At 66.8% G+C, this 56987-nt stretch carries 51 protein-coding genes (1 of these 51 running past the window's edge); 31 read left to right on the top strand and 20 right to left on the bottom strand.

The genetic code is table 11. The features are described 5' to 3' along the window. The 10 genes from QYL93_RS00255 to QYL93_RS00210 form a co-directional block, all read left to right on the top strand. Positions 1-487 carry the end of an RtcB family protein gene (locus QYL93_RS00255; protein ID WP_305741792.1) on the top strand. It extends 731 nt beyond the left edge of the window, so only the last 487 of its 1218 coding nucleotides appear in the window; the start codon falls outside the window, past its left edge; it ends in the stop codon at positions 485-487. A gap of 70 nt (positions 488-557) precedes the next feature. After that, positions 558-1421, top strand: coding sequence for a nucleotidyltransferase domain-containing protein (locus tag QYL93_RS00250; protein WP_305741791.1), 864 nt, complete (start codon positions 558-560; stop codon positions 1419-1421). Continuing rightward, positions 1415-2467: an RNA 3'-terminal phosphate cyclase gene (gene rtcA / locus QYL93_RS00245; protein WP_305741790.1), complete on the top strand. Its 1053-nt coding sequence runs from the start codon at positions 1415-1417 to the stop codon at positions 2465-2467. The genes QYL93_RS00250 and rtcA overlap by 7 nt, the downstream gene beginning before the upstream one ends. An 88-nt stretch (positions 2468-2555) precedes the next feature. Then, the gene (gene cysK / locus QYL93_RS00240; protein WP_305741789.1) at positions 2556-3473 is read left to right on the top strand and encodes a cysteine synthase A; all 918 of its coding nucleotides are present in this window, start codon (positions 2556-2558) and stop codon (positions 3471-3473) included. A gap of 160 nt (positions 3474-3633) precedes the next feature. Continuing rightward, a complete protein-coding gene (locus QYL93_RS00235) occupies positions 3634-4401 on the top strand; it encodes an endonuclease/exonuclease/phosphatase family protein (RefSeq protein ID WP_305741788.1) in 768 nt (255 codons plus the stop codon). Continuing rightward, on the top strand, positions 4398-5627 hold the full coding sequence (clsB, locus tag QYL93_RS00230; protein WP_305741787.1) for a cardiolipin synthase ClsB: 1230 nt from the start codon (positions 4398-4400) through the stop codon (positions 5625-5627). Before QYL93_RS00235 ends, clsB begins: the two co-directional genes overlap by 4 nt. Positions 5628-5637: 10 nt before the next feature. Then, entirely contained in the window at positions 5638-6696 is a 1059-nt protein-coding gene (locus tag QYL93_RS00225; protein WP_305741786.1) for a YbhN family protein, read from the top strand. A 52-nt stretch (positions 6697-6748) separates the two neighbouring features. After that, positions 6749-7831, top strand: a complete 1083-nt coding sequence (locus QYL93_RS00220) for a molecular chaperone DnaJ (RefSeq protein WP_305741785.1) — start codon at positions 6749-6751, stop codon at positions 7829-7831. Between the two features lie 89 nt (positions 7832-7920). Beyond that, complete coding sequence (locus tag QYL93_RS00215; protein WP_305741784.1) at positions 7921-9651, top strand: NAD(P)/FAD-dependent oxidoreductase; 1731 nt, start codon at positions 7921-7923, stop codon at positions 9649-9651. A 13-nt stretch (positions 9652-9664) separates the two neighbouring features. Beyond that, positions 9665-10207 carry a VUT family protein gene (locus tag QYL93_RS00210; RefSeq protein ID WP_370876919.1) on the top strand — a complete coding sequence of 181 codons (543 nt, stop codon included), beginning with the start codon at positions 9665-9667 and terminating at the stop codon, positions 10205-10207. A 9-nt stretch (positions 10208-10216) separates the two neighbouring features. Here QYL93_RS00210 and QYL93_RS00205 read toward each other — a convergent pair whose 3' ends face one another. Next, positions 10217-11560, bottom strand: coding sequence for an amidohydrolase (locus QYL93_RS00205; RefSeq protein WP_179682087.1), 1344 nt, complete (start codon positions 11558-11560; stop codon positions 10217-10219). A 106-nt stretch (positions 11561-11666) separates the two neighbouring features. Between QYL93_RS00205 and QYL93_RS00200 the strand changes: the two genes are divergently transcribed. Further along, positions 11667-12713: a GlxA family transcriptional regulator gene (locus QYL93_RS00200; protein WP_305741783.1), complete on the top strand. Its 1047-nt coding sequence runs from the start codon at positions 11667-11669 to the stop codon at positions 12711-12713. A 29-nt stretch (positions 12714-12742) separates the two neighbouring features. Here QYL93_RS00200 and QYL93_RS00195 read toward each other — a convergent pair whose 3' ends face one another. Then, positions 12743-14311, bottom strand: coding sequence for a methyl-accepting chemotaxis protein (locus QYL93_RS00195; RefSeq protein ID WP_305741782.1), 1569 nt, complete (start codon positions 14309-14311; stop codon positions 12743-12745). A 173-nt stretch (positions 14312-14484) separates the two neighbouring features. Continuing rightward, entirely contained in the window at positions 14485-15135 is a 651-nt protein-coding gene (locus QYL93_RS00190; protein WP_305741781.1) for a TetR/AcrR family transcriptional regulator, read from the bottom strand. Between the two features lie 15 nt (positions 15136-15150). On the opposite strand from QYL93_RS00190, the gene QYL93_RS00185 reads away from it, so the two are divergent. Together QYL93_RS00185 and QYL93_RS00180 are read left to right on the top strand one after the other, a co-directional pair. Continuing rightward, on the top strand, positions 15151-16284 hold the full coding sequence (locus QYL93_RS00185; RefSeq protein ID WP_305741780.1) for a thiolase family protein: 1134 nt from the start codon (positions 15151-15153) through the stop codon (positions 16282-16284). A 58-nt stretch (positions 16285-16342) separates the two neighbouring features. Further along, the gene (locus QYL93_RS00180; protein WP_305741779.1) at positions 16343-17038 is read left to right on the top strand and encodes an SDR family oxidoreductase; all 696 of its coding nucleotides are present in this window, start codon (positions 16343-16345) and stop codon (positions 17036-17038) included. 85 nt (positions 17039-17123) lie between these two features. On the opposite strand, the gene htpX is transcribed toward QYL93_RS00180, so the two are convergent. The 5 genes from htpX to QYL93_RS00155 all read right to left on the bottom strand — a co-directional run bounded on the left by htpX (position 17124) and on the right by QYL93_RS00155 (position 22201). Beyond that, positions 17124-17996: a protease HtpX gene (gene htpX, locus QYL93_RS00175; protein ID WP_179682093.1), complete on the bottom strand. Its 873-nt coding sequence runs from the start codon at positions 17994-17996 to the stop codon at positions 17124-17126. A gap of 159 nt (positions 17997-18155) precedes the next feature. Continuing rightward, positions 18156-18845: a DUF3025 domain-containing protein gene (locus QYL93_RS00170; protein ID WP_305741778.1), complete on the bottom strand. Its 690-nt coding sequence runs from the start codon at positions 18843-18845 to the stop codon at positions 18156-18158. Positions 18846-18901: 56 nt separating this feature from the next. Beyond that, positions 18902-19948: a dihydroorotase gene (gene pyrC / locus QYL93_RS00165; RefSeq protein WP_305741777.1), complete on the bottom strand. Its 1047-nt coding sequence runs from the start codon at positions 19946-19948 to the stop codon at positions 18902-18904. 46 nt (positions 19949-19994) lie between these two features. Further along, positions 19995-20984 (bottom strand): tripartite tricarboxylate transporter substrate binding protein, encoded by a 990-nt coding sequence (locus tag QYL93_RS00160; protein ID WP_305741776.1) that lies wholly within the window; start codon positions 20982-20984, stop codon positions 19995-19997. Between the two features lie 47 nt (positions 20985-21031). Beyond that, positions 21032-22201 carry a M20 family metallopeptidase gene (locus tag QYL93_RS00155; protein WP_305742286.1) on the bottom strand — a complete coding sequence of 390 codons (1170 nt, stop codon included), beginning with the start codon at positions 22199-22201 and terminating at the stop codon, positions 21032-21034. A 101-nt stretch (positions 22202-22302) separates the two neighbouring features. Here QYL93_RS00155 and QYL93_RS00150 point away from each other — a divergent pair, with 101 nt between their 5' ends. Beyond that, a complete protein-coding gene (locus tag QYL93_RS00150) occupies positions 22303-23223 on the top strand; it encodes a MurR/RpiR family transcriptional regulator (RefSeq protein ID WP_305741775.1) in 921 nt (306 codons plus the stop codon). 107 nt (positions 23224-23330) lie between these two features. Here QYL93_RS00150 and QYL93_RS00145 read toward each other — a convergent pair whose 3' ends face one another. From QYL93_RS00145 to QYL93_RS00120, 6 genes are all read right to left on the bottom strand, one after another. Next, positions 23331-24068: an amino acid ABC transporter ATP-binding protein gene (locus QYL93_RS00145; RefSeq protein ID WP_305741774.1), complete on the bottom strand. Its 738-nt coding sequence runs from the start codon at positions 24066-24068 to the stop codon at positions 23331-23333. Between the two features lie 30 nt (positions 24069-24098). Then, on the bottom strand, positions 24099-24764 hold the full coding sequence (locus QYL93_RS00140) for an amino acid ABC transporter permease (RefSeq protein ID WP_305741773.1): 666 nt from the start codon (positions 24762-24764) through the stop codon (positions 24099-24101). A 3-nt stretch (positions 24765-24767) separates the two neighbouring features. Next, positions 24768-25526, bottom strand: coding sequence for an amino acid ABC transporter permease (locus QYL93_RS00135; protein WP_305741772.1), 759 nt, complete (start codon positions 25524-25526; stop codon positions 24768-24770). Between the two features lie 109 nt (positions 25527-25635). Continuing rightward, entirely contained in the window at positions 25636-26535 is a 900-nt protein-coding gene (locus QYL93_RS00130) for an amino acid ABC transporter substrate-binding protein (protein ID WP_305741771.1), read from the bottom strand. Between the two features lie 111 nt (positions 26536-26646). Next, entirely contained in the window at positions 26647-27540 is an 894-nt protein-coding gene (locus tag QYL93_RS00125; RefSeq protein WP_305741770.1) for an amino acid ABC transporter substrate-binding protein, read from the bottom strand. Positions 27541-27743: 203 nt separating this feature from the next. After that, on the bottom strand, positions 27744-28670 hold the full coding sequence (locus QYL93_RS00120) for a LysR family transcriptional regulator (protein WP_057200101.1): 927 nt from the start codon (positions 28668-28670) through the stop codon (positions 27744-27746). Positions 28671-28892: 222 nt separating this feature from the next. On the opposite strand from QYL93_RS00120, the gene QYL93_RS00115 reads away from it, so the two are divergent. From QYL93_RS00115 to QYL93_RS00090, 6 genes are all read left to right on the top strand, one after another. Further along, on the top strand, positions 28893-29456 hold the full coding sequence (locus QYL93_RS00115; protein WP_305741769.1) for a TRAP transporter small permease: 564 nt from the start codon (positions 28893-28895) through the stop codon (positions 29454-29456). Continuing rightward, positions 29453-30751 carry a TRAP transporter large permease gene (locus tag QYL93_RS00110; RefSeq protein ID WP_305741768.1) on the top strand — a complete coding sequence of 433 codons (1299 nt, stop codon included), beginning with the start codon at positions 29453-29455 and terminating at the stop codon, positions 30749-30751. The genes QYL93_RS00115 and QYL93_RS00110 overlap by 4 nt, the downstream gene beginning before the upstream one ends. A 65-nt stretch (positions 30752-30816) precedes the next feature. Next, entirely contained in the window at positions 30817-31854 is a 1038-nt protein-coding gene (locus tag QYL93_RS00105) for a DctP family TRAP transporter solute-binding subunit (protein WP_305741767.1), read from the top strand. A 260-nt stretch (positions 31855-32114) separates the two neighbouring features. Then, on the top strand, positions 32115-33413 hold the full coding sequence (locus tag QYL93_RS00100; RefSeq protein WP_305741766.1) for an efflux RND transporter periplasmic adaptor subunit: 1299 nt from the start codon (positions 32115-32117) through the stop codon (positions 33411-33413). A 62-nt stretch (positions 33414-33475) separates the two neighbouring features. Then, a complete protein-coding gene (locus tag QYL93_RS00095; RefSeq protein WP_305741765.1) occupies positions 33476-36649 on the top strand; it encodes an efflux RND transporter permease subunit in 3174 nt (1057 codons plus the stop codon). A gap of 44 nt (positions 36650-36693) precedes the next feature. Next, positions 36694-38178 carry a TolC family protein gene (locus QYL93_RS00090; RefSeq protein ID WP_305742285.1) on the top strand — a complete coding sequence of 495 codons (1485 nt, stop codon included), beginning with the start codon at positions 36694-36696 and terminating at the stop codon, positions 38176-38178. A gap of 21 nt (positions 38179-38199) precedes the next feature. On the opposite strand, the gene QYL93_RS00085 is transcribed toward QYL93_RS00090, so the two are convergent. Both QYL93_RS00085 and QYL93_RS00080 read right to left on the bottom strand, forming a co-directional pair. Further along, complete coding sequence (locus QYL93_RS00085; RefSeq protein ID WP_305741764.1) at positions 38200-39132, bottom strand: 2-hydroxyacid dehydrogenase; 933 nt, start codon at positions 39130-39132, stop codon at positions 38200-38202. Positions 39133-39185: 53 nt separating this feature from the next. Continuing rightward, positions 39186-41027 (bottom strand): ABC transporter ATP-binding protein/permease, encoded by a 1842-nt coding sequence (locus QYL93_RS00080; RefSeq protein ID WP_305741763.1) that lies wholly within the window; start codon positions 41025-41027, stop codon positions 39186-39188. Between the two features lie 127 nt (positions 41028-41154). Between QYL93_RS00080 and QYL93_RS00075 the strand changes: the two genes are divergently transcribed. Further along, on the top strand, positions 41155-41598 hold the full coding sequence (locus tag QYL93_RS00075) for an acyl-CoA thioesterase (RefSeq protein ID WP_057200093.1): 444 nt from the start codon (positions 41155-41157) through the stop codon (positions 41596-41598). Between the two features lie 44 nt (positions 41599-41642). Here QYL93_RS00075 and QYL93_RS00070 read toward each other — a convergent pair whose 3' ends face one another. From QYL93_RS00070 to QYL93_RS00060, 3 genes are all read right to left on the bottom strand, one after another. Then, on the bottom strand, positions 41643-42233 hold the full coding sequence (locus QYL93_RS00070; RefSeq protein ID WP_305741762.1) for a polymer-forming cytoskeletal protein: 591 nt from the start codon (positions 42231-42233) through the stop codon (positions 41643-41645). Between the two features lie 157 nt (positions 42234-42390). Continuing rightward, positions 42391-42876, bottom strand: coding sequence for a thioesterase family protein (locus QYL93_RS00065; protein ID WP_305741761.1), 486 nt, complete (start codon positions 42874-42876; stop codon positions 42391-42393). A gap of 104 nt (positions 42877-42980) precedes the next feature. Beyond that, positions 42981-43778, bottom strand: a complete 798-nt coding sequence (locus QYL93_RS00060; protein WP_305741760.1) for a crotonase/enoyl-CoA hydratase family protein — start codon at positions 43776-43778, stop codon at positions 42981-42983. 174 nt (positions 43779-43952) lie between these two features. Between QYL93_RS00060 and QYL93_RS00055 the strand changes: the two genes are divergently transcribed. The 7 genes from QYL93_RS00055 (at position 43953) to QYL93_RS00025 (ending at position 52155) form a co-directional block, all read left to right on the top strand. Next, positions 43953-44828, top strand: coding sequence for a branched-chain amino acid ABC transporter permease (locus QYL93_RS00055; RefSeq protein WP_179682116.1), 876 nt, complete (start codon positions 43953-43955; stop codon positions 44826-44828). 4 nt (positions 44829-44832) lie between these two features. Then, positions 44833-45909: a branched-chain amino acid ABC transporter permease gene (locus QYL93_RS00050; protein WP_057266326.1), complete on the top strand. Its 1077-nt coding sequence runs from the start codon at positions 44833-44835 to the stop codon at positions 45907-45909. Between the two features lie 187 nt (positions 45910-46096). Next, entirely contained in the window at positions 46097-46936 is an 840-nt protein-coding gene (locus tag QYL93_RS00045; protein WP_305741759.1) for an ABC transporter ATP-binding protein, read from the top strand. Continuing rightward, complete coding sequence (locus QYL93_RS00040) at positions 46933-47751, top strand: ABC transporter ATP-binding protein (protein WP_057200086.1); 819 nt, start codon at positions 46933-46935, stop codon at positions 47749-47751. Before QYL93_RS00045 ends, QYL93_RS00040 begins: the two co-directional genes overlap by 4 nt. Before the next feature lie 5 nt (positions 47752-47756). Next, complete coding sequence (locus QYL93_RS00035) at positions 47757-49613, top strand: long-chain fatty acid--CoA ligase (protein WP_305741758.1); 1857 nt, start codon at positions 47757-47759, stop codon at positions 49611-49613. Between the two features lie 96 nt (positions 49614-49709). Further along, on the top strand, positions 49710-50873 hold the full coding sequence (locus QYL93_RS00030; RefSeq protein WP_305741757.1) for an ABC transporter substrate-binding protein: 1164 nt from the start codon (positions 49710-49712) through the stop codon (positions 50871-50873). A 118-nt stretch (positions 50874-50991) separates the two neighbouring features. Continuing rightward, on the top strand, positions 50992-52155 hold the full coding sequence (locus tag QYL93_RS00025; RefSeq protein WP_305741756.1) for an acyl-CoA dehydrogenase family protein: 1164 nt from the start codon (positions 50992-50994) through the stop codon (positions 52153-52155). Positions 52156-52190: 35 nt separating this feature from the next. On the opposite strand, the gene QYL93_RS00020 is transcribed toward QYL93_RS00025, so the two are convergent. Beyond that, positions 52191-52496 carry a hypothetical protein gene (locus tag QYL93_RS00020; RefSeq protein ID WP_057200082.1) on the bottom strand — a complete coding sequence of 102 codons (306 nt, stop codon included), beginning with the start codon at positions 52494-52496 and terminating at the stop codon, positions 52191-52193. 262 nt (positions 52497-52758) lie between these two features. Between QYL93_RS00020 and QYL93_RS00015 the strand changes: the two genes are divergently transcribed. The 3 genes from QYL93_RS00015 to QYL93_RS00005 all read left to right on the top strand — a co-directional run bounded on the left by QYL93_RS00015 (position 52759) and on the right by QYL93_RS00005 (position 56920). Further along, complete coding sequence (locus QYL93_RS00015) at positions 52759-53382, top strand: outer membrane beta-barrel protein (protein WP_305741755.1); 624 nt, start codon at positions 52759-52761, stop codon at positions 53380-53382. Between the two features lie 143 nt (positions 53383-53525). Next, positions 53526-54731 carry an acetyl-CoA C-acetyltransferase gene (locus tag QYL93_RS00010; RefSeq protein WP_305741754.1) on the top strand — a complete coding sequence of 402 codons (1206 nt, stop codon included), beginning with the start codon at positions 53526-53528 and terminating at the stop codon, positions 54729-54731. A 23-nt stretch (positions 54732-54754) separates the two neighbouring features. After that, positions 54755-56920, top strand: a complete 2166-nt coding sequence (locus QYL93_RS00005) for a 3-hydroxyacyl-CoA dehydrogenase NAD-binding domain-containing protein (protein WP_305742284.1) — start codon at positions 54755-54757, stop codon at positions 56918-56920. Positions 56921-56987 lie beyond the last annotated feature (67 nt).

Genomic DNA, 56987 nt, shown 5'->3' with positions numbered 1-56987 from the left:
GCGCGCCAACCGTGAGGTGATGATGCAGCGCGTGATCGCAGCGGCCCGCAAGGTGATCACCAAGCCGTTCGAGGCGCATGTGGAGGCGGTGAACTGCCACCACAACTACGTGAGCCGCGAGACGCACTTCGGCGAGGACGTGCTCATCACCCGCAAGGGTGCAGTGAGCGCCAAGGCCGGCGAGCTGGGCATCATCCCCGGCAGCATGGGCGCCAAGAGCTTCATCGTGCGTGGCAAGGGCAACCCCGATAGCTTCATGAGCTGCAGCCACGGCGCGGGTCGCAAGATGAGCCGCACCAAGGCCAAGAAGATGTACACCATCGCCGACCAGATCGCCGCCACCGAGGGCGTGGAATGCCGCAAGGACGCCGACGTGATCGACGAGATCCCGATGGCCTACAAGGACATCGACGCCGTGATGGCCGCCCAGGAAGACCTGGTGGAGGTGGTCTATACCTTGAAGCAGGTGGTGTGCGTGAAGGGATAGACCCCTTTGCACCTCCATCGCAACCATTGAACGGAGCCGGCGCTGGCCAGACCAGCGCCGGCATCAGCACATGCACAAAGAACAGCAAGAAGAACAACAGGAATTCCTGCAATCGGCCCACCCCATCGATCCCGCCATGCGCGTGCAGATCATGGACAACCTCAGCGCCATCGAGGCGCAGCACCAGGTCACCATCCTGTTTGCCTGCGAATCGGGCAGCCGGGGCTGGGGCTTTGCCTCGCCCGACAGCGACTACGACGTGCGCTTCATCTATGTCAACCGCCTGCCCTGGTACCTCACGGTCACGCCAGGGCGCGACGTGATCGAAGTGCCCATCAGCGGCGACCTGGACATCAACGGCTGGGACCTGCGCAAGGCGCTGGGCCTGATGCGCGAGTCCAACCCCACGCTGCTCGAATGGCTGCGCTCACCCGTGGTCTACCGCGAGGACGGGCCCGCCATGGATCGCTTTCGCGCGCTGGCCGAGACCGTGTTCTCCAACGCCAAGGGCTGGCACCACTACGCCTCCATGGCCAAGAAGAACTTCCGCGAGCACCTGCAGGCCGACGAGGTGCGCTACAAGAAGTACCTGTACGTGCTGCGCCCGCTGCTGGCCGCGCGCTGGATACGCGCGCGCCCGGGCGTGCCGCCCATGCGCTTTGCCGAACTGGCCCAGCACACGCTGGACCCGGTGGGCGACGCCGTGCTGATCGCCGAGATCAACGCCCTGCTGGAGGTGAAGATGCGCGCGGGCGAGGCCGCGACCAGCCCGCGCTGGCCCGGCATCCACGCCTTCATCGAAGCGGAGCTGGCACGCAATGCGGCCGAGCCCGTGCAGCCCCTGCCCGTGCCGGGCCATGCCGCGCTCGATGCATTGCTGCACGACACGGTGCTGCGCTTCAACGCGCCCCCAGCCAAGGAGGCACCATGCTGACACTCGACGGCTCCCAGGGCGAAGGCGGTGGCCAGATCCTGCGCACGGGGCTGGCCTTGTCCATGGTCACCGGCCGGCCGCTGCGCATCGAGCGCATCCGCGCCGGCCGCGCCAAGCCGGGGCTGATGCGCCAGCACCTGGCCTGCGTCCAAGCCGCCGTGGAGGTCAGTGGCGGGCAGGCCGAAGGGGCAGAGCTGGGCTCGCAGTCGCTGCAGTTCACACCCGGCGCGGTGCGTGCGGGCGACTACACCTTCCGCATCGCCGGCGCCGGCAGTTGCCTCTTGGTGCTGCAGACCGTGCTGCCCGCGCTGATGCTGGCCGATGCGCCCAGCCGGATCCAGCTGGCGGGTGGCACGCACAACCCGATGGCACCGCCGTTCGACTTTCTGCAGCGCTCCTACGCGCCGCTGCTGGCGCGCCTGGGCGTGGGGCTGGCGCTCACGCTGGAGCGGCGCGGCTTCTATCCGGCCGGCGGGGGCCTGCTGCATGCGCAGATCACGCCTGCATCGCAGCCCTTGACACCGTTTGACCTGACCGAGCGCGGCGCGCCCGTGAGCGCCTGGGCCGAGGCGCTGGCCCCGGGCCTGGCGCGCAGCGTGGCTGCGCGCGAACTGGAGGAACTGGGCCGGCGCCTGGGCTGGACGCACGAGGCCGATCAGTTGCGCGCGCCTGGCGTGCGCCAGCACGAAGGGCCTGGCAATGTGCTGCTGGCCACGCTGGAATATGCGCAGGTGACCGAAGTGTTCTGCCAGTTCGGCGAACGCGGGGTGTCGTCCGAACTCGTGGCACGCCGGCTGGCCGACGAGGTGCTGGCCTTCCAGCGCAGCACGGCGGCCACCGGCCCGCACCTGGCCGACCAGTGGATGCTGCCGCTGGCACTGGCCGTGTGGCGCACTGGCAGGGCGGCCAGCTACACGGCCAGCGAGCTCACGGACCACACGCGCACGAACGCGGCGGTGATCAACGCCTGTCTGCCGGTGCGGGTGGCGACCGAGGCCATGGGCGGTGCCAGCCTGGTGCGCATCGAGCCCCTGCCCGTGCCCTGAAGGCCCAGCCGTGCCCATGGGCTCCGGACTGGGCCAAAATGGCCCTTTTGCATTTCCCCTTCCATCCTTCGCCTGACCAGGAGACGCCATGAAAGTCGACACCATTCTGCAGACCATCGGCAACACGCCGCACGTGCGCATCAACCGCCTGTTCGGCAGTGCCGCCAACGTCTGGGTCAAGGCCGAGCGCGCCAACCCCGGCGGCTCGATCAAGGACCGCATCGCACTGTCGATGGTGGAGGACGCCGAGCGCTCGGGCGCGCTGCAGCCGGGCGGCACCATCATCGAGCCCACCTCGGGCAACACCGGCATCGGCCTGGCGCTGGTGGCCGCCGTCAAGGGCTACAAACTGGTGCTGGTGATGCCCGACAGCATGAGCATCGAGCGCCGCCGCCTGATGCTGGCCTACGGCGCGACGTTCGACCTGACCCCCAAGGAAAAGGGCATGAAGGGAGCCATCGCCCGCGCACAGGAACTCCTGGCCCAGACGCCGGGCGCCTGGATCCCCCAGCAGTTCGAGAACCCCGCCAACATCGACGTACACGTGCGCACCACGGCGCAGGAGATCCTGGCGGACTTTCCCGACGGGCTCGACGCCATCATCACCGGCGTGGGCACGGGCGGCCACCTCACGGGTGTGGCGCGCGTGCTCAAGGCGAAGTTCCCGCAACTCAAGGTGTTCGCGGTGGAGCCCTCGGCCTCGCCCGTGATCTCGGGCGGCGCGCCCTCGCCGCACCCCATCCAGGGCATCGGTGCAGGCTTCGTGCCCAAGAACCTCGACACCACCCTGCTCGACGGCGTGATCCAGGTCGATGCCGAACCGGCCCGCGAGTACGCACGCCGCTGCGCACGCGAAGAAGGCATGCTGGTGGGCATCTCCTCGGGCGCCACGCTGGCAGCCATTGCCCAGAAGCTGCCCGAGCTGCCGGTGGGCGCGCGCGTGCTGGGCTTCAACTACGACACGGGCGAGCGCTACCTGTCGGTCGAAGGCTTCCTGCCTGCCTAACCCCCTGGGGTGGGCCGGTGCTGCACAGGCTGACGGCCCACCGTCCTACAGCGTCACCGGCCTGCGGCCGGAACAATCAAGGTGATACCACCCTCGGCTGCCAGTGCATCCGGGCGGTGGACCGCACCAAGGGGGTGCGGTACCTTTTCAGATTGTTTCCATGGCGCATACCTCCGCATCCCAGCCCATTGCCTTCAAGGTATTGACCGTGAATGTGCACAAGGGCTTCACCACCTTCAACCGGCGCTTCATGCTGCACGAGCTGCGCGATGCCGTGCGCAACGTGGCGGCGGACCTCGTGTTCTTGCAAGAGGTGCTGGGCACACACCACCGCCATGCGGGGCGGGTGGAAAACTTCCCCCAGGAGCCCCATTACGAGTTCTTGGCAGACACCATCTGGACCCAGTTCGCCTATGGCCGCAATGCGGTGTACGACAACGGCCACCATGGCAATGCGCTGCTGTCCAAATTCCCGATCACGCACTACGAGAACCACGACATCTCGGTGAGCGGACCCGAGCGGCGCGGCATGCTGCATTGCATTTTGCAGCCGCCCAAGCACCACAGCCCCGTGCATGCCATCTGCGTGCACCTGGGCCTGCAGGAAGCCCACCGCCAGCGCCAGCTGCGCAGCGTGTGCGATCTGGTCAACAGCTTCGATCCCGACGAGGCGGTGGTAGTGGCCGGTGACTTCAACGACTGGCGCGGCCGCGCCCATGAAGTCCTGCGCGAGCGGGCCAACCTGCACGAGGTATTCGTGCAGTCCACCGGGCGTGCTATACGCACCTTCCCCGCATCGATGCCCCTGCTCGCGCTGGACCGCATCTACGTGCGCAATGCCTCGGTGCACACGCCGCTGAACCTGCCCAAGAAGCCCTGGGACAAGCTGTCGGACCACGCACCCCTGGCTGCGGAGATTTCGCTATGACGCGCGCATCACAGTCCCCTCGCTGGGTCCCTGGAAACCAGTTCGAGCTGCTCGAGAACGGGGAGGACTTCTTTCCCCGGGTGTTCGATGCCATTCGCAAGGCACGCCGCGAGGTGATGCTGGAGACCTTCATCCTGTTCGACGACAAGATCGGCCAGGAACTGCATGCCGTGCTGCTGGCTGCCGCGCAGCGCGGGGTGCAGGTGCATGTGCTGGTAGATGGATTCGGCTCGCCCGACCTGTCGGACCAGTACCTGCGTGCCCTGGTGGAAGCCGGCGTTCACTTTCGCGTTTTCGACCCCGGCAAGCGCGTGATGGGCCAGCGCCTGAACGTACTGCGCCGCATGCACCGCAAGATCGTGGTGGTGGATGGCGAACTCGGCTTCATCGGGGGCATCAACTACTCCGCCGACCACGTGGCCGATTTCGGGCCGGAAGCCAAGCAGGACTACGCCGTGCAAGTGCGCGGCCCCATCGTCGCCCAGATGCACCATTTCACGCGTGAAGCGGTGCTCGACCCCGATGACCGCCGCCGCAACAAGGCGTCCAACACGCGCGGGTTGCCGTACGAGGGCACGGCGCATGCCATCTTTGTCACGCGCGACAACCACGGCCATACCAACGACATCGAGCGCCACTACCGCATTGCGCTGCGCTCGGCGCGCAAGCGGGTGGTGATCGCCAACGCCTATTTCTTCCCCGGCTACCGCTTCATCCGCGAGATGCGGCGCGCGGCGCGGCGTGGGGTGGACGTGCGCCTGATCCTGCAGGGCCAGCCCGACATGCCCATCGTGAAGACGGCGGCAGGCCTGCTCTACGACCACCTGCTGAGGGCCGGGGTGCGCATCTACGAATACTGCGACCGGCCGCTGCACGGGAAGGTGGCACTGGTGGACGACGAATGGTCCACCGTGGGATCGAGCAACCTGGATCCGCTGAGCCTGTCGCTCAACCTCGAAGCCAATGTCATCATCCGGGACCGGGCCTTCAATGCCAACCTCTACGCGCGCCTTGCACACCTGATGGAGAACTCCTGCAAGCAGGTGGAGCCCACGCCCAAAAGCCGCTGGGAAGGCCTGCGGCTGGTGCGCAGCTACTGCGTGTTCCACCTGATGCGCTGGTTCCCGGCCTGGGCCGGTTGGCTGCCCCGCCACGAGCCCACCATCTCGCTGGTCAAGGCCAGTGCGCTGGCAGCCGACAATCCCCAGGCGGCTTCGGCCACTTAGGATACCGCCCATGAGCGCTCCCGCCACCCACCCTTTGCGCGGGACTGCCACGCCACCCTCCACCGCAGCCCCGCACAAGGGGACTGGCCGCTGGAGCACCCTGCGCAACAGCCGCTGGTGGCCGTGGGCCATCACGCTGGTTACCGGCGCATTCGTGCTGCTGATCGGCGCGCTGTTGTTCCGGCAGGCCCGCAGCGTGGATTGGGGCGCCGTGTGGAATGCGCTGATCGACCTGCCCATGGCCGCGCTGCTCGGTGGCGCTGCGCTGGCGTTCGCCAGCCACGGCATCTACAGCAGCTTCGACCTGTTCGGGCGCTACTACACCCGGCATGGCTTGCCGGTGGCACACACCGTGGGCACCACACTGATCGCCTACCCGTTCACGCTGAACCTGGGCTCCCTCATCGGCGGGGTCACGGTGCGCTACCGGCTGTACTCGCGCCAGGGCCTGTCGGTGGGCGACATCGGCCAGGTGGTGGCAATCAGCATCATCACCAACTGGCTCGGCTACTTCGTGCTGGCGGGCGCGGTGTTCTGGCTCTGGACGCCGCAACTGCCCGAGGGCTGGGACATGGCCTCCGGCCAGTTGCGCTGGATTGGCGCCGCCATGGCGGGCGTCACCGCAGCCTACCTGGTGGCCTGCGTGTGGCGCCGGGGCCAGCCGCTCACGCTGCGGGGCCACAGCTTCCCCATGCCGCACTGGTCGGTGGGATTGCTGCAGGTTGCAGTGTCTTCAGTGAACTGGATGGTGATGGGCGCAGCGATCTGGCTGCTCACCCAACAGCAGGCGCCCTATGTGGCGGCCCTGGCCACGGTGTTGCTGGGTGCCGTTGCCGGGTTGATCTCGCGCATCCCCGCGGGCCTGGGCGTGCTGGAGGCCGTGGGTACGGCCGTGCTGTCAGCCTATATGCCGGCGCCCCAGGCGCTGGCCGCCATCCTCGCCTACCGCACGCTCTACTTCTTTGCGCCGCTGGCCGTCGCCGCGCTGGCCTTCGGGGTGGTGGAACTGCGTTGGCGCAAGGGTGGGACAAGCACGCCGGCACCGGCCTCGGCGACCTCTTCGAACTGAACAGCCCCCGTGCGGGCAAAATCGAGGGCCTTTTGCCCCTGCCACGCGCTTCATGTCCTCTTCCCTCCCCGCCACCCCGCTGCGCATCACCGCGCAGCAAGGCCAGGCACCGCTCTCGCTGGCACAACAGTCGTTCAACGGCTTGCTCGCGCAGATCGCAGAACAGCGCGAGATCCTGGCTGCATGGAACCAGGCCATCGACGCCTACCACCAGCGCTACGCCAAAGACGTCGCCCCCCTGCTCGACAGGTACTACGCTGCGCACGCCGGCCTGGTGAACGCCGTGGTGGAGGCCTCGGCGCGCAAGGGCCTGGGCCGCACGCTGCTGCGGGACCTGCATGCCGTGATCGCCCGGCTCGCTGGAGACCTGGCCCACAACGTGCGCGATGCCGCCACGCGCGCAACGATGCAGACGCTGCACGCCCAGTACACCGAGGAGCCGCTCGGCACCGAGGAAACACCCGACAGCACCGACGCGCTGCGGCTGCCATCCGCAACCGAGCCGGAATCCCCCGAAGACATCGTGCGCCGTGTGGAGGAGGAAATGGAGGCCCGTCAGGCGCGCGCGCAACAGGAGCGTGAGCGCCACCGTGCCGGCCGCGCCCGCAAGCCCAGCGCGCAGGAGCGTGAGCAGCAGGAAGCCGCCCAGGAGGCCAGCCAGTCGGTGCGCGCGGTGTACCGCAAGCTGGCCAGTGCCCTGCACCCCGACCGCGAGCCCGACGAAGCCGAGCGCCTGCGCAAGACCGCGCTCATGCAGCGCGTGAACCTGGCCTATGCCGCCAACAGCCTGCTCGACCTGCTGCAACTGCAGCTGGAGGTGGAGCAGATCGACGCGCAGCACATGGCGGGCGTGGGCGACACGCACCTGCAGCGCTACAACCAGGTCCTCACCGACCAACTGGCCGAGTTGCGCCAAGAGGTGGTGACGCTGGAGAACACGATGCGGCTGCAGTTGGGCGTTGCATCCAAGCGCAAGCTGCAGCCCGGCCAGCTGATGGCCCAGTTGCGCAGCCAGGTCCAGGCACTTGAGCACGACATTCCGCTGCTGCAGCGGGAGGTGCAGGCGGTAGCCGACAACGACTACCTCAAGCAATGGCTCAAGGCACAGGCCGCCGACATGCTGGACCCGGACTGAGCACCCTGGCGGGCATGGCAGGACCGCCTCCTTTAAAATACCAGCCCCACGACATTGCCACCGCCCGATCGACACGGGCCTGCAAGACCATGATCCGCCTCTCCGAAATCAAGCTGCCGCTGGCAGCCGTGCCGGCCGACGCCGCCGAGCACCCGCTGGACGCATTGCGCGCCCAGGCCGTTCAGATCCTGGGCATCGCCCCGGCCGACATTGCCGCCGTGCACGTGCACAAGCGCAGCTTCGACGCGCGCAAGGCCGACCTGCTGGCGGTGTACATCATCGACCTCGCCCTGGCCGACCCAGTGCGCGAACCCGCCCTGCTCGCCCAGCATGCCGGCCGCCCGCACATCCAGCCCACGCCCGACATGGTGTGGCAGCCGGTGGGCCAGGCGCCCGCCGACCTGGCGCTGCGGCCCGTGGTGGTGGGCTTCGGGCCCTGCGGCATCTTTGCCGCACTGGTGCTGGCGCAGATGGGCTTCAAGCCCATCGTGCTGGAACGCGGCAAGCCGGTGCGCGAGCGCACCAAGGACACCTGGGGCCTGTGGCGCAAGCGCGAGCTGCATGCCGAAAGCAACGTGCAGTTCGGCGAAGGCGGTGCCGGCACCTTCAGCGACGGCAAGCTCTACAGCCAGATCAAGGACCCGCGCCACCTGGGCCGCAAGGTCATGGGCGAGTTCGTCAAGGCCGGGGCGCCCGAGGAAATCCTCTATGTGGCGCACCCGCACATCGGCACCTTCAAGCTGGTGAAGGTGGTGGAGAACCTGCGAGAGCAGATCATCGCCCTGGGCGGCGAGATCCGCTTCGAACAGCGCGTGACCGACGTGGTCGTCGAAGGCACGGGGGAGAGCCGCCACCTGCGCGGCCTCACGGTGCTCAACCAGGCCACGGGCGAAACCACCGAACTGCGCGCCGACCATGTGGTGATGGCGCTGGGCCACAGCTCGCGCGACACCTTTTCCATGCTGTATGAGCGCGGCGTGGCCATGGAGGCCAAGCCGTTTTCCATCGGTTTCCGCGTGGAGCATCCGCAGGGCGTGATCGACCGCGCCCGCTGGGGCCGCCATTCCGGCCACCCCTTGCTGGGCGCTGCCGACTACAAGCTGGTGCACCACGCGGCCAACGGGCGCGCGGTCTACAGCTTCTGCATGTGCCCCGGCGGCACGGTGGTGGCTGCCACCAGCGAGCCGGGCCGCGTGGTCACCAACGGCATGAGCCAGTATTCGCGCAACGAGCGCAATGCCAACGCTGGCATGGTGGTGGCCATCGACCCCACCGACTACCCGACCGATGCCGAGGCCTTTGCGCTGCACCTGGGCGCGACCTATGGCGCCGAAGCGCAGCCGGCCGGGCAGCACCACCCGCTGGCAGGCATCGTGATGCAGCGCCAGCTCGAATCCAATGCCTATGTGCTGGGCGGCCGCGACTACAGTGCGCCCGGCCAGTTGGTGGGCGACTTCATCGCCGGGCGCGATTCGAAGCAGCTGGGCGACGTGGAGCCTTCGTACAAGCCCGGCGTGGCCCTGGGCGACCTGCATGCCGCCCTGCCCGGCTACGCCATCGAGGCACTGCGCGAGGCACTTCCGGCCTTCGGCCGCAAGATCAAGGGCTTCGACATGCACGATGCGGTGCTCACCGGGGTGGAGACGCGCACCTCGTCCCCCCTCAAGATCGGGCGCGGTGAGAACCTGCAGAGCCTGAACACTGGCGGGCTCTACCCGGCAGGCGAGGGTGCCAGCTACGCGGGCGGCATCCTCTCAGCCGGGGTCGATGGAATCAAGGTCGGCGAGGCCGTGGCCCGCGCCCTGCTGGGCACGGCCTGAGTCCACGGCCCCTATGGCCATCCTGCTTCCAGCGCCCACGCGCGCACAGTTCATCACCGCCGCACTGGCTATGGCCGCAGTCGTGCTGGCCTCCAACATCCTGGTGCAGTTTCCGATCAACGACTGGCTCACCTGGGGTGCCATCACCTACCCGGTGGCCTTCCTGGTGAGCGAGCTGGTCAACCGCCGCCATGGCCCGCAGCATGCGCGGCGTGTGGCCTGGGTGGGTTTCGCGGTGGCCGTGGCGGCCTCGCTGGTGCTGGCGCCGGCCCGCATCGCGGTGGCCTCGGGCACGGCCTTCCTGCTGTCGCAGTGGCTGGACATTGGCGTGTTCGACCGCCTGCGCCACGGCAGCTGGTGGCGCGCGCCGCTGGTCGCCACGCTGCTGGCGGCCGTGCTGGACACGGCCATCTTCTGGAGCATTGCCTTTGCAGGCACCAGCGACCCGTGGATCACCTGGGCCCTGGGCGACCTGGCCGTGAAGCTGGCGCTGGGCGTGGCGCTGCTGCTGCCCTTTCGCCTGCTCATCGGCAGCAGGGCAGCGGCTCTTCACTGACGCGCTTGCTTACTTGCGTTGCAGGAAGTCGACGGCCAGCGCAGCCAGGGTGCGCGCGCCCACAGGCAACTGGTCTTCGTCGATGTCGAACAACGGCGAGTGGTTGGACGGTGCCTTGGTGAAGTCTGCGCCCTTGGGTGGCGCGCCCAGGAAGTAGAAGAAGCCAGGGGCCACCTTCTGGAACTCGGAGAAGTCTTCCGAACCGCTGACCTTGGGGATGATCATGGCCTTGCCACCGGTGGCCAGCTTGAGCGCAGGCAGCGAGGCTTCGGTCAGCGCCGCAGGATTGGAGGTCACGGGGTAGGCCACGGGGCCGAAGCGCACCTTGGCCTTGGCACCGCTCGATGCCGCGATGGACTCGGCCGTGGTGGTGATGCGCTTGAGTGCCTCCTGGCGCATGCCTTCATCGAAGGTGCGCAGCGTGCCCAGCAGCTCCACGTTGTCGGGAATGATGTTGTAGCGCGTGCCGCCATGGATGGAGCCGATGGTGATCACGGCCGGCTCCTGGCTGATGTTGAGCTGGCGGCTCACCACCGTCTGCAGGCCCAGTACCACCTGGCTGGCAGCCACTACCGGGTCCACCGCGTTCCAGGGCGACGAGCCATGACCGCCGCGGCCTTCGACCTGGATGCTGATGTTGTCCGAGCCCGCCATCAGCGGGCCGCTGCGGTAGCCCACCACGCCGGACGGCAGGTTGGCCGTGATGTGCAGGCCGTAGATGGCCTGCACGTCTTTCAGCGCGCCCTCTTCCACCATGGCCTTGGCGCCGAAGCTGGGGACCTTGCCGCTGGCGTCGGCCTCCACCGGCGCGCCTTCCTCGGCGGGCTGGAAGATGAACTTGATGGTGCCTGGCAGCGTGGCCCGCATGCCGGCCAGGGCCTCTGCCGCGCCCATGAGCATGGCCACGTGGGCATCGTGCCCGCAGGCATGCATGACCGGCACTTCCTTGCCCAGGTAGTTGGCCTTGACCTTGGAGGCGAACGGCAGGTTGGTGTTCTCGGGCACGGGCAGCGCATCCATGTCGGCGCGCAGGGCCACCACCTTGCCCGGCAGCCCCCCGCGCAGCGTGCCGACCACGCCGGTGCCGCCCACGCCGGTCTGCACCTCCATGCCAAGGCGCTTGAGGTGCTCGGCCACCAGCTTGGCGGTGCGCACTTCCTGGCCCGACAGTTCGGGGTGGGCATGGATGTCGCGGCGCCAGCCGACCATCTTGCCGGCCACGCCGTTCACGGCAGCATCAATGGCCTGCAGGCCAGCGGCATCCAGGGCCTGGGCGTGTGCGGAAGACACCAGGGCCAGGCTGCCGGCCACGAGGCCGGCGGCAATGGCGATCGACGAGAGGGTTTTGTGCATGAGGAGGGTCCGTGCAAGGGGGATAAAAAAGAACGAGCGTTCATGCTACGGGTGCCCAGATGTTTCATGACAAGCGAAAATCGCCATCTACAGAGCCGATACCGCCATGCCCGCACCCACCTTCCGCATCGACATTCCGCTGGTGCCTGAATCCTCATTGGGCACTGCCCTGCACTTCATCGACCTGTTGCGCAGCGCCAACCTGCTGGCCCGCCTGCGGTCGGGGAACCAGGCGCCGCGCATGGATTGGCAGCTTCTCGATGCCGACGGCCAGCCCCTGCCCGCCTTGACCGGACCGTGGGCGCACTACACCGCTGCAGGACCGTCCACCGACGTGCACAGCGGCCCGGCACAGGCGGTGTTCATTGCCTCGTTCCTCGCGGCCGACATCCCGGCCATCCGCCAGGTGGTGGCGCGCCACCCCGCGCTGGTGCGGCAGGTCGGCATTGCAGTGGATGCCGGGCAAAAGCTGCTGACGATGGGCGACGGCGCCTGGCTGGCCGCAGCCAGCGGCCGCCTGCAGGGGCGCACGGCCAGCCTGCCCTGGTTCTACATGGCTGGCTTTGCGCGGGACTTCCCTGGCATCCCGCTGGTGCCGGGGCGGGACTGGAGCGACGATGGCCCCTGGCTGAGCGGCGCCCTGCCCCACAACCTGGTGGACCTGGCCATCGCCCTGGTGCGCCACGCCTTTGGCGAGGAAATGGCCCGGGCCTGCGCCACGGTGATGGCGCCCGACCACCAGCGCGCGCAGGCCGCCCTGCAGGCCAATGCACAGCAGCACATCCCGGCCACGCGCGACAGCACCCTGGCGCGCGCCATCGCCTGGATGGAGGCCCACCTGGAAGAGCCGTATTCACTGGGACGCCTGGCGCAGGCCGCATCAGTGAGCACGCGCACCCTGCTGCGGCATTTCCAGGCCGAGCTGGCGCAGTCGCCGCTCGACTACCTGCATGCCCTGCGCTGCGCGCGCGCCAAGGTGATGCTCGAAGTGACGCTGGAGAGCGTGCCCAGCATCGCCGGGGCCTGCGGCTATGCGGACCCCGCGGCCTTTCGCCGCATCTTCGTGCGGCACACTGGCATGCCACCGGCCGAGTACCGCAAGCGCCATGCCTTGCGCGCCCCGCGCAGGCGCTGGCGGGTGGAAGTGGGTTGAGACCGGGCGGTTGGGCTGCCTGGCCGCGCCTATCGCAGCGTGCCCGTCGAGGGCAGGCGAAACGCCTCCACCAGTTCGGCCAGCTGCTGCGCCTGTACGCGCAGGCCCTGCGCGGCGGCCGACGATTCCTCCACCAGCGCGGCGTTCTGCTGCGTCATCTGGTCCAGTTGGGATACGGCCTCGCCCACCTGGCTCAGGCCCGTGGTCTGCTCGCGCGCGGCGGTGCTGATCTCGCCGATGATGGTCGCCACCTGTTTCACCGAGTCGACGATCTCACCCATGGTGCTGCCAGCCGCGTGAACGAGTGCGGAGCCTTCATCCACCTGGCGCACGCTGTCGCTGATCAGGCCGCCGATCTCCTTGGCGGCCGTGGCCGAGCGCTGGGCCAGGCTGCGCACCTCGCTAGCCACCACGGCGAAGCCCCGGCCCTGCTCACCGGCGCGGGCGGCTTCCACGGCGGCATTGAGCGCCAGGATGTTGGTCTGGAAGGCGATGCCATCGATCACGCTGGTGATGTCGGCAATGCGGCGGGACGACTGGGCGATGCCCTCCATGGTGCCCACCACCCGGTCCACCGCGTCGCGCCCGCGCTGGGCCACGCCGCTGGCACCCGTCGCCAGGCCGCTGGCCTGCGCGGCCGCGTCGGCGCTGTGGCGCACGGTGGCCAGCAGCTCTTCCATGCTGGCGGCGATTTCTTCGAGGTTCGAGGCCGTCTGCTCAGTGCGGGCCGACAGGTCGCTGTTGCCCGCCGCGATCTCGCCGCTGGCATCGGCCACCGAGGCGCTGGCCCCGCGCATGCCCACGACCAGCGCCGCCAGACGTGCCTGCATGTCGCCCAGGCGGGCCACCAGGGCCTGCAGTTCATCGCGGTTGCCGGTGTCCGCGGCGGGCAGGTGCGAGGTCAGGTCGCCCTCGGCGATGCGGTCGGTCACGTCCGAGGCCCGTGCCAGGGGCCGCAGGATGGAGCGCGACAGCAACCAGGCGCACACCAGGCTCAGCAGCAGCCCCAGCGCGGAGCCTGCGGCCAACAGCAGGGTGCCCATCTTCTCGCTGCGGGTGGCCGCCGCGCGCGCATCGGCCACGCGCTGGCGCTGGTATTCGGCCAGCTCGTCGACCGCCTTGGCATAGGCATCCGCCGCTGGGCGCAGGGTGCCGGCAATGGCGTCTGCAGGCAGGGCCTCGCCGGCCTTGCGGCGCTTGACCAGATCGTCGCGCACGCTGCGGAACTGATTGCCCGCCTTGTCGATGGTGTCGAAGATGCGTTGCGAAGCGGGGTCTTCGGTCAGCTCGTCGAGCCGTTTGCGCACCTCGCTGGAGCGCGCCGACGTGACCTTGCGGTCGGCGTCGATGCGCGCTGTGTAGGCCGGGTTGTCGATCTCCAGCAGGGTCTCGGCCCGCACCGAACTGAGCACCACGATGGCGTGCAGCTCGCGGGCCAGCAGGGCCCGCTCGGAGGAGGCGCCGCCCAGGTCATCGGCGATGTCCTGCAGCTCCGCCAGCCGCCAAATCCCCACTGCTGACGACAGGAACATTACTAGGCATACGACGCCAAAGGCGAGGGCAAGGCGGAACGCGACACGCGTTTGGGTGAGGGACATGGTGCAGGCCTGTTGGTGGGGTCAGTGAATACTGGATCTGTAGCAGATTGCAACAAATACGGGTTATCCCTTATATCGTCAATATGAGACGAATACTTGAACCCAGCGTGCCTTCTGCCAGCCCCTTGCCAGCCTCGTTCCTGCCAAATGGCAGGAAAGGGCGTTTTTCAAGGTCACCCTGCCGCCGCACCCCTCAGCACGCTCGCCGCCGCTGCGGCACGCAGTTCGCCGGACAGTTCCGGGCTGCGGACGGCGCGTGACAGCACCAGTGCCCCCACCAGTTGCGACAGCGCAGCCAAGGCCTTCTCGCGCCGCTCGGCGGGTTCGTCACTCTGCATGAGCGGTTCCAGCATGCGCAGGAAATTGTCGATCCCGGTTTCGAACGTGCCCTTCAGCGCTGGACCAGCGCGGACCACGTCACCGGCCAGGGCCGCCATCGCACAGCCTTTGGCGGTGTGCTGGCAATGCAGATCCGAGAGGTAGAACCCCACCAGCGACTGCAGCGCTTCGGCCGGCGGCTTGGCAGACAGCTCCTCCCAGTAGTGCTGGTTGGCCATGAGTGCGCGCTCACATGCCAGGCCGGCCAGTTCATCCTTGGACTCGAAATGGCCATAGAAGCCGCCCCGGGTCAACCCGGCGGCCTGCATCAACTCGTTCAGGCCGATGCCGTCGAACCCTTTTTCACGGAACAACTCGCCTGCCACATCCACGATGCGTTCGCGGTTGGCCTCGGCCTGCGCCCTCGTCACTTTCATGGCTTCTCCTTGTGCTTGACTTATTTTACATGTTGATCGACATTTATATTTATTCATGTCGGTCAACATTTAAAAGGCATCCCCATGAGAGCATTGATCACCGCCTATGCGCGCACTCCGTTCCACTTCGCACGCAAAGGCGCCCTGGCCCAGGTGCGGCCCGACACGCTGGCCGCCGAACTCATCAGGAGCCTGGTGCAGCGCACCGGCATCGACCCGGCGACGCTGGAAGACGTGATCGCCGGCTGCGCCTACCCCGAGGGCGCGCAGGGCAACAACATCGCGCGCATCGCATCGCTGCTGGCGGGGCTGCCGCACGGGGTCAGCGGGATGACGGTGAACCGCTTTTGCGGCTCGTCGATGTCGGCCGTGCACATTGCCGCCGCGCAGATCGAGGCCGGGCTGGGCGAGGCCTACCTGTGCCTGGGGGTGGAGTCGATGACCATGGTGCCGCAGGGCGGCCTGACCTTCTCGCCCCACCCCACGCTCTACGAAACCAGCGACGCCTACATCGCCATGGGCGAGACGGCCGAGAACGTGGCCGAGCGCTATGCGGTGTCGCGCACCGATCAGGAGCAACTGGCGTTGCAATCCCACCGCAAGGCCGCCGCAGCGCGCGAAGCCGGCCTGCTGCGCAACGAGATCGTGCCCATCGCCCTGCCCGACGGACAGGTGGTGGCCGAGGACGGCTGCATCCGCCCCGCCACCTCGCTCGAAGCGCTGGCCGGCCTCAAGCCCGCATTCCGCGAGACCGGCTCGGTCACGGCGGGCACCTCGTCACCGCTGACCGATGGCGCAGCCGCCGTGCTGGTGACCAGCGAGGCCTACGCCGCGCGCCATGGCCTGCAACCGCTGGCCCGCATCGTGGCCATGGCCACTGCGGGCGTGGACCCGGCCTTCATGGGCCTGGGGCCCATCCCCGCGTCGCGCAAGGCGCTGGCGCGCGCGGGCCTGGCCGCAGCCGACATGGACGTGGTCGAGATCAACGAGGCCTTCGCCTCCCAGGCGCTGACCTGCATCCGCGAACTGGGCCTGCGGCCCGAGACCATCAACCTCGACGGCGGCGGCCTGGCCATCGGCCACCCGCTGGGCGCCACCGGCGCGCGCATCACCGGCAAGGCGGCCGCGCTGCTGCAGCGCCAGGGCGGGCGCTACGCGCTGGCCACCCAGTGCATCGGCGGCGGCCAGGGCATTGCCACGGTGCTGCAGGCGCTGTGACAGCCACCAACCATTTCTCCCACCCCCACCTCACCCTCTTGCTCCAAGGACTGCTTCCATGAACCTCCAGAACTCCGTCGTCTTCATCACAGGTGCCAACCGGGGCCTGGGCCTGGCCTTTGCCCAGGCGGCCCTTGCCGCTGGTGCCCGCAAGGTCTACGCGGCGGCACGCGACCCCGCCACCGTCACGCTGCCCGGCGTCACCCCCGTCAAGCTCGATGTCACGAACCCCACCCAGATTGCGGCCGCCGTGGCCGCCTGCCCCGATGTGACGCTGCTGGTGAACAACAGCGGCATCTCGCGCGGATCGAGCTTCCTGGGCACCGATGCCATGGCAGCCGCACGCGCCGAGTTCGAAACCAACTTCTTCGGCCCCTGGGCCGTGGCGCAGGCCTTTGCCCCGGTGCTCCAGGCCAACGGCGGGGGCGCGGTGCTCAACGTGCTGTCGGTGCTGAGCTGGCTCACGATTCCCGGTGTGGCCACCTACAGCGCCTCCAAGGCTGCGGCCTGGTCGCTGAGCAATGGCCTGCGCAATGAATTGCGCGCCCAGGGCACGCAGGTGACCAGCCTGCACGTGGCCTACATGGACACAGACATGACGCGCGGCCTGGACGCCCCCAAGGCCGCCCCGCTCGACGTAGCACGCCTGGCGTTGCAGGGTGTGGAGGCGGGCCTTGCCGAGGTGCTGGCGGACGACACCACGCGCCATGTGAAGCAATCACTCTCCAGCGCCACTCCGGCCTACGCAGGCTGAGGCAGGCCCCAAAAACAAAAGCCGCCGGGTTCACACCCGGCGGCTTTTTTAACTGAGCCATAAGGCCCCGGGGCCGTTCAACGCATCACGCCTTGTTCTGCAGCGCGGCAATGCGCTCTTCGATGGGCGGGTGGGTGCTGAACAGCTTGCCGATGCCACCGGCGATGCCCATGGCGGCCACGCTCTTGGGCAGTTCGCCCGGGTGCATGCCGCCCAGGCGGGCCAGGGCATTGATCATGGGCTGGCGGCGGCCCATGAGCTGGGCGGCACCCGCATCGGCGCGGAACTCGCGCTGGCGGCTGAACCAGGCCACGACCATGGCCGCGGCAAAGCCCAGCACGATGTCGAGCACGATGGTGGTCACGTAGTAGCCGATGCCGGGGCCCGAGCTGTTCTCGTCGTTCTTGCGCAGAAAGCTGTCCACCGCATAGCCGACCACGCGCGACAGGAACACCACGAAGGTGTTCATCACGCCCTGGATCAGCGTCATGGTGACCATGTCGCCGTTGGCGATGTGGGCCACCTCGTGGCCAATCACGGCCTCGACCTCTTCACGCGTCATGCCCTGCAGCAGGCCGGTGGACACCGCCACCAGCGCCGAGTTCTTGAACGCGCCCGTGGCGAAGGCATTCGGGTCGCCTTCGAAGATTCCGACTTCGGGCATGCCGATCTTGGCCTCGTCGGCGAACTTGCGCACCGTCTCGACGATCCAGCGTTCATCGGCCGAGCCGGAGCCGTCGATCACGCGCACGCCGGAGGTCCACTTGGCCATGGGCTTGCTGATCAGCAGCGAGATGATGGCGCCGCCAAAACCCATGATGAGCGCGAAGCCCAGCAATGCGCCCAGGTTCAGGCCGTTGGCCGTGAGAAAGCGGTTGACGCCCAGCAGGCTCGCCACCACCCCCAGCACGACGACGACGGCCAGGTTGGTCAATACAAACAAAAATATCCGCTTCATGTTCTCTCCGTGGGGTAAACAAGGAACTGCGGTCTAGATGGGGGGTGGAATGGCCCGATTCAAGCGCCCCGCACCCCGGTCTGCATGCCGCAGTGTCCCGTCGCGGTATGGTAGGGCGAATTGCCTGGAAGGCCCTTATCACACAGTCGCCGACGGGAATTAGGAGGTTGGACCCGCCAGCACGCGGGGCGGGCGAAACACCTGTGCATCGGCGTAGAAACTGGGATCCTCATTGGCCGCCCACCAGCCGGGCACACCCAGCACCGGCAGCGGCGAGAACGGCTTGCCAGCCCAGTGCCCTGGCTCCATCTGCTGGGCCAGCCATGCGTCGGCATTCGCTACCGAATCCATAGCACACTGTGCCCGATACACATGCGCCACGATGGGCTTGCGGGGTGCTGCCAGTTTTTCGAGCAGCGCATGGCCGAACAGCAGCAGCCGGGCCTCGTGCCACAGCGGGCGCAGGTCCACGAACAGCCGCGTCCATTCACGCGCCTGCAGCGCTTGCCAGATCGGCGCGGGGGCGTCGAGCAAGGCGCCGTTCTCATCGAACACCGTGAGCGCATCGCGCAGCGGGCCGCGCACCGCACCAATGCCGTGGGCCACTATGGCACCGGCCTGCAGTTCGTTGAGCCGCCGCTTGGCCTGCGGGAACTGCAGCCACACCAGGCCGTTGAAGAAATCGTGCAGGTTGTCGCGCGTGGGCACGCGGCGCGTCTCGAAGATATGCTGCTCATAGGCGGCGCCTTCGGGCAGGTCGTCCTGGGGGACAAACTGCACGGGCGCAGCCATGGCGCCCTGCAGCGCGCGGTGCACGGGCGCGCCGTGCTGCAGCACCTGCTGCGCCACCGGCTGCCCGGAGGCTCGCCACGGGGCCAGCCAAGCGGCTGACCAATCGATGGCTTCTAGACCAGCCGCCACGGCAGCGCTTCACCCGCGCGCAAAGGCTTGAGCTCGGCTTCGCCAAAGGCGAAGCTGTCGGGCGGCGTCCACGATTCGCGTTGCAGCGTGATGGTGCCGGTGTTGCGCGGCAGGCCGTAGAAGTCGGCGCCATTGAAGCTGGCGAAGGCTTCGAGCTGGTCGAGCGCGCCTGCGTTGTCGAAGGCCTCGGCATACATCTCCATCGCTGCGTGGGCGGTGTAGCAGCCGGCGCAGCCGCTGGCGTGCTCCTTGAGGTGCGCGGGGTGCGGCGCGCTGTCGGTGCCCAGGAAGAACTTGGCGCTGCCGCTGGTGGCTGCCTGCACCAGGGCCACGCGGTGCGTTTCGCGCTTGAGCACGGGCAAGCAGTAGTAGTGTGGGCGCACGCCGCCGATGAAGATGGCGTTGCGGTTGTACAGCAGGTGGTGCGCCGTGATGGTGGCGGCCGTGAAGCGGTCGGACGCGTTGACGTAATCGGCCGCATCCTTGGTGGTGATGTGCTCGAAGACGATCTTGAGTTCGGGGAAATCGCGGCGCAGCGGGATCAGCTGCTGCTCGATGAACACCGCCTCGCGGTCGAACAGGTCGATGTCGCTGCTGGTCACCTCGCCGTGCACCAGCAGCAGCATGCCGCTCTTCTGCATGGCTTCGAGGGTCTTGTAAGTCTTGCGCAGGTCGGTCACGCCGGCGTCGCTGTTGGTGGTGGCACCGGCGGGGTAGAGCTTGGCGGCGACCACGCCCGCTTCGCGCGCGCGCACGATCTCCTCGGGCGGCAGGTTGTCGGTGAGGTACAGCGTCATCAGCGGCTCGAACTGCACGCCTGCGGGCACGGCAGCCAGGATGCGCTCCTTGTAGGCCAGGGCCTGCTCGGCCGTGGTGACGGGCGGGCGCAGGTTGGGCATGATGATGGCGCGGCCGAACTGGGCGGCCGTGTGCGGCACGACGGTGAACAGGGGCTGCCCGTCGCGCACATGCAGGTGCCAGTCGTCGGGGCGGGTGATGGTGAGGGTGTTGGTGGGGGCTGCTGCAGTCATGGGCGATATTCTCCCATTCCCCGCATCACCCCCCGGCCATCACCACTCATTCGGCCGTGATACCGGCCTTGCGCACCACGTCGCCGAACTTCACCAGGCGCTCGGCCATCATCTTTTCGAAGGCGGCGGGTGGCATTTCCTCGGGCACGATCACGCCGCGCTCCTTGAGGTTGGCCACCATGGCCGGTGCCGTGGCGGCCTGGCGCACCGCCTTGTACAAGGTCTGCACGATGGCGTCGGGCGTGCCGCCGGGGGCGGCCAGGCCGGTCCAGGAGCTGAGGTTGAGCTCGGGATAGCCGGCCTCGGCCATGGTGGGCACATCGGGCAGTTGCGGCAGGCGCTGCTCGGAAGCGACGGCCAGCGCGCGCACCTTGCCGGCCTGCACATGGGGCAGCATGATGACCAGGTTGTCGAGGATGAACTGCACCTCGTTGGCCAGCACGGCCGTGATCAGCGGCGTGCCGCCGCGGTAGGGGATGTGCGTGGTGTAGATACCGGTGACCGCCTTGAACATCTCCACGTTGAGCTGGCCCATGCTGCCCACGCCGCCGCTGCCGTAGTTGAGCTTGCCGGGGTTCTTTTTTGCGTAGTCGATGAACTCCTTGACGGACTTGATGGGCAGGCTCGAATGCACCACCAGCGCATTGGGCTGGCGGCCCAGGATGGCGATGTTCTCGAAATCCTTGATGGGGTCGTAGCCGACTTTCGGCTGCGTCAGCGGGTTGGCCAGGTGGCTGCTCTGCGAGGACACAACCAGGGTGTAGCCATCAGGCTTGGCGCGGGCCACGCCCAGCGACGCGACAGAGCCGCCCGCCCCTGCTCGGTTTTCCACCACGATGGGAACGCCCAGGATGCGCGACAGCGGCTCCGAATACTGGCGCGCCATGATGTCCACCGAGCCCCCGGGCGGAAAGGGCACCACGAGCGTGATGGGACGCGAGGGGTACTTGTCCTGGGCCTGTGCGGCCAGCGGTGCCAGGCCCGCGAGGCCCAGCCCGAGGCCGGCGTTGAGGATGTGGCGGCGATTGGGTTGCATGAAGGGGTTCACAGGGTCTTCTCTCAGGGTCTTGCAGGGATCGGAAATCAGGGATGGTCGAGAACGGCCAGCGCCACGGCCTGCGCGCGCGGCACCAGGGTGGACAGCTCGCAGTACTCGCGCTCGGTGTGCGGGTGGCCGCCCACGGGGCCGGTGCCGCACAGCGTGGGCGCGCCCACCGAGGCCGTCAGGCCGCTGTCGGCCGCGCCGCCGGTGAACTCGCCCTGCACCGAAAAGCCCAGCGATTGCGCGCCGCGCTGGTACAGCGCCAGCAGTGCATCCGGCGTGGGCTTCATGGGCAGCGTGCGGCGCACGGCGGTCACGCGGCCCTGGGTGCGGGGAAGGCTCTCGGCCTCGACGATGGCGCGCACACGCTCGAAGAGTTCGTCGGGGTCGGTCTCGGCGGTGTAGCGCACGTCCAGTTCGGCCTTGGCGTGCGGCGCCACCATGTTCGGCACGATGCCGCCCTGCACCACGCCGACGTTGGTGGTGATGCCCGCAGCCACGTCGGTCAGCGCATGCAGCGCCAGGATCTTGTGCGCCAATGCCCCGATGGCGCTGGCGCCGGCCGCATGGTTGATGCCGGCATGGGCGGCCACGCCCTGCACCTCGAACTCGACGGCCATGGAGCCCTTGCGGCTGGTGACCAGGTTGCCGCTCACACGGCCTGGCTCGGCATTGAGCACGGCGCGGGCACCACGGGCTGCGGCCATGATCTGCTCGCGCGTGGCGGGCGAGCCGATCTCCTCGTCGCACGAGAAGAACAGCCGCAGCGGCGCCGTGAGCCCGCCGCAGCGCGCAAAGGCCTCGGCCACGAAGGCATTCATCACCAGGCCCGACTTCATGTCGGCCACGCCGGGGCCATACGCCCGCCCCTCTTCCACGCGGAAGGGGCGGCGCGCTGCGGTGCCGGCCGGGTACACGGTGTCCATGTGGCCCATGAGCAGGATGGGTGCGCCCTCGGTGGGACCAGGCACCTGGGCCTGCAGCAGCACGCCATAGCCGGGTACGGGCACGAATTCCACCGCCACACCGGCAGCCACTAGCCGCTCGCGCAGCGCGCTGGCCACGGCCGTCACGCCCGCTTCGTCGCGGCTGCCGCTGTCGATGTCCACCACCTTTTGCAACAGATCTTGCATGGCCTGCTGCTGGCCTGCCAGCCAGGCCAGGATGCGTTCGCGCACCCGTGTGCGGCTTTCTTCAAGGGTATCCTGCATGTCGTCCTTTGCGACCATGCCCGGGAACGGCATGGTGATGGGGCGAAAGTGTTGCATGCAGTTGCCTTGTTTGCAATACATTTTTCATAAAATGGATATTCATGAAATTACCATTGCAAACTGCTGACGGCCTGCTGCCCGAGCGCCTGGCACGCCAGGGCGCGGGCCTCACAGCCAGCGAGCGTGCGCTGGCCGAGGCGCTGGAACGCGACTACCCCCACGCGCTGCTGGAGTCGGCCACCTCGCTGGCCGCCCGCACCGGCACCAGTGCCTCTACCGTGGTGCGGCTGTTCGCCAAGCTGGGCTATGGCAGTTACGCCGAGGCCCAGCGCGAGGCCCGCGCCGAGGTCACGGCCCTGCTGCAGACGGCGGGCCAGCGCGCGCCCGTGACCATCGGCACCCGGCGCAGCCTGCAGCAGTGCGTGGACGACGCCCTGCTGCACGACCAGCACAACATCAGCGCTACGCGCGACGGGCTGGACATGGTGGCCTTCGAAGCCATCGCCAACCGGCTGGCCCAGGAGAAAGGCCGGGTCTTCGTTCTGGCACAGATCAACAGCGCGCCCGTGGCGGCCTGGCTGGCACTGCATCTGAACATGTGCCGCCCCGGCGTGCATGAGCTGGGCGCAGGCGCCGTGGCGGCCACCGACCAATTGCTCTGGGTGCAACCCGACGATGTGCTGCTGGCCTTCAGCATCCGCCGCTACGCGAGCGGGCCGGTGAAGGTGGCGCAGCGCTTTCGCGAAGCCGGTGGACAGGTGCTGACCATCACCGACAGCGCCTCGGCCCCGCTGGCCGTGCTGGCCCATGAACGCATCCTGGTGCGCACCTCCAACGCCTCGCCGTTCGACTCGTACACCGCCGCCTTTTTCCTGTGCAATGCGCTGGTGTCGGCCGTGGCGCAGTTGCGGCACGAGGCCGTTTCGGAAGCACTCAAGCGCCGGGATACGCTGTGGAAGGATGTGGAGGACCAGCAGCTCATCGTGGGCGAAACCCCTGTGCGCAAGCCTTCGCGCAAGTAGCGGCAAGAGCGGCAGGAGCCGGCAGGCAGAAAAGACAAAAGGCGCCCAGGGCGCCTTTTGTACCGTCTACCGCAGTGCGCCCCCAGGGGCCGCAATGCGTGCGCAACTCAGTGCGCCAGGATCTTGTTGAGGAAGTCCTTGGTGCGTGGCTGGCGGGCCTCGGGGTGGTTGAAGAAGTCATCCTTGGAGCAGTCCTCCAGGATCTTGCCGCCCACGTCCATGAAAATCACGCGGTTGCTCACCTTGCGGGCGAAGCCCATTTCGTGGGTCACGCACATCATGGTCATGCCTTCGTTGGCCAGGCCCACCATCACGTCCAGCACTTCGCCCACCATTTCGGGGTCGAGCGCCGAAGTGGGTTCGTCGAACAGCATCACGATGGGGTCCATGCTCAGGGCGCGGGCAATCGCCACACGCTGCTGCTGGCCGCCCGAGAGCTGGCCAGGGAACTTGTCCTTGTGCGCCATCAGGCCCACACGCTCCAGCATCTTCAGGCCACGCTTCTTGGCATCGTCGGGGCTGCGGCCCAGCACCTTGACCTGCGCAATCGTCAGGTTCTCCGTCACCGACAGGTGGGGGAACAGCTCGAAGTGCTGGAACACCATGCCCACGCGGCTACGCAGCTTGGGCAGGTTGGTCTTGGGGTCGTGTAACTTGATGCCGTCCACCGTGATCTCGCCCTTCTGGAAGGGTTCGAGCGCGTTGATGGTCTTGATCAGCGTGGACTTGCCCGAGCCGGAAGGCCCGCACACCACCACCACTTCACCCTTGTTGATGACGGCCGAGCACTCGTTGAGCACCTGCACGGGGCCATACCACTTGGATACGTTCTTGAGTTCGATCATTTCTTGTTCCTCAATCCAATCTCTTTTGCATCAGCGAATGATCGCGATCTTCTGGTGCAGGCGTTTGACCATCCAGGACAGCGCAAAGCACATCACAAAGTACAGAACCGCTGCGGCCAGGTAAGCCTCGATGGGGCGGCCAAAATTCTTGCCGGCCACTTCAAAGCCCTTGAGCATGTCGTAGGCGCCGATGGCGTAGACCAGCGACGTGTCCTGGAACAGGATGATGGTCTGCGTGAGCAGTACCGGCAGCATGTTGCGAAATGCCTGGGGCAGCACCACGAGCTTCATGTTCTGCCCGTAGGTCATGCCCAGCGCCTGGCCAGCATGGACCTGTCCACGCGCGATGGACTGGATGCCGGCGCGCATGATTTCGCTGAAGTAGGCGGCCTCGAAGGCGATGAAGGTCACCACGGCAGACACTTCCGCGCCGATCGGCCGGCCAATGATGGCCGGTACCAGCAGGAAGAACCACAGGATCACCATCACCAGCGGAATGCTGCGCATGCCGTTGACGTAGATGGTCGCAGGCACGTCCAACCACTTCTTGCCCGACAGGCGCATGAGCGCCAGCACGGTACCGAAGAGCACGCCACCGATCGTGGCCACCACTGTGAGGAAAAGACTGAAGTACAGCCCCTTGAGCACGAAGTTGGAGATCAGGTCCCAGTTGTAGAAGGAAAAATCGAGATTCATTGGTCAGTGCCCCCCACCTGCGCCGCTGGGCACAACCACCCCGGGAATGCGCGCACGCTTCTCGATGAACGCCATGATGCGGTTGATGGCAAACGCCGAGATGACGTACAGCGCCGTCACGGCCAGATAGACCTCGATACCGCGCGAAGTTTCCTCCTGCGCCTGCATGGCAAACATCGTGAGCTCCGCCACCGAAACGGCAAACGCGACGGAGGAGTTCTTGAAGATGTTCATCGTCTCGCTGGTCAGCGGCGGGATGATGATGCGAAACGCCATGGGCAGCAGCACGTAGCGGTAGGTCTGGAAGGTGGTGAAACCCACCGCCAGACCCGCATAGCGCTGGCCGCGCGGCAAGGTGTTGATACCCGAGCGCACCTGCTCGGCAATGCGCGCCGACGTGAAGAAGCCCAGCGCCAACACCACCAGTGTGAAGCCGGGAACGCCCTTCAGGACCGGAAAGAGGCTGGGCAGGACGTGGTACCACAGGAAGATCTGCACCAGCAGTGGAATATTGCGAAACAGCTCGACCCAGGCATTGCCCAGGCGCACGATCACCGGCCGGTCCTGCAAGGTACGCAGCGTGCCAATGACGGAGCCCAACACGAGAGCCAGCACCAGGGCCAGCAGCGAAACAGACACCGTCCAGCCCCAGGCCGACAGCATCCAGTCCAGGTAAGTGATGTCGCCGCCCTTGCCAAAGCAGCTTTGCACGACTTCCCTGTCCATGGTGTCCTGGCAGAACACCTGCCAATCCCAACTCATAGGATCACCCCTTTATTTTTTGGTATTGCATTGGGCGCAATCCTTTGCCCACCCAACAAAAAAGCCCCTTCAAACCGCCGTGGCCGAAGGGGCGCAAGCATCCCGAAGATTACTTCTTGGCGTAGTCTTCCATGGGCTTGTCGTTAGGAGTGGCCCATGCAGCCTTGGTGGCGTCGGACATGGGCAGGCCGATCTTGGTGTTGGTTGGAGGCACAGGTTGCATGAACCACTTGTCGTACAGCTTGGTCAGCGAGCCGTCGGCGATCTGGCGCTTGATGCTGTCGTCCACGGCCTTCTTGAATGCCGGGTCGTCCTTGCGCAGCATGCAGGCGATAGGCTCCACCGACAGCACTTCGCCGACGATCTTGTAATCGGCAGGTGCCTTGGACTTGGAGATGTTGGCGGCCAGGATCGAGCCGTCCATCACGAAGGCGTCGGCACGGCCGGTTTCCAGCATCAGGAAGCTGTCCGCATGGTCCTTGCCGAAGACTTCCTTGAAGTCGACGCCACCAGCGCGCTCATGCTTGCGCAGGGTCTGCACCGAGGTGGTGCCCGTGGTCGTGGCCACGGTCTTGCCGTTCAGGTCCTTGATGGAGGTGATGCCCGAGTTGGCCTTCACGACGGTGCGAACTTCTTCGACGTAGGTGGTCACGGCAAAGGCCACATCCTTCTGGCGTGCGGCATTGTTCGTGGTGGAGCCGCACTCCAGGTCCACCGTACCGTTGGTCACCAGGGGAATGCGGTTTTGCGAGGTCACGGGCTGGTACTTGGTTTCCAGCTTGGCCAGGCCCAGTTGCTTCTGGATGTCGGCCAGGATGATTTCACCCATTTCGGTGTGGAAACCCACGTACTTGCCATTGCCCAGGGTGTAAGAAAGACCCGATGACTCGCGCACACCCAGTGTCACGCTGCCCGAGGCCTTGATTTTGGCCAGGGTGTCGGTGGCTTGGGCGAATGCGCTGCCTGCAGCCAGGGCGGTCACGGCAACCGCGAGCAAATGCTTCTTCATTGGGATCTCCTTGTGTGAAAACGAAAAAAGGGGGGATTTTAGAGATTTATCCAGCCGGAAGCACCGGCGGGCAAACAACCAAAAAAGGAACCACGCAACCAGCGATATTAGTCAGAACGGGACCTGGTCGGTAGGGTATTTCCAGAAGTCCCGCAACAGATAACTGACCGGAAGGTTCAGCGTGGTGTTGTTCGGGGGAATCGGTTTGGCAAACCACTTCTCATATATGGGGTAGATATCCCGGCTGGTAATGAGACGGCGCATCTCCTCGTCCACCAGCTTCTTGAATTCGGGGTCATTCTTGGGCAGCATGATGGCCAGCGGCTCGGTGGTCATGAACCGGCCCACCACCTTCAAGGCGCTCGGGTTCGGCCGGCCAGCGGCCAGACCGTACAGCAGCACGTCGTCCATTACGAAGGCATCGGCCTCGCCCTTCTCCACCATCTCCACGGCCCTGGCATGGTCGGGCGCTTCCAGGATGGTGATGCCCATCAGGCGTTCGCGGTTGGCCTGGTCGGCCGCCTTCAGCGGCGTGGTCCCCTTGGTGGACACCAGCTTCTTGCCATTGAGGTCTTCCACGCGGTCGATGGTGCTGGCGGATTTCACCAGCAGGCGCGCGCCGGTGATGAAATGCGGCACCGTGAAAGCCACTTTTTGGCGCCGCTCGGCATTGTTGGTGGTGGAGCCGCATTCCATGTCGGCCTTGCCCTGCTCGATCATGGCGATGCGGTTGGCTGGCGTGACCGCCAGGAACTCGACCTGCATGTCCTTCTTGCCGGTCTTCTTCCTCACCACGTCGGCCAGGCGCAGGCACAGGTCCATGGCGTAGCCCACCGGCTTGCCGGTCTTGGTGTCGATGTAGGAGAACGGCACCGACGACTCCCGGTGCGCGATCACCATCTTGCCGCCGCCACTGACGCGCTCGAGCACCCCCTGTGCAGACGCTGCGGATGCGCAGCACAAGGCAGCAATGCCCCAGGCCAATCCCCAATGCTGAACTTTCATGCGGTGTCTCGGTTAATGAAGTGGAATCAGATCTGCAATCTTCGTGCCACCGTGGGGCCCTCAGTGGCAACCCTTGCTGCTCCTGATCCGTCGATGGCGCCGACTGTACGTGTCGTTACCATCAAATTCCAATGCCGTTTGCGCGGACAACTATGCAAACTGTTTATATCCGTATTTACCCTAGGCATGAAAAACCTGGCCATTCACGCCGCCTGAGCCTGCAGATAAGTCCACAGGGCCTGGGCCGTGCCCTTGGGCGCTTCCTTGCCTGAGGGCTTTTCACGGTAGGCGCGCACGTCCATGGTCATCTGCAGGCCTTCGGTGTCCGGCGGGGCAGCACTGACCAGCTTGCGCGTGCGCAACTCCTTCTTGACCGCACTGTGGGGCAGGAAGGCCACGCCATGCCCTTCGAGCGCCATGGCCTTGAGTCCTTCGGCCATGTCGGTCTCGTAGACCCGATCCAGGTGGATCGCCGTGCCCGACTCCTTGAGGATCAGCTCCGTCACCCGCCCCAGGTAGGCACCGGGCGCATAGCCCAGGTAGGGCAGCGGCTGGCCCACCCGGCCCGGTAGCCGGAACAGGGGCTGCCCGTCGGCGTCGGCCTTGGAGTACGGGGACAGCACCTCCTGGCCCAAGCTCACCATCTCGTAGCGGTCGGCATCGAGCTGAAAGGGCTGCGAGGGGTGGTGGTAGGCGATCAGCAGGTCGCAACCCCCTTCCACCAGGCGCATCACGGCGTCGTGCACGTTCAGGGCGATCAGCCGGCTCTTGAAGGGGCCGAACTTGTCGTGCAGGCTCGACACCCAGGCCGGGAAGAAGGTGAAGGCCAGCGTGTGCGGCACCGCGAACTCGATCATGTCCTTGCCCGCACTGGTGTGCGCGCGCAGCATGGCTCGGGTGTTCTGCAGCGCCTGCAGCATCTCAAGCGCCTGGTCGTACAGGGTCTTGCCGGCCGGCGTGAGGCGCGTGGGATAGGAGCTGCGGTCCACCAGATCGGTGCCGGCCCAGGCCTCCAGGGCCTGGATGCGCCGCGAAAAGGCAGGCTGCGTCACGTGCCGCAACTGGGCGGACCGGCTGAAGCTGCGGGTTTCTGCAAGACTGACGAAATCTTCAAGCCACTTGGTTTCCATCGCTGCATTATCGTTTCCAGCCCTGCGGCGTGCCGGCCGGTCATGGAAAGCCTGTACAAGGGTTTATCCATAGCGCACCATTGGTGTGCACACATAGCAACGCACCGCATAATAGGGAAAGCTGCGTCCAAAGCGCGCTCCCGCGTCACGGCCCCAGGTGCACAACACCGGCGGGCAGAGCGACCGGCCCCGTCCTGTTTGTTCTCCTGTACCGCCGCTCCCATGTCCTCCACCCCTCCCCAAGGGCCGGTGACCGACGCCTCCGTGCCCGTCGCCGCCCCTGCCTCCGAAGAACCCCGCTCCCTGCGCATCGAGGACTGGCTCACCGTCATCGTCATGGCAGCGCTCGCGCTGATCACCTTTGCCAACGTGCTGGTGCGCTATTTCACCAGTTCCTCCTTTGCCTGGACGGAAGAGATCTCCGTCTTCCTGATGATCGTGCTGGCCCTGGTGGCGGGCTCCGCCGCCGTGGCACGCGACCAGCACATCCGCATCGAATACTTTGCCGAAGGCGGCTCGGCCGCCCGCCGCAAGCGCCTGGCGCAGCTGGGCGCCGTGGCCGTGGCCCTGCTGTTCGGGCTGATTGCCGTGCTCAGCGTGCGCGTGGTCTGGGACGACTACCGCTTTGGCGAGACCTCGCCGGGCATTGGCGTTCCGCAGTGGTGGTACTCCATCTGGCTGCCCATCATCTCGGCGCTGATCGCCGCGCGGGCCGTCGGCCTGCTGCTGCGCCGCAGCCGTGAAGCGCTGCGGCCCGAAGGCCCCGCCGAGGGCGCCCAGCCATGATCGCCACGCTGCTGTTCGTGGCCTTTCTGGGCCTGATGTTCGTGGGCGTGCCGATCGGCGCTGCCCTGGGCCTGGCGGGCGCCGCTGCGATTGCGCTGGCGAATGCCGACAGCCAGTGGTTCGGCCTGCTGGCCGTGCCGCAGAACTTCTACGCCGGCCTGGGCAAGTACCCGCTGCTGGCGATTCCGATGTTCGTGCTGGTCGGCTCCATCTTCGACCGCTCGGGCGTGGCCCTGCGCCTGGTGAACTTCGCCGTGGCCGTCATCGGGCGCGGCCCGGGCATGCTGCCGCTGGTGGCGATTGCCGTGGCCATGTTCCTGGGGGGCATCTCGGGCTCGGGCCCGGCCAACGCCGCCGCTGTGGGCGGCGTGATGATCGCGGCCATGTCCCGCGCGGGCTACCCGCCTTCGTTCTCGGCCAGCGTGGTGGGGGCGGCCGCCGCCACCGACATCCTGATCCCACCGTCGGTGGCTTTCATCATCTACTCGATGCTGGTGCCCGGCGCTTCGGTGCCCGCGCTGTTTGCGGCAGGCATGATCCCCGGCATCCTGGCCGGTATTGCACTGATCGTGCCGGCCGTGTGGATGGCCCGCAGGCACAAGATGGGTGCGCTTGAAGCCACCATGCCCCGCCCTCCGTTCTGGAAGAGCCTGCGCGAAGCCCTGTGGGGCCTGGCAGCACCGGTGCTGATCCTGGGCGGGATGCGCGCCGGCTGGTTCACTCCCACCGAGGCGGCCGTGGTGGCGGTGTTCTACGGCCTCTTCGTAGGCATGGTGGTGCACCGCACGATCAAGGTGCGCGACCTGTTCCCCATCCTGCGCGAATCGGGCGAACTGTCGGCCGTGATCCTGCTCGTGGTCTCGCTCGCAGGCATCTTTGCCTACTCGCTGTCCACCCTGGGCGTGATCGACCCGGTGGCCAAGGCCATCGTGAACTCGGGCCTGGGCGAATACGGCGTGCTGGCGCTGCTGATCGTGCTGCTCATCACCGTGGGCATGTTCCTCGATGGCATCTCCATCTTCCTGATCTTCGTGCCGCTGCTCTTGCCCATCATGCAGCACTACCAGTGGGACCCCGTCTGGTTCGGCGTGATCCTGACGCTCAAGGTGGCACTGGGCCAGTTCACCCCGCCGCTGGCGGTGAACCTGATGGTCTCGTGCCGCATCGCCGGCGTGCGCATGGAATCGACCGTGCGCTGGGTGGGCTGGATGCTGTTCGCCATGTTCCTCGTGATGGTGCTGGTGATCGCCTTCCCGCCACTGGCGCTGTGGCTGCCAGCGCGACTGGGCTACTGACCCGTAGTAACCCCCGAGACCGATTTGCCCTTGAACCTACAAAATTGACCCAGGAGACTGAAACCATGAAATTGCGCACCTTTCTGACTTCCGCCGTGGCCGCTGCCGCCGCACTGGCCTTCGCCGCCCCGGCCGCCATTGCCCAGACGGCCTACAAGAGCGAATACCGCATGTCCCTGGTGCTGGGCACTGCCTTCCCCTGGGGCAAGGGCGGCGAGCTGTGGGCCAACAAGGTGCGCGAGCGCACGCAGGGCCGCATCAACATCAAGCTGTACCCCGGTGTCTCGCTGATCCAGGGCGACCAGACGCGCGAGTTCTCGGCGCTGCGCCAGGGCGTGATCGACATGGCCGTGGGCTCCACCATCAACTGGTCGCCCCAGGTCAAGCAGCTGAACCTGTTCTCGCTGCCCTTCCTGATGCCCGACTACGCCGCCGTGGACGCACTCACGCAGGGCGAAGTCGGCAAGAACATATTCGCCACGCTGGACAAGGCCGGCGTGGTGCCCCTGGCCTGGGGCGAGAACGGCTACCGCGAGATCTCCAACTCCAAGAAGGCCATCAAGACCCCTGAAGACTTGAAGGGCCTGAAGATCCGCGTGGTGGGCTCGCCCCTGTTCCTGGACACCTTCACCGCGCTGGGCGCCAACCCCACGCAGATGAGCTGGGCCGATGCCCAGCCCGCCATGGCCAGTGGCGCCGTGGACGGCCAGGAGAACCCGATTGCCGTGTACATGGCTGCCAAGCTGCACACCGTGGCGCAAAAGCATGTGACCATGTGGGGCTACATCAACGACCCGCTGATCTTCGTGGTGAACAAGGACATCTGGAACTCCTGGACGCCGGCCGATCGAGAGATCGTCAAGCAGGCCGCCATCGACGCCGGCAAGGAAGAGATCGCCATCGCCCGCAAGGGCATGGTCGAAGCCGACAAGCCCCTGCTCAAGGACATCGCCGCCAATGGCGTGACCGTAACCCAACTCTCCCCCGCCGAGCGCGAGGCCTTCGTGAAGGCCACGCGCCCCGTGTTCGAGAAGTGGAAAGGCCAGATCGGCGCCGACCTGGTGACCCAGGCCGAAAAGGCGATTGCTGCGCGCAAGCAATAAGCGCATAAGCACATACCGGCAGCCGAAAAGGGCCGCCGGCACAATCTCCAAGGCGCTCCCCGTGACAGGGAAGCGCCTTTTTCATGGGCGGCCCCGAAGGGGTGGCCAGCCATTTGCTGGCCCGATGCTTGCAAGCGCCAACGCGGTGGGGGGACGCGCATCCACCTGAAAAACCCGCCAACGGGCTCCGGCTTTGCCAACTTTATCGTGCGTACACATATGGCCCCCACAATGCCTTCAACTCTGACTCACCGTCTCCCATGCCGTTCCTTCTGAATGCCGCCCGCCCGGCTGCCACGGGCTCGCTGACGCTGGCCTCCTCCTCCGTCCGCACTGCTGTTCTCCCCTTGTCCCGGCTGAGCCCGGCCTGGGCACGAACCTGCATCGCGGCCCTGTGCATCGGTGGCCTCGTGGCCTGCTCCGGCAAGGACCAGCCGGCCCAGGCCGGCGCGGGCAAGCCCGCAGGCGAGCCAGCGGTGGGCGTGGTGGTGCTGGCCCCCGAAAGCCAGACGCTGAGCACGGAGCTGCCGGGCCGCACGGCGGCCTTCCAGAACGCCGATATCCGCCCGCAGGTCAACGGCATCATCCAGAAGCGCCTGTTCACCGAGGGCGCGCTGGTCAAGGCCGGCCAGCCGCTGTACCAGGTGGACCCGGCCACCTACGAAGCCGCCCAGGCCAGCGCCCAGGCAGCCCTGGCCAAGGCGCAGGCCACGGCGCGCACGGCCCAGGTCAACGCCAAACGCAATGCGGAACTGGTCGAGATCGACGCCATCAGCCGCCAAGTGTTCGACGAAAGCCAGGCTTCGGTGCAGCAGACGCAGGCCGACGTGGGCGTGGCGCAGGCAGCCCTGGACACCGCGCGCATCAACGTGCGCTACACGCGCATCGTCGCGCCCATCTCCGGGCGCATCGGGCTGTCGGCCGTCACGGCCGGTGCCCTGGTCACGGCCAACCAGGCCAATGCGCTGACCACCATCCAGCAGCTCGACCCGATCCAGGTGGACATCACGCAATCCAGCGCGGAGCTGCTGCAGCTGCGCAAGCAATGGCAGGAAGGCAAGTTCACGCGCGTGGATTCCAACCAGGCCAAGGTGAAGCTCATCCTGGAGGATGGCTCGACCTACGAAAAGGAAGGCACGCTGCAGTTCACCGGCACCGCCGTGAACCCGACCTCGGGTGCGATCACCCTGCGCGCGACCTTCCCGAACCCCGATCACTTCATCATGCCCGGCATGTACGTGCGCTCCCAGTTGGCCACCAGCGTGGCGCCCCAGGCACTGTTGCTGCCCCAGGAGGCCGTGATCCGCAACGCCGCCGGCGAGCCCAGCGTGCAGGTGGTGGGCGAGGACAACAAGCTCACCAAGCGCCCGGTGGAGCTGGGCCAGGCAGTGGGCAATCGCTGGCTGGTGATCTCGGGCGTGAAAGCCGGTGAAAAGGTGATGGTGGACGGCTTCCAGAAGGCCCGCGTGGGCCAGACGGTCAAGCCCACGGTGGTCAAGCCACGCGACAAGGCCGCGCCAGCGGCGGCCACGGCCTCGTCGGCCGCAGCCAGTTCCTGAGGCGCGCTGCGCGCAACGCCTCACCCGACCGACCTGCGACCCCACCACACCCACGCTGATCCATGGCCCAGTTCTTCATCAACCGCCCGGTCTTCGCCTGGGTGCTGTCCATCGTCATCATGCTGGCGGGGGCGATGTCCATCTTCACGCTGCCGCTGGAGCAGTACCCCGACATCGCGCCACCGCGCGTGACCATCAACACCACCTACACCGGCGCCTCGGCCGGCACGGTCGACAACTCGGTGACCCAGGTGATCGAGCAGCAGCTCAAGGGCATCGACAGCCTGCTGTACATGGGCTCGACCAGCGACTCTGCAGGCCGCTCGCGCACCACGCTCACGTTTGCCCCTGGCGCCAACATCGACGTGGCCCAGGTGCAGGTGCAGAACAAGCTGCAGGCGGCCATGAACCGCCTGCCCGAGGCGGTCAAGAGCCGCGGCGTGTTCGTGAACAAGGGCGGCCAGGACTTCCTGGTGACCTACGTGTTCACCTCGCCCGACCCCACCGTGACCCAGGTGGCCATTGGCGACTACATCTCCAGCAACGTGGTGGACGTGATCGCCCGCCTGGACGGGGTGGGTGACGTGACCGTGTTCGGCACATCCTATGCCATGCGCATCTGGATCGACCCGGCCAAGATGGAGAAGTTCGCGCTGATGCCGTCGGACCTGATCAACGCGCTCAACGCCCAGAACGCGCAGGTCTCGGCTGGCCAGTTGGGCCAGCAGCCCGCGCCCGCCGGGCAGATGCTCAACGCCACCATCACCGCGCGCACCAAGTTGCAGACGGTGGAGGAGTTCGAGCGCATTGTCCTCAAGTCCGGCACCGATGGCTCGGTGGTCACCATGGCCGACGTGGCACGGGTGGCGCTGGAGGCGGACAACCTCACGGTCAAGTCGCGCCTGAACGGGCAGCCGGGCGCCGGTATCGGCATCGTGCTGGCCGACGGCGCCAATGCCATGGAAGTGGCCGACGCCGTGGCACGCAAGATGAAGGAGCTCGAACCCTTCTTCCCGGACGGCATCAACGGTGTCGTCAGCTCCGACTCCACCCCCTTCGTACGCGCCTCCATCGAGGAAGTGGTCAAGACCCTGGCCGAGGCGATGCTGCTGGTGGTGATCGTGATGTTCATCTTCCTGCAGAACTTCCGCGCCACGATGATCCCGGCCATCGCCGTGCCCGTGGTGCTGCTGGGCACCTTCGGCGTGCTCTCGGCGCTGGGCTACTCGATCAACATGCTGACCATGTTCGCCATGGTGCTGGCCATCGGCCTGCTGGTGGACGACGCCATCGTGGTGGTGGAGAACGTGGAGCGTGTGATGAGCGAGGAAGGGCTTTCGCCCAAGGAAGCCACGCGCAAGTCCATGAAGGAGATCACCCCCGCGCTGGTGGGCATCGGCCTCACGCTGTCGGCCGTGTTCATTCCCATGGCCTTCTTCACGGGCTCCACCGGCGTGATCTACCGGCAGTTCTCGATCACCATCGTCTCGGCCATGGCCCTGTCGGTGTTCGTGGCGCTGACGCTCACGCCCGCACTGTGCGCCACCCTGCTCAAACCCATCGAGAAGGGCCACCACGCGGCGCACGACGGCCCGCCAAGGCGTGGACTGTTCGGCCTGAGCGACCGCTTCTTCGCCTGGTTCAACCGCACGTTCGACAGCACGGCCAACCGCTACCAGCGCGTCGTGGGCGGCCTGCTCAAGCGCAGCCTGCGCATGGTCGTGATCTACCTGGCGATCCTGGTGGGCGTGGGGCTGCTGTTCAAGGTACTGCCCACCTCCTTTCTGCCCAATGAGGACCAGGGTTTCGTCACGGCCTCGATCACCTTGCCCTCTGGCGCCACCGACGAGCGCCTGGGTGTGGTGCTCGATGAAATCAAGGACTACTTTCTGGCCAAGCCCGAAGTGCTGCGCGTGAATTCGATTGCCGGCAACAACGGCAACCAGAACTCCGGCAACATGTTCATCCGGCTCAAGCCCTGGGCAGAACGCCCGCTGCGCAGCCAGTCGGCGGAGGTCATCGCCAGCCAGGCCACCAAGGACCTCGCCAAGATCCGCGACGCACGCATCTTCGTATCGCTGCCGCCGGCCGTGCGCGGCCTGGGTTCGAGCGCGGGCATCAATTTCATGATCAAGGACCTCAACGGACTGGGGCAGGACGCCCTCGTCGCTGCCAAGGACCAGTTGATCGAGCTGACCCGCCAGAACCCTATCCTCACCAATGTGCGGACCACCAACTTCGACAACACCTCGGAGCTCAAGGTCACCATCGACGACCGCAAGGCCGCCGCCCAGGGACTGACCACGGCCGACATCAATGGCGTGCTCTCCAGCGCCATGGGCGGCACCTACGTGAACGACTTCGTGCACCAGGGCCGGGTCAAGCGCGTGTACGTGCAGGGCGACGCCCCCTACCGCATGCTGCCACAGGACATCGGCCACTGGAGCGTGCGCAACCGCAATGGCGAAATGGTGCCCTTCTCGACCTTTGCCACCACGTCGTGGACCAATGGCCCGCCGCAGCTCATGCGCTACAACGGCAGCCCGGCCCTGGAAATGCAGGCCGAAACGGCGCCCGGAGCGAGCTCGGGCGACGCCATGGTGGCCATTGAGGAAATCATGAAGAAGCTGCCGCCCGGCATCGGCATGGAGTGGACGGGTGCATCGCTGCAGGAGCGCCGCTCGGGCTCGCAGGCCCCGCTGCTCTACGCCGTCTCCATCCTCTTCGTGTTCCTGTGCCTGGCGGCCCTGTACGAAAGCTGGAGCGTGCCGTTCTCGGTGATGCTGGCGGTGCCGCTGGGCGTGATCGGGGCCCTCCTGGCTACCTACACGCGCGGCATGACCAACGACGTGTACTTCCAGGTGGGGCTGCTCACCACCGTGGGGCTGGCGTCCAAGAACGCCATCCTGATCGTCGAATTCGCGGTGCAGTTGCAAACCCAGGGCAAGAACCTCTACGACGCCACGGTGGAAGCCGTGCGCATGCGCCTGCGACCCATCCTCATGACCTCGCTGGCCTTCGGTTTCGGCGTGCTACCCCTGGCCATCGGCACGGGTGCCGGCGCGGGCGGCCGCCAGGCCATCGGCACCGGTGTGCTCGGCGGCATGGTGGCCTCCACCGTCCTGGGGCTGTTCTTCGTGCCCGTGTTCTTCCTGCTGGTGCGCTCGTGGTTCGCCTCGCGCAAGCCGGCCACGCCCCCGCACGTCCCGACCGATGTGAAGGAGGCGCAGGCATGACATTGCGTACCGCCCCTGCAACCCACCCTGCTGTGTCCATCGGCATGTCCAAAGCCCTGTTGACTCACCTGTGCGCCCTGCTGATGCTGGCCGGCTGCACCAATCTGGCACCCAGCTACGACCGCCCTGCAGCCCCGGTTCCCGCGGCACTGGACAACACCGCCACGACGGCAGGCGCCAGCGAGGCCTATGCCCCGCTGGGCTGGGACGCGGTGGTGCAGTCCGCACAGTTGCGCGATGTCATCGCGCTCGCGCTGCAGAACAACCGCGACCTGCGCGCTGCGGCCCTGGCCATCGAGCGCGCCCAGGCCCAGTACGGCGTGAGCCGCGCCGATCGCCTGCCTGCAGTGAGCGGCACGGCCCAGGGCAGCCGTGCGCGCACCGCCGCCGACCTGACCACCGCCGGCCGCTCGCAGATCGGCGAGCAATACAGCGCGCAGCTGGGCATCACCAGCTACGAACTCGACTTCTTCGGCCGCGTGCGCAACCTCAACGAAGCCGCGCTGCAGGAGGTGCTGCGCGTCACCGATACCCAGCGCAGCGTGCAGCTGAGCCTGGTGGCCGAGGTCACCAATGCCTGGCTCAACCTCGCGGCCGACCAGGCACGCCTGGAGCTGGCCAAGGAAACCTTGCGCTCGCGCGAAGCCTCTTATTCCCTGACCGAACGCACGCACCGCCTGGGCGGCACCTCGGGCCTGGTGCTGGCGCAGAACCAGACCACGGTGGACAGCGCGCGCGCCGACGTCGCCGCCTTCACCAGCCAGGTGGCGCGCGACCGCAATGCGCTGCAGCTGCTGGTGGGTTCGCCCGTTCCCGCCACCCTGCTGCCTGCGGTACAACCCGCGCCCGCTGTGCCGGCGGCTGCCAAGGTGCCCGACGAACGGCGCAGCGAGCGCGTCACGCAGGCCGCCGCGCCCGTGCCCATGCTGCGCGAGAGCGCCTTGCAGTTGCTGGCCGTGCCCGCGCAGATCCCTTCGAGCGTGCTGCTCTCGCGCCCCGACGTGATGGCGGCCGAGCGCGGCCTGCAGGCCACCTACGCCAACATCGGTGCCGCGCGCGCGGCCTTTTTCCCCAGCATCTCGCTCACCGCCAACCTGGGCACGGCGAGCACGGAGCTCTCGGGCCTGTTCGGCAGCGGCAACCTGCTGTGGAGCTTCGTGCCCCAGATACGCCTGCCGATCTTCGACGGCGGCCGCAACCAGGCCAACCTGGACGTGGCCCAGGCCAACCAGCGCATTGCCCTTACGCAGTACGAGAAGGTCATCCAGACCGCCTTCCGCGAAGCCGCCGACGCCCTGGCCGAACGCGCCACGCTGACGGACCGCATCACGGCGCAGACCTCGCTGCTGGCGGCGACGGAGCGGGTGTATGCCCTGTCCGAAGCCCGCTTCAAGGCCGGCGCCGACAACTACCTCACGGTGCTCGACGCGCAGCGCTCGCTGTACGCGGCCCAGCAGACCCTGCTGAGCCTGCAACTGGCCGAGCAGACCAACCGCATCACCTTGTACAAGGTGCTCGGCGGGGGCTGAGCCCCCTGCTACAGCGCGCGTTCAGACAGGCGAAACCGGCGCCTCGCCCGCCAGGTGGCGGCGTGCGTTCTCCACGAAACGGTCGACCGAGGCCTGCACCGCCTCAGGCGACCAGCCGCCCACATGCGGGGTGAGCACCACGGTGTCCAGGTCCAGCAATTCGGCCGGTGGCGCGGGCTCGCTCTCGTAGACATCCAGGCCTGCCCCCGCCACGCGACCTTCGCGCAACGCCTGGGCCAGCGCTGCGGTGTCGATCACGCTGCCGCGCGCGATATTGACCACGTAGCCGCGCGGCCCCAGGGCATCAAGCACCGGGGCATTGACCAGGTGCTGCGTGCCTGGCCCGCCGGGCGTGGCCACGACCAGAAAATCGGCCCACTCGGCCAGCGATTTCACGTCGCCGAAATAGCGGTAAGGCACGTCCGTGCGCTCGCTGCGGTTGTGGTAGCCCACCTGCAGATCGAAGCCCAGCGCGCGCTGGGCAATCTTCTTGCCGATGGTGCCCAGGCCGATGATGCCGATGCGCTTGTGCGAAACATTCGGTGGCAGCGGCAGTGCCGTGCGCCACACGCCCTGGCGAGTGGCGACGTCCAGCTTGGGAATGCCGCGCACGGCCGCGATCAGCAGGCCGAAGGCATGGTCGGCCACGCAGTCGTCGTTGGTGCCGGCGCCATTGGCCACCACGATGCCGCGCGCCTTGGCATGCGCCACGGCGATGTTCTCGTAGCCCGCACCCAGGGCGCAGATCAGCGTGAGAGCCGGCAGCGCATCGATCTGCGCGGGCGTGATGCCGATGGAGCCTATGGTGAGCACCACCCGCACGCGGCTGCCATGCTCTGCGATGGCGGCCTGGTGCTGGGATGCATCCGGCACATAGACCAGTTCGAAGGTTTCCGACAACTGGGCGCAGTGTTCTTCCGAGAGGAACGACAGGGCAAGCAGGACAGGTTTCATGGCAGTGGAATCAAAGGGAAATCAAAGGCGGTTCCGATGGATGGAGGCAAGCTTCATGCCGCTCCATCGCTTTGCTGCAGCGCCCACATGCTGGCGTAGCGCCCACGCTGGGCCAGCAACTCGGCATGGGTGCCGCGCTCGATGATGCGGCCGGCGTCCATGACCAGGATCTCGTGCGCATCGACCACGGTGGACAGGCGGTGCGCGATCAGCAGCGTGGTCTTGTTCTGGGCCGCGCTCTGCAGCTCGGACTGGATCGCGCGCTCGTTGGCCGAGTCGAGCGCCGAGGTGGCCTCGTCGAAAATCAGGATCGGCGGGTTCTTGAGCAGGGTGCGGGCGATCGCCACGCGCTGCTTTTCACCGCCCGAGAGCTTGAGCCCGCGCTCGCCCACCATGGCCCCATAGCCGGCTGGCGTGCCGGCGATGAAGTCGTGGATGCGCGCTGAACGCGCTGCGCCCTCCACCTCGGCCTGGCTGGCGCCCGGGCGGCCGTAGGCGATGTTGTAGGCGATGGTGTCGTTGAACAGCACCGTGTCCTGCGGCACGATGCCGATGGCCTGGCGCACGCTGGCCTGGGTGACCGAGCGGATCTCCTGCCCGGCGATGGTGATGCGCCCCTGCTGGATGTCGTAGAACCGGTAGAGCAGCCGCGCCAACGTGGACTTGCCCGAGCCCGAGGGCCCGACCACGGCCACCGTCTTGCCGGCGGGGATCTCGAAGCTCACGCCCTGCAAAATGGGCCGGCCACGGGCAACGCCCTCCCCCTTGCGCGTGTCGTAGGCGAAATGCACGTCCTCGAAACGCACCGTGGCCTGGCCCAGGCCCGCAAGTGGCTGCGCCCCGGGGGCATCGGCCACCTCACGCTCCTTGTCCATCAGCACGAACATCTTGTCCAGGTCGGTCAGGCTCTGCTTGATCTCGCGGTAGATCACACCCAGGAAGTTCAGCGGAATGTACAGCTGGATCATGAAGGCGTTGACCATGACCAGGTCACCCAGCGTCATGCGGCCGTCGACCACGCCCTGCGTGGCGCGCCACAGCATGGCCACCAGGCCGATGGCGATGATGAGCTGCTGGCCCGCGTTGAGCATGGACAGCGTGGTCTGGCTCTTCAGGCGCGCATGGCGCAGCCGCTCCAGGCTTTCGTCGTAGCGCCGGGCCTCGAAGGCTTCGTTGTTGAAATACTTGACGGTCTCGTAGTTCAGCAGCGAATCGACCGCCTTGGTGTGCGCGGCCGAGTCGAACTCATTGGCCTCGCGGCGAAACTGGGTACGCCATTCGGTGACCAGCACCGTGAAGGTGATGTAGAACGCCAGCGCCGCCAGCGTGATCCAGGCGAACCAGGCGTCGAATTTGACAGCCAGCACCGTGAGCACCAGGGCCACCTCGACCAGCGTGGCCACCACGTTGAACAGGGTGAAGGAGATCAGCGACTCGATGCCGCGCACGCCGCGCTCGATGTCGCGCGTCATGCCGCCGGTCTGCCGCTCCAGGTGAAAGCGCAGGCTCAAAGCGTGCAGGTGCTCGAAGGTCTGCAGCGCGATGGAGCGCGCAGCGCCCTGCGTGGCCTTGGCAAACACCAGTTCGCGCAACTCGCTGAAGATCGAGGTGGACAGTCGCAGCGCCCCGTAGGCCAGCAGCAGGCCCACCGGCACCACCAGCAACGTGGCCGGGTCGCCCAGCTTCAGGTCCATGGTGTCGACCAGAGTCTTGAGCAGCACGGGCACGCCCACGTTGGCCACCTTGGCACCCACCATGAAGACGATGGCCGCGACCACGCGCCATTTGTACTGCCACAGATAGGGCAGCAGGCGGCCGATGGTGGCCCAGTCAGAGGGGGCGGTGGCTGCGGAAGCCGGTGTTTGGAGGGGGGTGGGTTCGCCGACAGGGCGCATGGGGGACAATTCCGGTTGTTGTTCTTACCGACCCGGCTGGCGCCCGGAGGGTTTTCTTTGGGTTGGCCCTGGAAACCACCCATGGTGTCCTCCAGCATCCGTGCCAGCCCCAACCGAGATTGTGCCCATGTCCGCGACTTTCAGCCCACCCGCCGCCCTATTGCCCACAGACAAGGAGCTGGTGCTCAAGGTGATCCCCATGCCGGCGGACACCAACGGCAATGGCGACATCTTTGGTGGCTGGGTGATGGCGCAGGTTGATCTGGCCGGCTCGGTGCTGCCGGCGCGCTACATGCAGGGCCGCATGGCGACCGTGGCGGTCAACGAATTCATCTTCAAGCAACCCGTGCGCGTGGGTGACATCCTGTCGTTCTTCTCGTCGATCACGCGCGTGGGCAACACCTCGGTCACCGTGCAAGTGGAGGTGTATGCCGAACGCTTTTCCGACCAGGGGCGCTACGTCAAGGTGACGGAAGCGCGCCTGACCTATGTGGCCATCGACGACGAAGGCCGCCCGCGCCCAGTGCCGCGCCCCAAAAAAGAGGGCGATCAGGCCGGATCGGCGGACTGAAGGAAACCGGGACCTGCGCGGCCCCGGTCAGGGCGTGCAAGCGTTCAGGCGGCCACGGCCATCGCCGTGGGCTCGGCCCGAACAGGCTGCTGCACCGGCGCGCTGCGCAATGCGGACGATGAGCTGCCCGAGCCGATGCCCGACTCGATCTCGCCCGCCAGCTGACCACCCTCTTCCACCACCAGCTTGCCATAGCGGATCTTGCCGTTGACCTTGCCGGTGCTGTAGATCACGAGTTTCTGGCGCACGGTGAGCGTGCCGTTGAACTCGCCATGGATTTCGGCGATGTCGATCTCGGCCGAGCCGCGGAAAGCCCCGTGCTCGGAGATCTGGATCACGCGCGAATCCATGGTGGCCTCCACCGTGCCCTCGACCACGAGGGTGTCGCAATCGGTGATCTCCACGCCCTTGAGCTTGATGTTGGGGCCCACCGTGAGCTTGCTGCCGGTGGAATCCGAGGCCGGGGAGGGCTTGGCCAGGGCCGGGCTGGCGGGGGCCGATGCCGCCGCAGCGCTGGTGGCAGCTGCAGAGGAGTTGGCCACCGAACTGTTCAGGCCGGTGGAATTGGAAGGACTGTGGCGGGGCTGAAACGACTCGGGTTCACGCTTGCCAAAGAAGGGGTTTTGCACGGCCATCGGTACTCCTTGAAAAGAGGCTTCATCGTAGGAGGGGGCCTACGCGATGGATGCGCGCTTTACGCAAGAACGGTAACCAAACGGTTCACCCGTAGCATGCACTTGCAAGGCTTGCGGGATCACACATGCGTCTGTTACATCCTTGGCCGACAGATGTTCAGGAGACGATGTAGGCGGCAGCTCCTGCCGACATGATCTCCCCGTTCGGCCCCTTGAACTCCATGCGCGTGGTCGCCACCCGCGAGCCCAGCCGCAGCACCTCGGCATGCAGCGTGAAATGGCTACCAATGCCCGGGCGCAGGTAGTCGATGCGCAGGTCGATGGTACCGAGCTTGGCAAAGCGGTGCAGGCGCTGGTCGGGCGCCTCATCCATGTGGCGCGCACCGATGGCCGCCATCACGGCCAGGCCGCCCATGGCATCGAGCCCGGCGCTGATCACGCCGCCATGCACGCGGTTGTAGGCATAGTGGCCCACCAGCTCGGGTTTCATCTCGATGCGCCCCTCCACCCGGTCGGGGTGCAGGCCGGTGATCTTCAGGCCCAGCACCTGGTTGAAGACGATCTTTTCCTCGAAGATGGATTTCAGGCCGGCCACGAATTCGGGCTCGAACTCCTGCGGCAGTGCGGTGGGGGTCTTGCTCATGGTGTGGGTTGTTCCTGTACGGTCTGCCAGCGCCCTCGGCGCTGGCAGCCCATGCGCTTGCGCTCACGCGCTCTTTAAATGATAGCAACAGCAGCCATTCTGACTCAAAACGCGCCATGGCGTCCCTGGCCTGCGCTGAAACGGGCCGCGCCCCGCAGCGCATCGGCCAGGCAGGCACGGCCGCCCTGCCACTCCTGCAGCAGCGCTTCGGGCAAGGGCAGGCCCTCCTGCGCCAGCGCACTGGCACGGTCGGCCCGCAGCGTGGCCTGCGGAAAGGCGGCGATCTCGCGCGCCAGTTGCAAGGCAGCCGCCAACGCCTGGCCCGGCGGCACCACCCGGTTGCACAGGCCCATGCGCAGCGCCTCCGGCGCCTCCACCTTGCGGCCCGTGAGGATCAGATCAAGCGCCTGCGACAGGCCGATGAGGCGCGGCAGGCGCACGGTGCCGCCGTCGATCAGCGGCACGCCGAAGCGGCGGCAGTACACGCCGAAGTAGGCGTCCTCCTCCATCACGCGCAGGTCGCACCACAGGGCCAGCTCCATGCCGCCGGCCACGGCAGCGCCGCTGATGGCCGCCACCACGGGCTTGGACAGTTGCAGCCGGCTCGGGCCCATGGGCCCCGGTGGATTGTGCGTACCGGCCGCGTAGTCGAGCCCCTCGGCCAGGGCGTCGGGCGAGGTGCCTTCGGCCTGCAGCCGGGCACCTGCCTGCAGGTCCCAGCCGGCGCAGAAATGCCCGCCGGCACCATGGAACACGGCCACGTCGGCGCCATCGTCGCGTTCGAAATCCAGAAAGGCCGCATGCAGCGCCTGGGCGGTGGCGGCGTCCACCGCGTTGCGCACGCCGGGTCGGCGCAATGTCACCAGCGTGACACGGCCTTGCTTCTCTACCTCTATGGCCATCGGTTTCTCCTGGCGCCGCATAGGACGCAACCCTTATTGCGCGCACGCCTGCAAAGGGACAACATGCGCCTTGATCCCCCCATCAGGGTTAGCCCCGAGTGCGGTAAGGGCCGTGCACAGGCACCATTATTTATGCAAAGCAATTGCTTTGTATAAATATTCTGGAGAGCCAGTGTGCAATTCGTGCAACTGTTGATCAGCGGGGTCGCCCAGGGGTGCATCTACGGCCTGATCGCGCTCGGCTTCGTGCTCATCTACAAGGCCACCGAAACCGTGAGCTTCGCCCAGGGCGAACTCATGATGCTGGGCGCCTTCTGCGGCCTGGCATTGATGACGGTGCTCGGCTTTCCCTTCTGGGTGGCGGTGCTCGCGAGCATTGCGGCCATGGGGTTGTTCGGCACGGTGCTCGAACGTGCCGTCATCCGCCCCATCCTGGGCCAGCCCGCGTTCTCCATCGTCATGCTGACCATCGGCATCGGCTATGTGCTGCGTGGCCTGGTGACGATGATCCCCACCATCGGCACCGAGACGCACACCCTGCCCGTGCCCTACAAGGACCTGTCGTTCCGCCTGGGCACCCTGGTGGTCAACGCCGAGCAACTGGCCGTGATCGGCGCCACCGGCGTGCTGTGCGTGCTGCTGTTCGCGCTGTTCCGCTACAGCAAGCTCGGCATCGCCATGCAGGCCTCGTCGCAGAACCAGCTCGCGGCCTACTACATGGGCATCCCCGTGCAGCGCCTCAACGGCCTGGCCTGGGGCCTGGCGGCCGCTGTCGCGGCCGTGGCCGGGCTGCTGCTGGCGCCCATCACCTTCGTGCACGCCAACATGGGGCTGATCGGGCTCAAGGCCTTCCCGGCCGCCGTGGTGGGCGGTTTCGGCAGCCTGCCCGGTGCCATCGTCGGCGGCCTGGTGATCGGCATCGTCGAATCGTTCTCGGGCTTTTACCTGCCCGACGGCTTCAAGGACACCGCCGCCTACATCGTGGTGCTGGTCATGCTGATGGTGCGGCCCAACGGACTGTTTGGCGAAAAGCTGAGAAAGAAAGTCTGACCCCATGCGCTTTCTTTTCAAGACTTCCTACGAGCAGGACCTGCGCCTGGCCAAGCATGGCGGGCACCTGTTCTGGTACGGGCTGCTGGGCCTGGCCCTGGTGGTGGCGCCCTGGGTGGCACCCGAGTACTGGCTGGCGCAGCTGACCTTCGTGCTCATCTACGCCATCGTCGGGCTGGGGCTGATGCTGCTGGCGGGCTTCACGGGGCTGTTCTCACTCGGGCATGCGGCCTTTCTCGGCGTGGGGGCGTACACGCAGGCAGTGCTCACCGGCATGGGCTGGCCGTTTGCGCTGTCGCTGGCCTGCGCGGCAGGGCTGTCGGCCGCCGTGGGCGTGGTGGTGGGTTTGCCGGCGCTGCGCGTGAAGGGCATCTACCTGGGCATGGCCACCTTGTCGTTCGGCTTCATCGTCGAGGAGGTGTTCGCGCGCTGGGAGTCGGTCACGGGCGGCAACTCGGGCAAGCACCTGGTGCCACCCGAGATCTGGGGCTTCAAGTTCGAATCCACCGAATCCTTCTACTTCCTGTGTCTGGTGATTGCCGTGGTCAGCACCCTGGCCATTCTGAACCTGCTGCGCTCGCCCACGGGCCGGGCCTTCGTGGCCATCCGCGATTCGGAGATCTCGGCGCAGAGCATGGGCATCCACCTGGCGCGCTACAAGACGCTGTCGTTCTCGCTCTCGGCGGCGCTGGCCGGCATCGGCGGCGCGCTGTATGCGCACAAGCTGCAGTTCATCTCGCCCGACCAGTTCAACATTTTGCAATCCATCGACCTGCTGCTGATGATCGTGATCGGCGGGCTGGGCTCGGTGCATGGGGCCTTCCTGGGCGCGATCTTCCTGATCTCGATGCCGCAGCTGATCTCGCTGGGCAAGGACTGGCTGCCGGCCAGCATCGGCCAGGCGCCCGGCCTGCAGGCCGTGGTCTACGGCGCCGTGCTGATTCTCTTCGTGCTGTTCGAGCCCATGGGCCTGTATGGCCGCTGGCTCAAGGTGCGCACCTGGTTGCAGCTGTTTCCGTTCTACCGCAAGGGCCTGTTCAAGCGGCAGAAGTCCTTCCAGAAGTCCGATAGGCTGAGATGAAGCACCCCCTGAGTCGCTTCGCGCCTTCACCCCTCTCTCATATTGCTTCGCAATCTGGGAGGGGGACGCCCCCAGCGCGGCGGGGCGGCCCTTGCGCGGGGGCACTGGCCTCGGGCGCGCCGGTTTCAACGGCTGCGAATGGCGTTCAGCGCAATAGACAACAGAAATGACCCACGTTGCTTTACCCATGACCGACGACATCCTGCTCAGCGCGCAGAACCTGAGCGTGCGCTTTGGCGGCGTGCTGGCCGTGAACAACGTGGGCTTCGAGGTGCGCCGCGGCGAGGTGTTCACCCTGATCGGACCCAACGGCGCGGGCAAGACCACGGTGTTCAACCTGATCAGCCGCATCTACACGCCCACCACCGGCACCATCCACTACGCCGGCCCGGACGGCATGCTGCCGCTGAGCGACCAGCCGCCGCACAAGGTGGCCGGCCTGGGGATTGCGCGCACCTTCCAGAACATCGAGCTGTTCGAGCACGCCAGCGTGCTGCACAACCTGTTGATCGGCCGCCACACGCGCCGCGAGACGGGCCTGTGGGCCGACATGCTGTTCACGCGCCGCGTGCGGGACGCCGAGGTGCGTGCGCGCGAGAAGGCCGAAGAGGTCATCGACTTCCTGGACCTGCAGCACTACCGCGACACCCTGGTCGCCGGCCTGCCCTACGGCGTGCGCAAGGTGGTGGAGCTGGCCCGCGCGCTGTGCACCGAGCCGCGCCTGCTGCTGCTGGACGAGCCCTCGTCGGGCCTGAACGTGGAGGAGACAGATGACATGGCCTTCTGGATTCAGGACATCCAGCACGAGCTCGGCATCACTGTGCTGATGGTGGAGCACGACATGTCGCTGGTGTCCAAGGTGTCCGACCGCGTGCTGGCCATGAACCAGGGCGAGGTGGTGGCCATGGGCACGCCGCGCGAGGTGCAGTCGCACCCCGGCGTGATCGAGGCCTACCTGGGCACCATCGACGACGTGAGCAACCTGCGCCGCCCGGCGGGCAGCGCACCGGCAAGGATGGCACGATGACCGTCATTCCATTTCCCGGACCATCCGGCGCCAGCGCTGCCGAGGGCACGCCGCTGCTGCGCCTGCAGAACGTGGAGAGCGCCTACGGCCCCATCAAGGCCATCCGCGGCGTGAGCCTGCAGGTGCAGCGCGGCGAGATCGCCGCCGTGCTGGGAAGCAATGGCGCGGGCAAGACGACCATCCTCAAGACCATCTCGGGCATCATCGATCCGCGCCGGGGCACCATCGAGTTCCAGGGCGCCCACATTGCGGCCACCGATCCGGCCGCCATCGTGCGCCGGGGGCTGGTGCATGTGCCCGAGGGGCGCGAGGTGTTCGCACTGCTCTCGGTGCGCGACAACCTGCTCATGGGCGCCTACACGCGCAGCGATGCCGACGCCGTGGCACGCGACCTGGAGCTGGTGTACGGCTACTTCCCCATCCTCAGGGAGCGCGCCGGGCAGGACGCGGGCCTGCTCTCGGGCGGGCAGCAGCAGATGCTGGCGATCTCGCGCGCGCTCATGGCCAACCCCGAGCTCATCCTGCTCGACGAGCCCAGCCTGGGCCTGTCGCCCAAGCTCACCAAGGAGATCTTCGAGATCGTGGTACGCATCAACCGCGAGCGCGGCACCACCATCCTGCTGGTGGAGCAGAACGCCAACATGGCGCTCAATGCCTCCGACTACGGCTACGTGCTGGAGAACGGCCGCATCGTGATGGAAGACAGCTGCGAGCGCCTGCGCGAAAAGGACGACATCAAGGAGTTCTACCTGGGCATGAAGGACGCTGGCGTGCGCGGCGAACGGCGCTGGAAAAAGAAGAAGAACTGGAGGTGACCGGCATGTCCAATCTATGGGACCTCTCCCACATCCAGCCGGCCGGCACCGACGTGCTCGCGGGCGACACCATTGCCGCGATGTTCTGGAACGGCGTGGCCCAGCGCGGCCCGCGGGTGTGGATGCGCCAGAAGCAGCTCGGCATCTGGAAGAGCTGGACCTGGAACCAGACGGCCGATGCCGTGCGCGAGATCGCAGGCGGCCTGATGGCGCTGGGCTTCGCGCCGGGCGAATGCGCCTCCATCCTGTCCAACACCAACATCGAATGGGTGCTGGCCGACCTGGCCGTGCTGAGCTGCGGCGGTGTCTCCAACGGCATTTACCCCACCGACGCGGCCAGCCAGGTGCACTACCTGAGCGAAGACTCGCGCACCAGCGTGCTCTTCGTGGAAGACGATGAACAGCTGGACAAGGCGCTGGAGGTGCGTGGCGCCCTGCCCCTGCTGCGCAAGATCGTGGTCTTCGACATGGAGGGCCTGCGCAGCCTGGAAGACCCCGGCATCATCAGCCTGCAGGCCTTGCGCGCGCTGGGCCGCGAGTGGAGCCAGGGGCATGCGGGCGAGCTGGAGCGCCGCGTGCAGGCCTGCCGGCCCGAGGACGTGGCCATTCTGGTCTACACCTCGGGCACCACCGGCAAGCCCAAGGGCGCCATGCACACCCATGGCGCCCTGACCTACACCGTGCGCGGCTACAACACGCTGATCTCGCGCACCGAGGACGACGAGGCCATGTGTTTCCTGCCACTGTGCCACATCGCCGAACGCATGGGGGGCGAATACTTTTCGCTGTACACCGGCTCGCGCCTGAACTTCGTGGAGAACCCCGACACCGTGCCCGAGAACGTGCGCGAGATCGCCCCCACCGTGTTCACCGCCGTACCGCGCGTGTGGGAGAAGTTCTATTCCGGCGTGATGATCGCGCTCAAGGAATCCACGGCGCTGCAGCAGGCGGCCTACGCATGGTCCATCGGCGTGGGCACGCGCATTGCCGACCAGGTGCTGGCCGGGCAGCCCGTGGGGGCGGTGCAGAAGCTGCAGTTCCAGCTGGCGCGCTGGCTGGCGCTCAACAACGTGCGCAAGCTCATCGGCATCCACCGCGCGCGCTTCCTGGTCACGGGTGCGGCGCCCAGCTCGCCCGAGCTCGTGAAGTGGTACCTGGCGCTGGGCGTGCCCATGCTGGAGGTGTGGGGCATGACCGAGACCTGCGGCGCCGCCACCGGCGTGCCCGCCAGCCGCATCAAGCCCGGCTCCATCGGCCCGGCCGCCAGCTACAACGAGGTGCGCGTGGACCCGGCCACCGGAGAGATCCAGGTGCGCGGCCCGAACGTGTTCAAGGGCTACCTGAACCAGCCCGAGAAGACGGCCGAGACCATCGATGCCGATGGCTGGCTGCACACTGGCGACGTGGGGGTGATCGACGCCGACGGCTACCTGCGCATCACCGACCGCATGAAGGACATCATCATCACGGCCGGCGGCAAGAACATCACCCCGAGCGAGCTGGAGAACGAGCTCAAGTTCAGCCCCTATGTGACGGACGCAGTAGTGATCGGCGATGCCCGCCCCTACCTCACGGTGATCATCATGATCGACCAGGAGAACGTGGAAAAGTATGCGCAGGACCACGACGTGCCGTTCTCCAACTACGCCAGCCTCACGCGCGCGCCCGAGGTGCAAGCCCTGATACAGGCCGAGGTGGACCGGGTGAACGCCCGTTTCGCGCGCGTGGAGCAGATCAAGAAGTTCTTCTTGCTCGACACGCAGCTCTCGGCCGAGGACGAGGAGCTAACCCCCACCATGAAGCTCAAGCGCAAGCTCGTGCAGCAGAAGTATGCGGAACGCATTGAGGCCATGTACCGCTGAGCCGTGCCGGGCCCCGGTTCCATAGGGAAAGTGCTGGTGCCCGGTACCGGGCATCGTTCTATAACGACGAATCCGATCCATCCAAGGAGACGTGCCATGAAACTTCATCCCATTGCCGTGCTGGCCATCATGGCCATGTCCGGCGGCGCCGCGCAGGCCCAGGCCCCGCAGGGCGTGGCCAAGGACACCATCACGCTGGGCTCCATCCAGGATCTGTCGGGGCCGCTCGCGGGCTTCGGCAAGCAGGTGCGCCTGGGGATGATGCTGCGCGTGGACGAGGCCAACGAGCAAGGCGGCGTCAACGGCCGCAAGCTTGACCTCAAGGTGGAGGACTCGGGCTATGACCCCAAGAAGGCGGTGCTGGCGGCGCAGAAGCTCGTCAACCAGGACAAGATCTTCATGATGGTGGCGCACATCGGCACGGCGCAGAACCTGGCGGCGATGCCGGTGCAGTTCAGCAAGAACGTGATCAACTTCTTTCCGGTGACGGCCGCGCGCGAGATGTACGAGCCCTTCCACAAGCTCAAGTATTCGTTCGCCGCGACCTACTACGACCAGATCCGCCTGGCAGCGCCCAAACTCATCAAGGAAAAGGGCGCCAAGAAGATCTGCACCATCTACCAGGACGACGAGTTTGGGCTGGAGGTGATGCGCGGCGGTGAAGCGGCCCTGAAGGCCATGGGCATGGACTTCACCGAGAAGACCTCGTACAAGCGCGGCGCCACCGACTTCTCGTCCCAGGTGGCAAAGATGAAGGCGGCGGAGTGCGACTTCGTGGTCCTGGGCACCATCATCCGCGAGACCATCGGCACCATCGGCGAGGCGCGCAAGACCGGCTTCAATCCCACCTTCCTGGGTTCGAGCGCGGCCTACACCGACCTGATCCACAAGCTGGGCGGCAAGCCCATGGACGGCCTGTACGCCACCATGACGGTGCAGCACCCCTATCTGGACGAGGCCTCGCAGCCCATCCGTTTCTGGGCCACCAAGTACAAGACCAAGTTCAATGAAGACCCGACGGTGTTCTCGGTCTACGGCTATGGCGCCATCGATGCCTTCATCCGCGCGGCGCAAAAGGCAGGCACCTCGCTGACCACCGAGAGCTTCATCAAGGCCATGGACACCATGGTCATCCCGCCCGACATGTTCGGCAGCGCCGAGGCGACCTACGGACCGCAGAAGCGCCTGGGCAGCGACCTCTCGCGTCTGTCGCAGATCCAGGAAGGCAAGTGGAAGGTGGTGTCGGACTACGTCAAGTAAGCAGCGCCCGCGCTTGCCTGCCAGGCCGCCCCCCAAGGGCGGCCTTTTTACTGTGGCAAACCCATGGCAGAATTTTAGAAAGCACCTGCTTTTCAAAATTACGCTGGAGACGAACACCATGATCGAACGCACCCTCTTCAACGCCGACCACCAGGCCTTTGCCGAGAGCTTTGCGCGCTTTCTCGACAAGGAGGTGGCACCCCACCACGCCGCGTGGGAGGAACAGGGCTATGTGGACCGCGCCGTGTGGACCAAGGCCGGCGAGAACGGCTTTCTGTGCATGGCCCTGCCCGAGGAGTACGGCGGCGCGGGCGCCGACAAGCTTTACTCGGTGGCGCAGATGGAGGCGATTGCGCGTGCCGGCTTCACCGGCATCGGCTTCGGGCTGCACAGCGAGATCGTGGCGCCCTACCTCCTGCACTACGGCACCGAGGAACAAAAGCGCCGTTACCTGCCGCAGCTGGCCAGCGGTGCCATGGTAGGCGCCATCGCCATGAGCGAGCCGGCCGCCGGCAGTGACCTGCAGGGCATCAAGGCCACGGCCGTGAAGAGCGCCGACGGCTCGCACTATGTGCTCAACGGCAGCAAGACCTTCATCACCAACGGCTGGCATGCCGACCTGGTGATCGTGGTCGCCAAGACCGACCCGGCGGCGGGCGCCAAGGGCACCAGCCTGTTCCTGGTGGAGCGCGGCATGCCGGGCTTCGAGAAGGGCCAGCGCCTCAAGAAGCTGGGCATGAAGGCACAAGACACCTCCGAGCTGTTCTTCACCGACGTGAAGGTGCCGGCAGACAATCTGCTGGGCGGCCCGGCCATGGAGGGGCGCGGCTTCATCTGCCTGATGGAGCAATTGCCGTGGGAGCGCCTGCAGATCGCCATCACCGCCGTGGCAGCCTCTCAGGCGGCCATCGACTGGACGGTAGACTATGTCAAGCAGCGCAAGGTCTTCGGCCAGCCCGTGGCCAGCTACCAGAACACCCGCTACACCCTGGCCGAACTGCAGACCGAGGTGCAGGTGGCCCGGGTGTTCGTGGACAAATGCTGCGAACTGATCGTGGCCAGCCAGCTCGACACTGCCACGGCCAGCATGGCCAAGTACTGGACCACCGACCTGCAGTGCAAGGTGATGGACGAATGCCTGCAGCTGCACGGCGGCTATGGCTACATGTGGGAATACCCCATCACCCGGGCCTATGCCGACGCCCGCGTGCAGCGCATCTACGGCGGCACCAACGAGATCATGAAAGAAGTGATCACCCGCGCGATGGGGCTGGGCAAGTAGCCGCGCCCCTCGACATCAGAGGCCTGCTTGTCGTCCTAGAGCAGCCAGGTCTCGCGGATCTCTTCGGGGCTGAGCTTGCGCGGGGCCGGCGCGGTTCCGCGCACCTGCAGCCAGTCGCGCACGCCATCGCGGCCGCTGAGACCGCGCACCAGCAAGAGTCCCGCAGCAATCCCGCGTGCGGCTGCTGCACCGCGGCTGGGGGCCATGAATGCCGACACGGCCAGCCCTGCGCCTGCGGCCAGCGCCAGATGGTGCTCCAGGAAAAAGCCCGAGCGCGCGTCGTCGTACTCGATGGCGTCGCGCGCCAGGAGTTGCAGGGATTCAGAAAGGGTTTTTGCCATGTTCTGGATTGTCGAGGATCAGAAAGCAGCCAGTGTCCACAGGGTACGGCACGATCCGCCAATGTCGGCAGCGCGTCCCGTGCAGGCCCGGCCCGGAAGACAACAGGATAGCGCGTTGGCAGCGCAGTTCCCTGCAGGCCAAGTCCTACAAACTCCGCTTACCAAATCCCACGTGCTGTTACAGATGGGCCGCATAAATTGGGAAGTGAGGCTCCCTGCGCGTGCGGGCGCCGAGAACGGTGTCCTCTTTCCAGGAGACTTCATGAGACATGTACGGCGCAGCACTTCCCCTTGGCTCATTGCCGCCATCAGCGGCGCCCTCTTCGGCGTGGTGTGCGGCATGGCCCGAGCGCAGGCGCCAGCCGATGCGCCCATGCCCTCGCGCTCGGTGCTGCCCTTCACCCAGTCCGGCTATATCGGCCTGTCGGGCGGGCGTTCCCAGTACGACCTGGCGACGGGGCCCGCAGGCCTGGCCTACGACGACACCGACACGGCCTGGAAGCTCAGCGCCGGCGGGTACTTCCACCGCAATGTCGGGGTCGAGGTCGGCTACCTCGATTTCGGCCGCGCTTACCGGCTGGACGGCCGCACCAAGGCCCAGGGCATCAACCTGAGCCTGGTGGGGCGCGCACCGATAGGCGAGCGCCTGGAGCTGTTCGCCAAGGCCGGCACCACCTACAGCCGGACCTCCACCTCCGCGCAGCCCGTGTACGGCCTGCGCGCCGGCAAGAACAGCGGCATGGGCCTGTCCTACGGCGTCGGCGCCAGTTGGGGCTTCACACCGAACATTGCCGCCGTGCTGGAATGGGAGCGCCATCGCCTGCGCTTCTCGGACGACACCGCCCCCGCCGACATGGCCACCGTGGGCGTGCGTTACAAGTTCTGAAACCCGGCACACCGGGCGCCGCGCTCCGCCGCAGCAGCGGCTGTCGTCACCCGTGCGTTCTCCAACTGCCACCATTTATACAAAGCGGGTGATCTGTATAAAGCTGTCCCGCCCTATACTGCGGCGACAACTGGAGACACGCCATGACACAAGCCTATGTGTTCGATGCCATCCGCACACCGCGGGGCAAGGGCAAGAAGGACGGAAGCCTGCACGAGGTCAAGCCCATCAGCCTGCTCACTGGCCTGCTGGCCGAGTTGCACCGCCGCCACCGCTTCGATACCGCAGCCGTGGACGACATCGTGATGGGCATCGTCTCGCCCGTGGGCGAGCAGGGCTCGGTGCTGCCCAAGGTGGCGGCACTCAAGGCGGGCTGGGACTTTCGCGCTTCGGGCCTGCAGGTCAACCGCTTTTGTGCGTCGGGCCTGGAGGCCGTGAACCTGGCTGCGCAGAAGGTGCGCTCGGGCTGGGAAGACCTGGTGGTGGCCGGCGGCGTGGAGAGCATGAGCCGCGTGCCCATCGGCTCGGACGGCGGCGCCTGGGCGCAGGACCCGGACACCAACTCGGCCACCCTGTTCGTGCCCCAGGGCATCGGCGCTGACCTGATCGCCACGCTGGACGGTTTCACGCGCTCCGACGTCGATGCCTATGCCGTCGAATCCCAGCGCCGCGCCGCCGCCGCCCGTGCAGCAGGGTACTTCAAGCAATCCGTGGTGCCCGTCCAGGACTTCCTGGGCCTGCCCATCCTGGAGGAAGACGAGTTCATCAAGCCCCAGACCACGCTGGAGGGGCTGGCGGCGCTCAAGCCCTCGTTCGAGCAGCTGGGCGGCATGGGCTTTGATGCCGTGGCGCTGCAGCGCTACCCCGAGGTCGAGCGCATCCACCATGTGCACCATGCGGGCAATGCCTCGGGCATCGTCGATGGCGCAGCGGCGGTGCTGATCGGCAACGAGGCCGCCGCTGCGGCCCACGGCCTCACGCCGCGCGCGCGCATCGTGGCCACAGCGCTCAGCGGCGCCGACCCGACCATCATGCTCACCGGCCCCATGCCGGCGGCGCGCAAGGCGCTGGCCAAGGCCGGCATGGACATCGGCCAGATCGACCTGTTCGAGGTGAACGAGGCCTTTGCGGCCGTGCCCATGCGCTTCATGCGCGAGCTGGGCGTGCCGCACGAGAAGGTCAACGTCAACGGCGGCGCCATTGCCATGGGCCACCCCCTGGGTGCCACGGGCGCAATGATCCTGGGCACGCTCATCGACGAGCTGCACCGCCGGCAACTGCGCTATGGCCTGGCCACCCTGTGCGTGGGCGGCGGCATGGGCATTGCCACCATCGTGGAGCGCGTGTGATGACGACGACGATGGAGAACACCATGCAGACCATCCGCTACGAACTCCTCGACGCCGCCGACGGCAAGGTGGCGCTCATCACCTTCGACGAACCGGACTCCAGCGTCAACACCATGTGCCGCCAGTGGCAGGCAGACCTGGGGCAGGCCACGGCCCGCGTGGTTGCCGACCGCGCCCAGCTCAAGGGCATCGTGCTGGCATCGGCCAAGACCAGCTTCTTCGCGGGCGCGGACCTCAAGGCCACCATGCGGCTCACGCCGGCCGATGCGCCCACGGCCTTTGGCGAGATCGAGCGCATGAAGCAGCACTTTCGCACGCTGGAAACCCTGGGCATCACGGTGGTCAGCTGCCTCAACGGTGCGGCCCTGGGGGGCGGCTGGGAGGTGGCGCTGGTGGGCCACTACCGCATCGCGGTGGACAACCAGCGCATCCTGTTCGGCCTGCCCGAGGTGACTTTGGGCCTGATGCCGGGCGCCACGGGCATCACCAAGATGACCCGCCTGCTCGGCCTGATGGGTGCGCAGCCCTATCTGCTCGAAGGCAAGCTCTTCAACCCGCGCGAGGCGCTGGAGCTGCAGCTGGTGCACGAGCTGGTGGCCACGCCCGAGCAATTGCTGCCCGCCGCCCTGGCACGCATCGCCACGCACCCGCATTCTGTGCAGCCATGGGACGACAAGAACCACAGGATGCCCGGCGGCACGCCCGCCAACCCCAAGGTGGCTGCGGCGCTGAGCGTGGCGCCCGCCATGCTCAAAAAGACCACGCGCGGCCGCTACCCAGCGCCCGAGGCCATCCTGGCCACCATGGTCGAAGGCGCCATCGTCGACTATGACACCGCACTGCGCATCGAGAGCCGCTACCTCGCGCGCCTGATGACCGGGCCAGTGGCGCGCAACATGATCAATACGTTCTTCTTCGACATGAACGCGATCAAGAGCGGCCAGTCGCGCCCCGGCCAATCCCCGCGCTACAAGCCGCAGAAGGTCGGCATCCTGGGCGCCGGCATGATGGGCGCCGGCATCGCCTGGGCCCAGGCCAGCCGGGGCATCGCCACAGTGCTCAAGGACGTGAGCCAGGAGAAGGCCGATACGGGCAAGGCCTACAGCGCCAAACTTTCGCAGGCGCGCGTGGACAAGGGCCGCATGGAAGCCACGGCGCAGCAGGCGCTGCTCGGCAAGATCAAGGCCACCGCCGATGCCACCGACCTGGCCGGCTGCGACCTGGTGATCGAGGCGGTGTTCGAGAGCCGCGAGCTCAAGGCGAACGTGACGCGCGAAGCAGAGCCCCAGCTCGCCGAAGACGGTTTCTTCGCCAGCAACACATCCACCCTGCCCATCACGGGTTTGGCCCAGGCCTGCCGCCGGCCCGACAAGTTCGTCGGCATCCACTTCTTCAGCCCCGTGGACAAGATGAAGCTGGTGGAGATCATCCGCGGCAAGGAAACCGACGACGAGACCGTGGCGCGTGCGTTCGACTACGTGCAGGCCCTGGGCAAGGTGCCCATCGTGGTCAACGACTCGCGCGGCTTCTATACCAGCCGCACCTTCGGCACCTACGTGATGGAGGGCGCGGCCCTGCTCGGCGAGGGCGTACCCGCCGCGCTGATCGAGAACGCGGCGATGCAGGCCGGCATGCCGGTGGGGCCGCTGGCCGTGCTGGACGAGACGGCGCTGACCTTGAGCGTACACGTGCTGGACCAGACGCGCGCGGACTACGCGGCGGAGGGCCGCAGCTACCAGGCCACGGCCGGGGAGTTGCTGGTGGAGCGCATGGTCAAGGAGCTCAAGCGCCCTGGCCGTGCGGGTGGGGGCGGTTTCTATGACTACCCTGCGGGCGGTCGCAAGCAGTTGTGGCCTCAGCTGCGTTCGCTGTTCGAGAAGGCGCCGGCTGCTGGCTCCGAGGTTCTGGGCGTTCAGGAGATTCAGGATCGGTTGCTGTACCGGCAGGCGGTGGAGACGGCGCGGTGCCTGGCGGAGGGGGTGCTCACGAGCGTGCACGATGCGAATATCGGGTCGATCTTCGGGATCGGGTTTCCGGCGTGGACTGGGGGGGCGATGCAGTTCATCTATGGGACAGGGGTCGAAGCATTCCTGGCGCGGGCAGATGAGTTGGCGCAGCGGTTCGGGGCTGGGTTTGCGCTGGATGCTGCGGCGCGCTCGGCCATTGAGCGGTTTCAGCCTCGGTATTGAGTGTCGTTTTCCAGCCGCTTGCCTTTGCTGAGGGCGGAGGCCGGGGTGTGCGCCCGGCGGCGCACCC

Origin of the sequence: Acidovorax sp. A1169 (assembly GCF_030704685.1) — a bacterium.
In the GTDB taxonomy this organism is placed as follows: Bacteria; Pseudomonadota; Gammaproteobacteria; order Burkholderiales; family Burkholderiaceae_C; genus Acidovorax.
The sequence above is the reverse complement of the archived record's forward strand: the minus strand, read 5'-3'. Positions and strand labels throughout refer to the sequence as shown.

What these genes read in the sequence shown, in the direction of transcription:
- QYL93_RS00250 (WP_305741791.1), top strand. Translation starts at nt 558, where the DNA reads ATGCACAAAGAACAGCAAGAAGAACAACAGGAATTCCTGCAATCGGCC.
- rtcA (WP_305741790.1), top strand. Translation starts at nt 1,415, where the DNA reads ATGCTGACACTCGACGGCTCCCAGGGCGAAGGCGGTGGCCAGATCCTG.
- cysK (WP_305741789.1), top strand. Translation starts at nt 2,556, where the DNA reads ATGAAAGTCGACACCATTCTGCAGACCATCGGCAACACGCCGCACGTG.
- QYL93_RS00235 (WP_305741788.1), top strand. Translation starts at nt 3,634, where the DNA reads ATGGCGCATACCTCCGCATCCCAGCCCATTGCCTTCAAGGTATTGACC.
- clsB (WP_305741787.1), top strand. Translation starts at nt 4,398, where the DNA reads ATGACGCGCGCATCACAGTCCCCTCGCTGGGTCCCTGGAAACCAGTTC.
- QYL93_RS00225 (WP_305741786.1), top strand. Translation starts at nt 5,638, where the DNA reads ATGAGCGCTCCCGCCACCCACCCTTTGCGCGGGACTGCCACGCCACCC.
- QYL93_RS00220 (WP_305741785.1), top strand. Translation starts at nt 6,749, where the DNA reads ATGTCCTCTTCCCTCCCCGCCACCCCGCTGCGCATCACCGCGCAGCAA.
- QYL93_RS00215 (WP_305741784.1), top strand. Translation starts at nt 7,921, where the DNA reads ATGATCCGCCTCTCCGAAATCAAGCTGCCGCTGGCAGCCGTGCCGGCC.
- QYL93_RS00210 (WP_370876919.1), top strand. Translation starts at nt 9,665, where the DNA reads ATGGCCATCCTGCTTCCAGCGCCCACGCGCGCACAGTTCATCACCGCC.
- QYL93_RS00205 (WP_179682087.1), bottom strand. Translation starts at nt 11,560, where the DNA reads ATGCACAAAACCCTCTCGTCGATCGCCATTGCCGCCGGCCTCGTGGCC.
- QYL93_RS00200 (WP_305741783.1), top strand. Translation starts at nt 11,667, where the DNA reads ATGCCCGCACCCACCTTCCGCATCGACATTCCGCTGGTGCCTGAATCC.
- QYL93_RS00195 (WP_305741782.1), bottom strand. Translation starts at nt 14,311, where the DNA reads ATGTCCCTCACCCAAACGCGTGTCGCGTTCCGCCTTGCCCTCGCCTTT.
- QYL93_RS00190 (WP_305741781.1), bottom strand. Translation starts at nt 15,135, where the DNA reads ATGTTGACCGACATGAATAAATATAAATGTCGATCAACATGTAAAATA.
- QYL93_RS00185 (WP_305741780.1), top strand. Translation starts at nt 15,151, where the DNA reads ATGAGAGCATTGATCACCGCCTATGCGCGCACTCCGTTCCACTTCGCA.
- QYL93_RS00180 (WP_305741779.1), top strand. Translation starts at nt 16,343, where the DNA reads ATGAACCTCCAGAACTCCGTCGTCTTCATCACAGGTGCCAACCGGGGC.
- htpX (WP_179682093.1), bottom strand. Translation starts at nt 17,996, where the DNA reads ATGAAGCGGATATTTTTGTTTGTATTGACCAACCTGGCCGTCGTCGTC.
- pyrC (WP_305741777.1), bottom strand. Translation starts at nt 19,948, where the DNA reads ATGACTGCAGCAGCCCCCACCAACACCCTCACCATCACCCGCCCCGAC.
- QYL93_RS00160 (WP_305741776.1), bottom strand. Translation starts at nt 20,984, where the DNA reads ATGCAACCCAATCGCCGCCACATCCTCAACGCCGGCCTCGGGCTGGGC.
- QYL93_RS00155 (WP_305742286.1), bottom strand. Translation starts at nt 22,201, where the DNA reads ATGCAGGATACCCTTGAAGAAAGCCGCACACGGGTGCGCGAACGCATC.
- QYL93_RS00150 (WP_305741775.1), top strand. Translation starts at nt 22,303, where the DNA reads ATGAAATTACCATTGCAAACTGCTGACGGCCTGCTGCCCGAGCGCCTG.
- QYL93_RS00145 (WP_305741774.1), bottom strand. Translation starts at nt 24,068, where the DNA reads ATGATCGAACTCAAGAACGTATCCAAGTGGTATGGCCCCGTGCAGGTG.
- QYL93_RS00140 (WP_305741773.1), bottom strand. Translation starts at nt 24,764, where the DNA reads ATGAATCTCGATTTTTCCTTCTACAACTGGGACCTGATCTCCAACTTC.
- QYL93_RS00135 (WP_305741772.1), bottom strand. Translation starts at nt 25,526, where the DNA reads ATGAGTTGGGATTGGCAGGTGTTCTGCCAGGACACCATGGACAGGGAA.
- QYL93_RS00130 (WP_305741771.1), bottom strand. Translation starts at nt 26,535, where the DNA reads ATGAAGAAGCATTTGCTCGCGGTTGCCGTGACCGCCCTGGCTGCAGGC.
- QYL93_RS00125 (WP_305741770.1), bottom strand. Translation starts at nt 27,540, where the DNA reads ATGAAAGTTCAGCATTGGGGATTGGCCTGGGGCATTGCTGCCTTGTGC.
- QYL93_RS00120 (WP_057200101.1), bottom strand. Translation starts at nt 28,670, where the DNA reads ATGGAAACCAAGTGGCTTGAAGATTTCGTCAGTCTTGCAGAAACCCGC.
- QYL93_RS00115 (WP_305741769.1), top strand. Translation starts at nt 28,893, where the DNA reads ATGTCCTCCACCCCTCCCCAAGGGCCGGTGACCGACGCCTCCGTGCCC.
- QYL93_RS00110 (WP_305741768.1), top strand. Translation starts at nt 29,453, where the DNA reads ATGATCGCCACGCTGCTGTTCGTGGCCTTTCTGGGCCTGATGTTCGTG.
- QYL93_RS00105 (WP_305741767.1), top strand. Translation starts at nt 30,817, where the DNA reads ATGAAATTGCGCACCTTTCTGACTTCCGCCGTGGCCGCTGCCGCCGCA.
- QYL93_RS00100 (WP_305741766.1), top strand. Translation starts at nt 32,115, where the DNA reads ATGCCGTTCCTTCTGAATGCCGCCCGCCCGGCTGCCACGGGCTCGCTG.
- QYL93_RS00095 (WP_305741765.1), top strand. Translation starts at nt 33,476, where the DNA reads ATGGCCCAGTTCTTCATCAACCGCCCGGTCTTCGCCTGGGTGCTGTCC.
- QYL93_RS00090 (WP_305742285.1), top strand. Translation starts at nt 36,694, where the DNA reads ATGTCCAAAGCCCTGTTGACTCACCTGTGCGCCCTGCTGATGCTGGCC.
- QYL93_RS00085 (WP_305741764.1), bottom strand. Translation starts at nt 39,132, where the DNA reads ATGAAACCTGTCCTGCTTGCCCTGTCGTTCCTCTCGGAAGAACACTGC.
- QYL93_RS00080 (WP_305741763.1), bottom strand. Translation starts at nt 41,027, where the DNA reads ATGCGCCCTGTCGGCGAACCCACCCCCCTCCAAACACCGGCTTCCGCA.
- QYL93_RS00075 (WP_057200093.1), top strand. Translation starts at nt 41,155, where the DNA reads ATGTCCGCGACTTTCAGCCCACCCGCCGCCCTATTGCCCACAGACAAG.
- QYL93_RS00070 (WP_305741762.1), bottom strand. Translation starts at nt 42,233, where the DNA reads ATGGCCGTGCAAAACCCCTTCTTTGGCAAGCGTGAACCCGAGTCGTTT.
- QYL93_RS00065 (WP_305741761.1), bottom strand. Translation starts at nt 42,876, where the DNA reads ATGAGCAAGACCCCCACCGCACTGCCGCAGGAGTTCGAGCCCGAATTC.
- QYL93_RS00060 (WP_305741760.1), bottom strand. Translation starts at nt 43,778, where the DNA reads ATGGCCATAGAGGTAGAGAAGCAAGGCCGTGTCACGCTGGTGACATTG.
- QYL93_RS00050 (WP_057266326.1), top strand. Translation starts at nt 44,833, where the DNA reads ATGCGCTTTCTTTTCAAGACTTCCTACGAGCAGGACCTGCGCCTGGCC.
- QYL93_RS00045 (WP_305741759.1), top strand. Translation starts at nt 46,097, where the DNA reads ATGACCGACGACATCCTGCTCAGCGCGCAGAACCTGAGCGTGCGCTTT.
- QYL93_RS00040 (WP_057200086.1), top strand. Translation starts at nt 46,933, where the DNA reads ATGACCGTCATTCCATTTCCCGGACCATCCGGCGCCAGCGCTGCCGAG.
- QYL93_RS00035 (WP_305741758.1), top strand. Translation starts at nt 47,757, where the DNA reads ATGTCCAATCTATGGGACCTCTCCCACATCCAGCCGGCCGGCACCGAC.
- QYL93_RS00030 (WP_305741757.1), top strand. Translation starts at nt 49,710, where the DNA reads ATGAAACTTCATCCCATTGCCGTGCTGGCCATCATGGCCATGTCCGGC.
- QYL93_RS00025 (WP_305741756.1), top strand. Translation starts at nt 50,992, where the DNA reads ATGATCGAACGCACCCTCTTCAACGCCGACCACCAGGCCTTTGCCGAG.
- QYL93_RS00020 (WP_057200082.1), bottom strand. Translation starts at nt 52,496, where the DNA reads ATGGCAAAAACCCTTTCTGAATCCCTGCAACTCCTGGCGCGCGACGCC.
- QYL93_RS00015 (WP_305741755.1), top strand. Translation starts at nt 52,759, where the DNA reads ATGAGACATGTACGGCGCAGCACTTCCCCTTGGCTCATTGCCGCCATC.
- QYL93_RS00010 (WP_305741754.1), top strand. Translation starts at nt 53,526, where the DNA reads ATGACACAAGCCTATGTGTTCGATGCCATCCGCACACCGCGGGGCAAG.
- QYL93_RS00005 (WP_305742284.1), top strand. Translation starts at nt 54,755, where the DNA reads ATGCAGACCATCCGCTACGAACTCCTCGACGCCGCCGACGGCAAGGTG.